49 protein-coding genes, 1 other RNA gene and 2 pseudogenes (2 of these 52 cut by a window edge) are annotated in these 57,671 nt (G+C 41.7%); 3 read left to right on the top strand and 49 right to left on the bottom strand.

Features of this window, described 5'->3' with window-relative positions:
• From OCV43_RS04620 to OCV43_RS04600, 5 genes are all read right to left on the bottom strand, one after another.
• Positions 1-1,963, bottom strand: partial view of a cell division FtsA domain-containing protein gene (locus OCV43_RS04620; RefSeq protein WP_262623531.1) — the 5' portion only. It extends 227 nt beyond the left edge of the window; 1,963 of the gene's 2,190 nt are visible here — the first part of the coding sequence; it begins with the start codon at positions 1,961-1,963; the stop codon falls past the left edge of the window.
• Positions 1,956-2,570 carry a dephospho-CoA kinase gene (gene coaE / locus OCV43_RS04615; RefSeq protein ID WP_118087555.1) on the bottom strand — a complete coding sequence of 205 codons (615 nt, stop codon included), beginning with the start codon at positions 2,568-2,570 and terminating at the stop codon, positions 1,956-1,958. The genes OCV43_RS04620 and coaE overlap by 8 nt, the downstream gene beginning before the upstream one ends.
• A 15-nt stretch (positions 2,571-2,585) precedes the next feature.
• The gene (gene polA / locus OCV43_RS04610) at positions 2,586-5,222 is read right to left on the bottom strand and encodes a DNA polymerase I (protein ID WP_262623530.1); all 2,637 of its coding nucleotides are present in this window, start codon (positions 5,220-5,222) and stop codon (positions 2,586-2,588) included.
• A 6-nt stretch (positions 5,223-5,228) separates the two neighbouring features.
• Entirely contained in the window at positions 5,229-5,696 is a 468-nt protein-coding gene (locus tag OCV43_RS04605) for an acyl-CoA thioesterase (RefSeq protein WP_022244069.1), read from the bottom strand.
• Positions 5,697-5,786: 90 nt separating this feature from the next.
• On the bottom strand, positions 5,787-6,290 hold the full coding sequence (locus OCV43_RS04600; protein ID WP_022244068.1) for a cysteine hydrolase family protein: 504 nt from the start codon (positions 6,288-6,290) through the stop codon (positions 5,787-5,789).
• A 116-nt stretch (positions 6,291-6,406) separates the two neighbouring features.
• On the opposite strand from OCV43_RS04600, the gene OCV43_RS04595 reads away from it, so the two are divergent.
• Both OCV43_RS04595 and OCV43_RS04590 read left to right on the top strand, forming a co-directional pair.
• On the top strand, positions 6,407-6,589 hold the full coding sequence (locus tag OCV43_RS04595) for a DUF6774 domain-containing protein (protein WP_147337975.1): 183 nt from the start codon (positions 6,407-6,409) through the stop codon (positions 6,587-6,589).
• A gap of 547 nt (positions 6,590-7,136) precedes the next feature.
• Positions 7,137-7,262 (top strand): annotated as a pseudogene (locus tag OCV43_RS04590) (DUF6061 family protein); the annotation flags it as partial.
• Positions 7,263-7,405: 143 nt separating this feature from the next.
• Here the strand turns inward: OCV43_RS04590 and OCV43_RS04585 are convergent.
• From OCV43_RS04585 to OCV43_RS04565, 5 genes are all read right to left on the bottom strand, one after another.
• Positions 7,406-8,368, bottom strand: a complete 963-nt coding sequence (locus OCV43_RS04585) for a carbohydrate kinase family protein (protein WP_117841971.1) — start codon at positions 8,366-8,368, stop codon at positions 7,406-7,408.
• The gene (locus tag OCV43_RS04580) at positions 8,352-9,716 is read right to left on the bottom strand and encodes an MFS transporter (protein ID WP_262623529.1); all 1,365 of its coding nucleotides are present in this window, start codon (positions 9,714-9,716) and stop codon (positions 8,352-8,354) included. Before OCV43_RS04580 ends, OCV43_RS04585 begins: the two co-directional genes overlap by 17 nt.
• 18 nt (positions 9,717-9,734) lie before the next feature.
• Positions 9,735-10,127 (bottom strand): VOC family protein, encoded by a 393-nt coding sequence (locus OCV43_RS04575; protein WP_117841973.1) that lies wholly within the window; start codon positions 10,125-10,127, stop codon positions 9,735-9,737.
• A gap of 9 nt (positions 10,128-10,136) precedes the next feature.
• Positions 10,137-11,165, bottom strand: a complete 1,029-nt coding sequence (locus OCV43_RS04570) for a zinc-dependent alcohol dehydrogenase (RefSeq protein WP_262623528.1) — start codon at positions 11,163-11,165, stop codon at positions 10,137-10,139.
• A gap of 252 nt (positions 11,166-11,417) precedes the next feature.
• Entirely contained in the window at positions 11,418-12,626 is a 1,209-nt protein-coding gene (locus OCV43_RS04565) for an ROK family transcriptional regulator (RefSeq protein WP_330415590.1), read from the bottom strand.
• A 1-nt stretch (position 12,627) separates the two neighbouring features.
• Here OCV43_RS04565 and OCV43_RS14120 point away from each other — a divergent pair, with 1 nt between their 5' ends.
• Positions 12,628-12,780, top strand: coding sequence for a DUF6774 domain-containing protein (locus tag OCV43_RS14120; protein ID WP_416906621.1), 153 nt, complete (start codon positions 12,628-12,630; stop codon positions 12,778-12,780).
• Positions 12,781-13,377: 597 nt separating this feature from the next.
• Here OCV43_RS14120 and OCV43_RS13980 read toward each other — a convergent pair.
• From OCV43_RS13980 to OCV43_RS04365, 39 genes and pseudogenes are all read right to left on the bottom strand, one after another.
• Positions 13,378-13,458 (bottom strand): annotated as a pseudogene (locus tag OCV43_RS13980) (cytidylate kinase family protein); the annotation flags it as partial.
• Between the two features lie 13 nt (positions 13,459-13,471).
• Positions 13,472-14,860 (bottom strand): MATE family efflux transporter, encoded by a 1,389-nt coding sequence (locus OCV43_RS04550; RefSeq protein WP_262623526.1) that lies wholly within the window; start codon positions 14,858-14,860, stop codon positions 13,472-13,474.
• A gap of 230 nt (positions 14,861-15,090) precedes the next feature.
• Positions 15,091-15,225 (bottom strand): hypothetical protein, encoded by a 135-nt coding sequence (locus OCV43_RS04545; RefSeq protein ID WP_255667826.1) that lies wholly within the window; start codon positions 15,223-15,225, stop codon positions 15,091-15,093.
• Positions 15,226-15,331: 106 nt separating this feature from the next.
• On the bottom strand, positions 15,332-15,550 hold the full coding sequence (locus OCV43_RS13975; protein ID WP_262623525.1) for a recombinase family protein: 219 nt from the start codon (positions 15,548-15,550) through the stop codon (positions 15,332-15,334).
• Complete coding sequence (locus OCV43_RS04535; RefSeq protein WP_262623524.1) at positions 15,480-15,842, bottom strand: hypothetical protein; 363 nt, start codon at positions 15,840-15,842, stop codon at positions 15,480-15,482. The genes OCV43_RS13975 and OCV43_RS04535 overlap by 71 nt, the downstream gene beginning before the upstream one ends.
• 61 nt (positions 15,843-15,903) lie before the next feature.
• Entirely contained in the window at positions 15,904-17,157 is a 1,254-nt protein-coding gene (locus OCV43_RS04530) for an ATP-binding protein (RefSeq protein ID WP_262623523.1), read from the bottom strand.
• An 887-nt stretch (positions 17,158-18,044) separates the two neighbouring features.
• Positions 18,045-19,124, bottom strand: coding sequence for an alpha/beta hydrolase family protein (locus tag OCV43_RS04525; RefSeq protein WP_262623522.1), 1,080 nt, complete (start codon positions 19,122-19,124; stop codon positions 18,045-18,047).
• A 62-nt stretch (positions 19,125-19,186) separates the two neighbouring features.
• Positions 19,187-19,360, bottom strand: coding sequence for a hypothetical protein (locus OCV43_RS04520; protein ID WP_022244059.1), 174 nt, complete (start codon positions 19,358-19,360; stop codon positions 19,187-19,189).
• 413 nt (positions 19,361-19,773) lie between these two features.
• Positions 19,774-20,637, bottom strand: coding sequence for a C39 family peptidase (locus OCV43_RS04515; protein WP_262623521.1), 864 nt, complete (start codon positions 20,635-20,637; stop codon positions 19,774-19,776).
• A gap of 130 nt (positions 20,638-20,767) precedes the next feature.
• On the bottom strand, positions 20,768-21,808 hold the full coding sequence (locus OCV43_RS04510; protein WP_262623520.1) for a zinc ribbon domain-containing protein: 1,041 nt from the start codon (positions 21,806-21,808) through the stop codon (positions 20,768-20,770).
• A 92-nt stretch (positions 21,809-21,900) separates the two neighbouring features.
• Positions 21,901-22,638 (bottom strand): YdcF family protein, encoded by a 738-nt coding sequence (locus OCV43_RS04505; protein ID WP_262623519.1) that lies wholly within the window; start codon positions 22,636-22,638, stop codon positions 21,901-21,903.
• Positions 22,635-25,118 (bottom strand): YfhO family protein, encoded by a 2,484-nt coding sequence (locus tag OCV43_RS04500; RefSeq protein ID WP_262623518.1) that lies wholly within the window; start codon positions 25,116-25,118, stop codon positions 22,635-22,637. Before OCV43_RS04500 ends, OCV43_RS04505 begins: the two co-directional genes overlap by 4 nt.
• 2 nt (positions 25,119-25,120) lie before the next feature.
• A complete protein-coding gene (locus OCV43_RS04495) occupies positions 25,121-27,019 on the bottom strand; it encodes an LTA synthase family protein (protein ID WP_262623517.1) in 1,899 nt (632 codons plus the stop codon).
• An 83-nt stretch (positions 27,020-27,102) separates the two neighbouring features.
• Positions 27,103-27,660, bottom strand: a complete 558-nt coding sequence (gene efp, locus OCV43_RS04490; protein WP_022244047.1) for an elongation factor P — start codon at positions 27,658-27,660, stop codon at positions 27,103-27,105.
• 158 nt (positions 27,661-27,818) lie between these two features.
• A complete protein-coding gene (gene rpiB, locus OCV43_RS04485; RefSeq protein WP_022244046.1) occupies positions 27,819-28,259 on the bottom strand; it encodes a ribose 5-phosphate isomerase B in 441 nt (146 codons plus the stop codon).
• Positions 28,256-28,768, bottom strand: coding sequence for a YqeG family HAD IIIA-type phosphatase (locus OCV43_RS04480; RefSeq protein ID WP_227701143.1), 513 nt, complete (start codon positions 28,766-28,768; stop codon positions 28,256-28,258). The genes rpiB and OCV43_RS04480 overlap by 4 nt, the downstream gene beginning before the upstream one ends.
• 12 nt (positions 28,769-28,780) lie before the next feature.
• Complete coding sequence (locus OCV43_RS04475) at positions 28,781-29,320, bottom strand: hydrolase (protein WP_022244044.1); 540 nt, start codon at positions 29,318-29,320, stop codon at positions 28,781-28,783.
• 90 nt (positions 29,321-29,410) lie between these two features.
• A complete protein-coding gene (locus OCV43_RS04470; protein WP_022244043.1) occupies positions 29,411-30,073 on the bottom strand; it encodes a J domain-containing protein in 663 nt (220 codons plus the stop codon).
• 28 nt (positions 30,074-30,101) lie between these two features.
• Positions 30,102-31,001 (bottom strand): DUF5685 family protein, encoded by a 900-nt coding sequence (locus OCV43_RS04465; protein ID WP_117698087.1) that lies wholly within the window; start codon positions 30,999-31,001, stop codon positions 30,102-30,104.
• A gap of 25 nt (positions 31,002-31,026) precedes the next feature.
• Positions 31,027-31,422 (bottom strand): hypothetical protein, encoded by a 396-nt coding sequence (locus OCV43_RS04460; protein ID WP_022244041.1) that lies wholly within the window; start codon positions 31,420-31,422, stop codon positions 31,027-31,029.
• A 199-nt stretch (positions 31,423-31,621) separates the two neighbouring features.
• An RNA gene (gene rnpB / locus OCV43_RS04455) (RNase P RNA component class A) lies at positions 31,622-31,965 on the bottom strand.
• A gap of 126 nt (positions 31,966-32,091) precedes the next feature.
• A complete protein-coding gene (locus tag OCV43_RS04450) occupies positions 32,092-36,837 on the bottom strand; it encodes a DUF5057 domain-containing protein (RefSeq protein ID WP_262623516.1) in 4,746 nt (1,581 codons plus the stop codon).
• 30 nt (positions 36,838-36,867) lie between these two features.
• Positions 36,868-39,024 (bottom strand): PilW family protein, encoded by a 2,157-nt coding sequence (locus OCV43_RS04445; RefSeq protein ID WP_262623515.1) that lies wholly within the window; start codon positions 39,022-39,024, stop codon positions 36,868-36,870.
• A gap of 26 nt (positions 39,025-39,050) precedes the next feature.
• Positions 39,051-39,641, bottom strand: coding sequence for a pilus assembly FimT family protein (locus tag OCV43_RS04440; protein WP_118057225.1), 591 nt, complete (start codon positions 39,639-39,641; stop codon positions 39,051-39,053).
• 7 nt (positions 39,642-39,648) lie between these two features.
• A complete protein-coding gene (locus OCV43_RS04435) occupies positions 39,649-41,865 on the bottom strand; it encodes a hypothetical protein (RefSeq protein WP_227701147.1) in 2,217 nt (738 codons plus the stop codon).
• Between the two features lie 12 nt (positions 41,866-41,877).
• On the bottom strand, positions 41,878-42,981 hold the full coding sequence (locus tag OCV43_RS04430) for a prepilin-type N-terminal cleavage/methylation domain-containing protein (RefSeq protein WP_262623514.1): 1,104 nt from the start codon (positions 42,979-42,981) through the stop codon (positions 41,878-41,880).
• A gap of 55 nt (positions 42,982-43,036) precedes the next feature.
• Complete coding sequence (locus tag OCV43_RS04425) at positions 43,037-43,876, bottom strand: hypothetical protein (protein WP_262623513.1); 840 nt, start codon at positions 43,874-43,876, stop codon at positions 43,037-43,039.
• Positions 43,869-45,572, bottom strand: a complete 1,704-nt coding sequence (locus OCV43_RS04420) for a type IV pilus biogenesis protein PilM (RefSeq protein ID WP_262623512.1) — start codon at positions 45,570-45,572, stop codon at positions 43,869-43,871. Before OCV43_RS04420 ends, OCV43_RS04425 begins: the two co-directional genes overlap by 8 nt.
• 77 nt (positions 45,573-45,649) lie before the next feature.
• Positions 45,650-46,408 carry a prepilin peptidase gene (locus OCV43_RS04415; RefSeq protein WP_022244033.1) on the bottom strand — a complete coding sequence of 253 codons (759 nt, stop codon included), beginning with the start codon at positions 46,406-46,408 and terminating at the stop codon, positions 45,650-45,652.
• A gap of 31 nt (positions 46,409-46,439) precedes the next feature.
• Positions 46,440-46,904 carry a type II secretion system protein gene (locus OCV43_RS04410; RefSeq protein ID WP_262623511.1) on the bottom strand — a complete coding sequence of 155 codons (465 nt, stop codon included), beginning with the start codon at positions 46,902-46,904 and terminating at the stop codon, positions 46,440-46,442.
• 77 nt (positions 46,905-46,981) lie between these two features.
• On the bottom strand, positions 46,982-48,196 hold the full coding sequence (locus OCV43_RS04405; RefSeq protein ID WP_262623510.1) for a type II secretion system F family protein: 1,215 nt from the start codon (positions 48,194-48,196) through the stop codon (positions 46,982-46,984).
• A 118-nt stretch (positions 48,197-48,314) separates the two neighbouring features.
• Positions 48,315-49,373, bottom strand: coding sequence for a type IV pilus twitching motility protein PilT (locus OCV43_RS04400; RefSeq protein WP_117841989.1), 1,059 nt, complete (start codon positions 49,371-49,373; stop codon positions 48,315-48,317).
• 20 nt (positions 49,374-49,393) lie between these two features.
• Positions 49,394-51,088 (bottom strand): GspE/PulE family protein, encoded by a 1,695-nt coding sequence (locus OCV43_RS04395; protein WP_262623509.1) that lies wholly within the window; start codon positions 51,086-51,088, stop codon positions 49,394-49,396.
• Positions 51,089-51,307: 219 nt separating this feature from the next.
• A complete protein-coding gene (locus OCV43_RS04390; RefSeq protein WP_022244028.1) occupies positions 51,308-53,002 on the bottom strand; it encodes a nucleoside kinase in 1,695 nt (564 codons plus the stop codon).
• 28 nt (positions 53,003-53,030) lie between these two features.
• A complete protein-coding gene (locus OCV43_RS04385) occupies positions 53,031-53,816 on the bottom strand; it encodes a Nif3-like dinuclear metal center hexameric protein (protein ID WP_022244027.1) in 786 nt (261 codons plus the stop codon).
• Positions 53,813-54,607, bottom strand: coding sequence for a tRNA (adenine(22)-N(1))-methyltransferase (locus tag OCV43_RS04380; RefSeq protein ID WP_262623508.1), 795 nt, complete (start codon positions 54,605-54,607; stop codon positions 53,813-53,815). Before OCV43_RS04380 ends, OCV43_RS04385 begins: the two co-directional genes overlap by 4 nt.
• Before the next feature lie 3 nt (positions 54,608-54,610).
• Positions 54,611-55,723 carry an RNA polymerase sigma factor RpoD gene (gene rpoD / locus OCV43_RS04375; protein ID WP_117698098.1) on the bottom strand — a complete coding sequence of 371 codons (1,113 nt, stop codon included), beginning with the start codon at positions 55,721-55,723 and terminating at the stop codon, positions 54,611-54,613.
• Between the two features lie 136 nt (positions 55,724-55,859).
• Positions 55,860-57,641 (bottom strand): DNA primase, encoded by a 1,782-nt coding sequence (gene dnaG / locus OCV43_RS04370; protein WP_262623507.1) that lies wholly within the window; start codon positions 57,639-57,641, stop codon positions 55,860-55,862.
• 3 nt (positions 57,642-57,644) lie between these two features.
• Positions 57,645-57,671: the final stretch of a deoxyguanosinetriphosphate triphosphohydrolase gene (locus tag OCV43_RS04365; protein WP_022244023.1), read on the bottom strand. The gene runs 981 nt beyond the window's last position; 27 of the gene's 1,008 nt are visible here — the last part of the coding sequence; its start codon lies off the right edge, out of view; the stop codon is at positions 57,645-57,647.

Below are 57,671 nucleotides of genomic sequence, written 5' to 3'. Positions count from 1 at the left end.
CACCTGCCGTTTGAATGCCATCTGCAACATTTTCATCCGCAGCATTTTCGCCTGTCACAGATTCAGCTGCCTCAGAAGCTTCTGTCTCATGAACTTCAGCTGCACTGTCTGTGCTTTCTTCTATTGAAGCTTCTTCTTCCGGTCCGGCATCAAATCTGTGGTCTGCCTGTCCATAGGAAATATGACGTTCACCGCTTTCATAGGCAGAAGCACTCCATTCGATTTCAAAGTTCTCATAGCAAAGGGAACCCATATCTGCCGGTTTTCCATTTAAGATAATTCCGGCTTCTTCATCAATCCGCACATCCATAAACTCTGCCAGCTGTCCAATGGTATAGAAGTTTCTGGTTTCGATTTCGTCCCCTTCCTGAATAACATAATTAGAAGGTTCAAGGCTTCCATTGACCTGAACAAATTTCGGGCAGGTAATATTGATGCCATTGACCTGGAAGGTAATGGTGGAGGATGTATATTCATCTAACTGTTCAATCGTAGATACGGCTTCTTTTCCAATGGTAGAGGCTTCTATGGTAATCTCGGAATTCGGAACCAGTGGTGTATTGATGCTGACTACTCTTCCGTCCACTTTAACAATGGCAGATTCTCCCGGTTCTCCACGGACGATTCTCGGCTTGCCATTTACGGTAAACTCCACTGCCTTGCCCCGTCTTGGGAACAGCGCTTCATTCGGGAAGCCCGCCTGCAATGCTGCATCCACAATGGTAAGATGGCTGTTATCATAAAGCTTTAAGCGTTCTCCGTTAAACCGGACCATAATGAAATTATTCTTCTGGTCATAATAATTAAGACAGATTCCAATCGGCGTTACCAGTAATGGGTCTTTCTTAATCTCTTCCTGTGCAAAATGAACCTCTTTTAAAACTTCTTCTCCACGTAATGCCACACGTTCTCTTGGAATTTCAAGCTTGTCTGCAAGCATTTCCGTAAATCCGTGGATTTTGCCGCCGCCGCCAACTACGAAGGCTGCGCTGACCGATTTATCACCATTTAACTCTTTGATTTTCTCTGCTACCTCAGTAGTAATCTTATCTACCGTATCATGGGTTAAATCCCAGATTTCTTCAGATGGAATCGTATGGGTAATGCTCATGATATCTGTAAATTCCACTTCATCCGCCATACCGGATGTCAGCTTCATATGTTCTGCCATATTAAAATCCACCAGATAATGCTGTACAATTAATTCGGTCAGCTCATCTCCGGCATAAGGAATCATGCCATATGCAATAATGCTTCCGTCTCTGGTGACACAGATGTCGGATGTTCCGGCTCCCACATCAACCAGTGCAATATTTAACATTCGAAAAGCCTCCGGAATTGCTACGTTGATTGCAGCAATAGGCTCCAAAGTCAGATTGGCAACATTTAATCCAGCCTGCCCTACTGCGGAATACAGACCATCTACAACGTCCTCCGGCAGGAAGGTTACGATAATATCCTCCGAAATTTTCTCTGCCTTATGTCCTTCTATATTGGAAAAGACTTCATCATTGATATAATATTTTACAACAGAATATCCCACACAGTAAAATTTGTAACGGGTATCATTCCTCTCTTTTAAAATCTGCTGGGCATGGTCTACTCCCAGTAAATCCAGAGTATGTATATGTTCTGCAGTTACTACGGTCTCTTCTGCGAATTCATATTCCACGCTGGTGGTCACGGTTTTCAGTACACGGCCAGCGGCAGCAATGCAGACATCTGTAAGCTTTGCCTCTAACTGCCCTTCTAATTCTGCCTTTACTTCTGCAATTGTTCTGCCTACTCTTCCAATGTCATGAATCTGACCATCCAGCATAGCTCTGGTTTCATGCTCTTTCATATACTGGGCTGCCACATAGAAGTCTTTGCCTTCCCGATATCCAACTGTTCCAACTACGTTTCTTGTTCCGATATCCAAGCCAAATACAAATTGATTTGCATTCTGTTCTGCATTATCCATTGGTATTTTCTCCCTCATTCTCTATTATCGTTCTTACCTGTGCAATGGTTTCTTCCGTCGTACCATTATTATCAATTACCACTTTGCAATGTCTGCGGTATTCGTTCTCGCAAAGCTGGCTTTCAAACATTTCACTGATTTTTTCATCACTGTAGCCTCTCGACTGCTTCAGCCTTGCTCTGCGATTCTCCTCTGAAGTATAAATATACCATAATTCATCGCAAATTTCATCATAATGTTCTTCGATTAATAATGCCGCTTCCAATACCAGATAACGAAGCCTGCCTTCTTCCTTTTCCTGCTCTAATACATGGAGCACATATTCCTTTACTGCCGGATGCAAAATCTCATTCATTCCATTCCGCCTGGCTTCATCCTTGAAAATAATGGCTGCCGCCTTCGGACGGTTCATCTTCCCCTTTTCATCAAAAACATCTGTTCCATCAAACAGCTCCTGCAATTTTTCGTTACAGGACTGTCCCGGCTCAGAAAGTTCTCTTGCGATATCATCCGCCAGCATTACTTTCGTATCTTCTCTGCCGGCAAGGTATTTTAATATTTCTGTTTTTCCGGCTCCTACGCCTCCGGTAATTCCGATAAATTTCATAATTTCTGCCTTATCCTATTTTGCTTCGTACCAGTTATTTCCGGCATGCATATCTACCTCTAAGGTTACCGCAAGGTCTGCTGCACGAAGCATTTCTTCTTTCAAAATCTTCTCTACCTGCTGCTGTTCTTCTTTACAGGTCTCAACCAAAAGTTCGTCATGTACCTGTAAAATCAGTTTTGATTTCAAGCCTTCCTCTTTCAGGCGGTCATGCACATGAATCATGGCTATTTTAATAATATCTGCTGCAGAACCCTGAATCGGTGCATTCATTGCCACACGTTCTCCAAAGGAACGCTGCATGAAATTACTGGAGGATAACTCCGGCACCGGTCTTCTTCTGCCAAACATGGTTGTGACATAGCCTTTTGTCTTGCCATCCTCTACCAGTCCGTCTAAGAATGTCTTGATTCCCGGATAGGTTTCAAAATAGTTCTTAATATACTGTTCTGCTTCTTTTCTTGTAATACTTAAATCCTGACTTAATCCGAAGGAACTGATTCCATAGACAATACCAAAGTTTACCGCCTTTGCATTTCTTCGCTGCAGTGGTGTTACTTCTTCGAACGGCACATGAAATACCTTGGATGCAGTAATCGCATGAATATCTTCTGCATGCTTATATGCATCAATCAGATTTTTATCTCCTGACATATGTGCCAGCAGACGAAGCTCTATCTGGGAATAATCCGCATCTAAGAATACATAACCTTCTCTCGGTAAAAACACTTTACGAATCAGCCGTCCCAATTCCATCCGGATTGGAATGTTCTGTAAATTCGGGTCTGTACTGCTTAAACGTCCGGTGGCTGTTATGGTCTGCTGGAATGTACTGTGAATCCGTCCATCCTCTGCAATAAATGCAGCCAGTCCGTCGGCATATGTGGATTTTAATTTGGTCAGCTGACGGTACTCTAATATTTTTGATACAATCGGATAATCCGGTGCCAGCTTTTCCAGTACATCTGCTGCAGTAGAATATCCGGTCTTGGTCTTCTTGCCATTTGGCATCTGCAATTTTTCAAAAAGAATCACACCAAGCTGTTTTGGTGAATTGATATTAAAGGTCTCACCGGCTTCTTCATAGATTTCTTTTTCAATTTTATCTATGGATACTGCAAGATTCTCTCCATATTCTTTTAAGGCATCTGCATCAATAGCAATGCCTTCCTTTTCCATATCAGATAAGGTATATACCAGCGGCATTTCTATTTTATCAAAGAGTTCTTTCATGCCCTCTTCTTCTAACTGCTTTGCCAGCGGCTCTTTTGCCATTAAATTAATATATGCCTGATAACATGCCATTTTCAAGAATTCTTCCGGCTTTTCTTCCGATGCTGTGGCTAAATCTTTCTTTCCAAGATAATCCTCTTTCGATGGCACCATCAAATCAAGATAGTCTTTTGCAATATCTTCATAAGCATAGTCATTTTTCAATGGATTTAATAAATAAGCTGCTATTTTCACATCAAAAATATGACTCTTTTCATCGGCTTCTATCCATTTAAGCTGTGGTTTTAAATCAAAGGTGCGAATCTCTGTGCCTGATGCAAGAAGCTGTCTGCTCTGTTCGAATAGATACTGCTCTGTCACAAATCCCACAACCGGAATATATGCCACATCTTCTTTTGTGCATGCAACTGCAAGTCCAAGCACAACATCCTTTTCATAAATCAACTGGACTCCTGCTGCCTGCTGCTTCTTTGCCTTTGCAAAAAAATCTTCTACCCCAGAAAAATCCTCGATTCGTTTAAAGTTTTCCTCTCCGGTATTTACCGGTGTGTCTACTTCAAACCGTTTCAAAAGATTCTTAAATTCCAGACGCTTACACATCATATAAGCTTCCGGTGTATATAAATTGCCAATTCTTGCTTCGTTGATATCATATGGGATGTCTGCATCTATCTTAATGGTAGCCAGTGTCTTACTCAACTGTGCCATATCATAATGCTCTTTTAACATCTCTTTCGCACGGTTTGGCTTAATCTCTTCTACATGGGCATATGCATTTTCAATGCTGCCATATGCCACAATCAGGTTCGTGGCTGTCTTTTCGCCGATTCCCGGTACACCCGGAATATTATCTGCGGTATCGCCCATCAGCGCCTTTACATCAATAAACTGCAATGGTGTAACCTGATATTTTTCCAATACCTCTTTGGTATTATAATCTTCGATTTCCGTTCCGGTCCGCCTGGTCTTTGGAATCCGGATCTTAATATGGTCACTGGCAAGCTGCAATAAGTCCCGGTCTCCGGACACTACAGACACTTCATAGCCTGCTGCTTCACTGCGCTTTGCTATGGTTCCCAATAGGTCGTCTGCTTCTAAGCCTTCTTTTTCAATTACCGTAACTCCCATGGCACGCAGCATTTCTTTCATCAGCGGTACCTGCTGCCGCAATTCTTCTGCCATCGGTTTTCTCGTTCCCTTGTATGCATCAAACATCTTATGACGGAATGTTGGTGCATGCACATCAAAAGCAACCGTAAGATACTCCGGCTGCTCTTCCTCTAATATTTTAAATAAAATGTTTAAGAAACCATATACTGCATTGGTATGAAGTCCCTCTGCATTGGTCAAATCCGGTAATCCAAAAAATGCCCGGTTTAATATACTATGTCCATCAATCAGAACTAATTTTTCGCTCATCTTATCCTAACTTTCCTCATCCATCATCTGGAAAAATTTTGTATCTATTTCAGGGTATGACCGTTTCAAGGAAATCGGCTTGCCACTACGATTTAAGAAGCAGTGCTCACTGGCTGCAATGGTACGGAGTTCTCCGGTCTCTTTGTCTGTCATACGATAACGGACACTGAGCTTGATTCCATTGTAACCTGCAATGGCTGTTTCAATAACAACAGTATCTCCGAATCGCACCATGCTCTTATATTCACACTGTACAGACAGCACCGGACTGATAATTTCCTGGTCTTCCATCTGTTTATAGCTGAAGCCCATCTGATCCATCAAGTCCATGCGTGCCTCTTCCATCCAACGGATATAATTGGAATGATGCACAATCCCCATCTGGTCTGTCTCATAATATTTTACATTATGCTCATACGGTTTTACCTTAATTGGTGTTACTCCATGATAAATATCAACTCTTGTATCCTTCATATCTGTCACCTTCCTTACAAAACGATTATACTCAAAAAACGAACGACGTTCAAGCGTCGGAGGGATTCTTTTGGAATTATTACGCCTTTTCTATTCCCCAATCACATGAATCTGACACATTTTCATAGTGGTAAGTGCTGCCTCATGGGATTCCGGTGTCACTCCGGCACAACATGTGGCATCCACTGTAAGCTCTACATCCGGAAATTCTGCTTTCAAAATCAGGGCATTGGATACCACACAGATATCCGTACAAAGACCGCATAATTCTATTTCTTCAAAGTTTCTCTCCGACCAGTGTGTCCATCCAAAGGTTGGTTTATTAATATAGCTGCATCCCGGCACCTCTAAACCTTCTGCAATCTCCCAGCCCTTTGTGCCTTCGATGCAATGTTCCACCGGAAGCTTCTTTCCCTCCGGTGTGTTAAGATAATCTGACTGATGAGTATCCCGGGTAAAAATAATCTCGTCCCCGCGCTCCTGATACTCTTTGATTTTCTCTTTTACCTTCGGTACAATTGCCTGCGCTTCCCTGGTTCCAAGTGAACCATCGATAAAGTCATTCTGCATATCTACTACAATCAGTGTTTTCATATTTGATTCCTTTCATTCCTTTTTACAAATGATTATCCTGAAGTTATTTTCTTTTATTATACACATTTTCTCTGACAGTTGCATAACATATCAAAAATATCTTATGGTCAACCGCTATGTCAAACTGTACGAATCTTTTTTACCTCTCCACTATTTCCTGCCAGTTGTCCGAATGCCTGTCGACCGATGAGCTTACGCTTCTTGCCGCAGACCTGGTGGTATTAAGTGATATGCTCGCAAATCTTGCTGCCCGAAAATCAATCTGTGAGCCTGCTGCTTCTGCGGAAGATGTACCATAACTTACCTACCGGACTTGCCACCGGCAGTCTCTTTCGGATACCTGACAAAAAAATGCAGAGGAGTATCTCTATAAACTACTTCTCTGCATTCTTTTATAATGTCTTTGCGAAACAAATGATTCTATTGTACTGCTAAATTTGCCAGTATTTCTAAATTCTGTTTTTCTGCTTTTCGCACCATATTGTTCCTCCAAACTGGAATTGAGATTTCACCTGTTTTAAGAGATTTAATAACTGTTATATTTTGTTATTAAATTCTCCGCAAACCCTTGAAAATACTGAATTTATCGCAGGTGAGCTTTCCCTTATTGTTTCCCTTGTATTATATCATCGCACCAGTGTTTACGAACTCTGATAAGGGCAAATACAAGGGCACAAGAGGTCCAGTGGACCTCTGCTCTGTGCCGACCGAAGCGGCAGCGGAGACCAAGAAATCTGATAACACATTATAACACAAAATGAAAGTGACATGGTGAACTGATTGAAATGCTTCTGATTTTTGTAACAAATGATTGATTGAATGATAAGGAGATAAAATACGACGAGAATAATATTTGCAGAATACAATCCACAGCTTAATAGTATTGATGTTTATATATCTGCTGGCTATATGCTCCGCATTGATTGTTGGGAATCAGAAAAGCATTTAAAGACTACACCAGAATCAGACTGTACATGGGGCGAAGAACACAGGGAATAAAACTTATCGTAATTTACATAAAATACAGGCAGGAGCAAATATCGAAAGTTGTCCTGCTTATATTTTTGTTAAAAATAGGGGCGTTTTTATAGCCCCAATTTTGTCATATACATTCATTATTTCTGCATAAATTCAAACACTGCTTCTTTTGTCGGAATCGCAGGGATGCCACCTCTCTTTTGCACACACAATCCAGCAACTGCATTTCCCAAAACAGCACACTTTTTGATTTCTTCCCATTTCATTTTTTCAACATTCTTATTCATGGAAAGGATACTGCATAATACGCCTCCCCAGAATGAATCACCTGCCCCAGTCGTGTCGACCGCATGTATCTGAAATGCTTTGATGATTTCTTTTCTGCTTTTTGTTGCCATAAGAACACCCTGTTCTCCCAATGTAATGGCTACCAGCTTTGGTCCCATAGCAAGGAGTTGGTCTGCGGCCTGCTCATAACTTTCGGCCTCTGTCAACAAAATACTCTCTTCATCCGATACCTTCATGACATCTACCAATTCTATGACAGATCTCATTTTTTTCACTGCATCCTCTTTGCTCTTCCAAAGAGACGGTCGATAATTCGGATCATAGGAAATAAGTGCACCCGCTGCTTTTGCCATTTTTACCGCTTCAATCGTTGTACTTTCTGCCGGTTCATCTGTCAGCGATAATGATCCAAAATGAAAAATTCTACAACCTGAAATTAATGTCTGATCCAGTTCTTCTTTTTTTAACTGTGTATCTGCACCCGGTTTTCTTGCAAAAGAAAAATTCCGTTCTCCACTTTCACCGATTTCCACAAATGCCAACGTTGTAAAATAACCCGGGTCTTCAACAATAGCATCTGTATTGATTCCTTCCTTTTGCAATGTCTTCTTTAAAAATTTACCATGCATATCGTTTCCAACTTTTCCAATAAAAGATGTGCGATACCCAAAGTGGCTTGCAACGGTTAGAAGATTTGCCGGAGCACCGCCGGGATTCTGTTCGAACAATTTTCTCCCATCCTGACTGTGTCCTGCTTCCGTAAAATCAATCAGCAATTCTCCCAATGCCACGATATCAACTTTTTCTTCCATTTTTCAGTTCCTCCACAATCTCGTTATAACGTTTTTTATTTAACCGGTAGAAAAATAATACAACCGCAGTCACAATCCACAGTGCACCCGGAATCGTCGTAAATGCATGTTTCATAATTGAAAGTACAATTGCATTTTGTGTCTGATTTGCAATATAACCATATTTTCCAAGTAATCCTGCTAAAAGTGCTGTTCCAACTGCCATTCCGATTTTATTTCCAAGTGAAATAAATGCATACTGAAAACCATCATTTCTAAGTCCGGTTTTCCACTCCCCATATTCCACACAGTCTGGAATAATTGCATAGATTGCAGTATTAAATCCAGAGAAGAAAAACTGTGTCAGACCAGATAAAGCATAAAAAATAGCCGGTGATTCTTTGGCATTAAAGAAAAACATAGACAACATGGAAATTCCTGTAAATAAAGCAAAGAGAGATGCTGTTCTTCCTTTGTTATTCAACTTGCGGAATAATGGTTGAAAACAGGCTGCCCCGATGATAGAAGGAATAATGATGCACATCGAATAAGTTGTGTAGTAGGAGGCATTCCCTTCCACATATGTAAAGTAATACAGAATATCTGCGTTTCTACCATACAGTGTAAATCCAAATAATATCTGTCCTGCCAATGCAAGAAGATATGGTCTGTTCTGCATAACCGCTTTCAACTGAACCTTTACAGAAATTTTTTCTTTTTCCGGAGTAATCACTGCCTCTTTCGTCTTCGCAAAGCAGAAGAAATGACAGGCTGTAAAAATACATCCATATATGACCGCAACCGTCAGATATCCTGTCTTTGCACTATGACTGCCGAATTTGCTGAGCAGTGGAACTGTGATAATATTTAACACACCAATTGCAATCATCGCTGCAACCGAACGGGATGTATTTATTTTTGCACGTTCATCAATATCCTGTGTCATAGCACCACACAAGGTTCCATATGGAATATTCACACAGGTATACCCCAAAACCAGCAGACAATATGTAATTACCATATAAATAATCTTTCCATTCTGCGGCCAGTCGGGTCTTGCCCAGAATGTCATAACAAGAAGAATCGCTGTGATTGGTGCCGCTACTAACAACCATGGACGGTACCGTCCCCATCTCGATTTTGTTTTATCTGTAAGTCCCCCGACGATTGGATCATTGATTGCATCCCAGAATCTTGAAAAAAGCATAAGTGCTGACACAGCCGCCATACTGATTCCGAACACGTCTGTATAAAATATCATCAGAAAATTACTGACAAACATCCAGCTGAAATTACATCCAACATCACCAAACCCATATGCAATCTTACTGATCAGCGGTACTTTTCCATTTTTGTTTTCGCTTCCCATATGTCCCTCCTGTTTTTATCAGAGTTTCTGACAGAACTCTATTCTTTCCTCATTTGGTCCCTTAATCATAAAAAACTTCACACCATTTTCCCAAAATGGCAGTTCTTCGATTCCGTCTGTGATAACTGTGTATTTTTCATTGCAGATTTTCTGATATATACTCTCAATGTCTTCCACATCAAGAGCAACATGCTGGTATGCACCGTCTGACATTGCCGCCTGCCCATTTTCAAAAGTCTCTATACAGTAATTTTTTATCTGTAAAAATGCCACTTTTTCCCCTGCTTTTTCATTATAAGTCTGCATAATTACTTCAAATCCAAGACCCCTATAAAACTCAACTGTTTTCTGTAAATCGTTTGTCGGAAGCCCGACATGGGCAACTCCGACAATTCCATATTTATTTTCCATACGAACTCCTTACTTTTCACTGACGTTGATAATTACTTTCATCGTTGTCTCGCGGTTATCATCAATATACTGGTATGCCTTCAGATAATCTTTAAAAGCAAATGTCTTTGAGATGAGCGGTTTCAAATGAACTTTGCCCTCATTTACCAATCTGATTCCATCTATATAATCATCATGGCGGTACATCATCGTGCTCTTAATGTCAAGTTCGTGGTCATTTGCCACTGCAAGATCTACTTCTGCCATTCCTGCAAAAACAGCCACCAGTACAATCGTGCTTCCTTTTCTTGCATATTTAATTGCCTGTCCCATTGTGATATTGTTTCCAGCACAGTCGTAGATTACATCCGCCTTATCCGGTCCAAATGCTTCGATCATTGCCTCACCAAAGTCTTTATTTTTGGTATTCACACACACATCAATTCCACATTCTTTTGCCTTTGCCAGTCTAAGATCACTGATATCTGTGATCATCACTTTCGCTGCCCCCATTCCTTTTGCTGCCTGTGCTACAAGATTTCCGATCGGTCCCGCTCCAAGGACTGCAATATTCATGCCAGCCACATCGCCCATCTGTTTTACACCATGAACTGCCACAGCAAGAGGTTCGATCATAGCTCCTTCTTCATAGGACATATCTTCTGGAATAGGTGTTACTTTAGATGCATCCACTGCAAAATACTCAGATGCTGTTCCTGTCGTTTGAAATCCCATTACTTTTAATTCCTCACAGAGATTATACTTTCCATGACGGCATGGATAGCAGTGTCCACAATATACCTGTGGCTCTATCGTCACCTTCTGTCCAACATGAAACTCTGTGACATTTTTTCCAAGTTCTGTGATCTCACCGGAAACCTCATGTCCCTGTGTTACCGGATATTTTGTAAACGGATGTTTTCCATGATAAACATGAATATCTGATCCACAGACACCAATATTCATAATTTTTACCAACACCTGATTTTCCTTTGCCTCCGGAACCGGAACCTCTCTGAAAATAATTTCTCCTGGATTTGTCATTACCTGCTGTAACATAATTGCTTCCTCCTTTTTTATATTGTTTTATTTTATGTTTTATTAAATGTTTTATTAAAGTAATTACATTATCATCCTTTAAACATATTTTGTCAATATATTTCTCTCAATTTTACGCATTGCACAATTTGCAGATATGCTTTTTGTATATATTTTCTAATCAACGCACAAAAAAACGGAAAGAAAACCTCACTTACCGTTTCCTTTCCGTTTTTTTGCTCACACTTCACTCTGTTTTCACACTATAATAATTTATATTTCCATCATATGTTCCGCAAAAAAATATTTCGCAGCTCCAACAGCCGACGCTTCTTTCCTGTACGAACAGTTCTTCAGGTATGAAACATCATGTTCAAAACCATTATATGCCATCACTTTTTCTCCCAAAGGTATCATATAATCTGAGAGTACACCTCCGACATCGCCCCCCAGTATGATATCCATATCATATGCCATCCGTAGATTTGATATCAAAACAGCAAGATGATCCAGATACTCATTCCATATCTGTAAAACCTTTTTATCTCCACTTTCAAGATTTTCCATAAATGCATCCAGCGACTGCCTGTTATCTTCCGTCAGTACACTTGCAGCACAATATGCATCCGCGCATCCTGATTTACCACAATAACATTTTTTTCCACCGGGAACAAGTATCATATGACCAAACTCTCCTGCTTTCTGGTTTTGTCCGCGATACAGCTTTCCATCTATGCAGAAAGCACCGCCTAATGTATGATTCAAAGACAGATATATCGCATTGGGATACTTCTGCTTTTTTTCTGCAAGCATGGCTGCATTGGCATCATTTTCAAAATACACCGGCATTCCCACAGCCTGCTCTAAAAAGCGGAGACTATAGTTCTCTATCCCTAACGCGTGGGATTTTAAAACAATCCGTTCTTTCTGATCGATAATTCCCGGGATCGCAATACCAATTCCAAGCAGTGTCTCCTTCGCAGGCTCGTCTGCCAGAAAAGTTTCAACCTTTTGTGCCACCTCTGTACAGTAGGATAATTCTGCCGTAAATTTTAAACGGATGCGGTCTTTTTTTACGATCTCATCTCCAAGATTTACCAGTACCATTTCGATATGATTCGCAGTGATCAAAAGCCCCATTGCATGACAATATGACTTATTAATTCCTATACTTTTTGCCTTTCGTCCGCCTGTCGACGCATACTCGCCCACTTCTTCTAACAGTCTTTTCTCCAACAGGTCATTTACGTTTGCTAACACAGTCGGCATACTCAGATTTAATTCTTTCGCGAGCTCCGCTTTGGACATAACCGGATGATTCAGCACATAATTGATGATTTTTTTTCTTGCTATATTTCTTTTATCTTTATTTTCCGTTTTTTTGTCCTCTTTTATTAAATATTTTATAAAAGAATTATATGCTTTTTTATTCTGTTTGTAAAGGGACGATCCGTTAACGCTAAATATCTTATGGACAACCACTATGTCAAACTGTACAAATCTTTTTTACCTCTCCACAATTTCCTGCCAGTTGTCCGAATGCCTGTCGACCGATGAGCTTACGCTTCTTGCCGCAGACCTAGTGGTATTAAGTGATATGCTTGCAAATCTTGCCGCCCGAAAATCAGCCCTTTGATATGCTATTCTTGCTGTTCCATTTTTTACATATATCGTACCGCATTTTATAAAACCATTCTTTTCAATCAGCCTTTGCATAGTTTTATTATCCGCATGAGTATCAACCCTGATATTTAAAGAAATCTTTTTACAATAGTTTAAAGCACACGGGAACAAGCCATGTACCTGACCATCTCCGGCAAGCCTGTGAATCGTCAGATATGGTTCTTCATTCAGCCAGTTACCGCCCTCAATATGCTTATAAGTAGGTTCTGTACCATCAAACACCGAAAATACCCCATGGATTCCATCCTTGTCATATATTACCTTACATGCATTTTTATCAATATCAGATTTTATCAGATCTGCATCCGGGTAAAAATGTCCCCACTGAGTCGGATTTCCGGACTTTATCATATAATCCTGTGCATATCTGTAAATTTTCATAATTTGCTCTAAATCTGCCATTTCAGCATTTTTCACATTCAGCATGCCTTTTATTTACCTCCACATTTTTCTTATGTTACCCAATTCTTCTGTCGTCAAGCAGCTACTCTTCCTCTGTATCATACTTCACTTTCCATAAAAAGAAAAGGTACTGCAAAAAATACAGTACCAAGTTTTTTGCCACTTCTTTCCCCATAAACCGTCCGCCGCTTCCAAACTCTCTGCTGATTGTAATGATTCTTTTTGCCATATCTGCTTCCTCCTTAACTTAAACTTTCCACTTTATTCTTCCGGATTCTCTTTAAAAATACATATCCCACAAGGCATGCAGCAATCTCTGTTATCGGGAATACCCACCAGATTAAGGAAACGTCCATCTGTCCGTTTCTGACTAAACTGGAGAAAACACCTGCCAGCGGTAATATGATGACAAGCTGTCTGAGCAGTGAAATCACAAGCGATTCCATACCACCATCCAGAGCCTGATAAATTCCCTGATATGCCACATTGATTCCGGCAAAAATAAAGCTGATAGAAATAATTCTCATGGCTTCGATAAAATATTCTCTTGACTGTCCTGCATTAAATAAAGTTGCAAAAGCCCCCGGGAAAATTTCTGTAATTGCCACACCAATAATCATAAGCACAATCGTATAAATTAAGCCATATCTGATTCCATCCTGAATCCTCTTTTTACTATGCATTCCGTATGCAAATGCAATAATCGGCGTGATTGCATCTCTAAGTCCAAAGGCAAGGAAGAGTACAAACTGCTGTACTTTATAGAACAATCCATATGCGGTCTGAGCCGAAGGACTGAATTTTAAAATCAGATTCATCACATAAACCATAATAGACATAAGCGCCTGTCCAATAATTGCCGGAAGTCCGATTGCATAGATTTCCCTGATAATTCTGCCCTCTGGTTTCATAAACTTTACACCATGCTCAAATTCCTTATTTAATTTTACATGGAAAATAAATAACAATGCTGCTGATACCACCTGTCCGATTACGGTTGCATAGGCTGCGCCCTCTACTCCCATTTCAGGAACAGGTCCGATGCCATAAATCATAATTGGGTCAAGAATAATATTTACCACTGCTCCCACAACCTGACCAATTGTTGAATAAATGGAACGCCCGGTTGCCTGTAACAGTTTCTCAAATAGTGAGAAGAAAATAATTCCAAATGAAATCACACAGCATATTCTTAAGTAGCTTGTTCCCATTGCAATGACTTCCGAATCTACGGTCTGGGATGAGATGTATGCTTTTACTCCAAACATTCCAAACAGCAGACATAGTGCATAAATAATTACTCCAAGAAATAAGCTGTTTCCCGCAACTTTCGCAGCTTTTTTACTTTTTCCCTCTCCCAGTGTTCTCGCAAGAAGCGCATTGGTTCCCACACCTGTTCCGATTCCCACTGCTACCATAAGCATCTGAACCGGAAATACCAGTGTAAGTGCATTAAGTGCAGCCTCACTTCCTGATTTCATGTTTCCTACAAAGGCACTGTCTACAATGTTATAAACCGCCTGCAATGCCATCGATAAAATCATCGGTATTCCCATCTGCACCATGAGTTTATTCACCGACATCTCTTTCATCTTGTTAGGCATTTCCTTCATCTTATTACTTTCTGCCATCTTAACTTAATCCTCCTTTTTCCATCTGCAGAAGCTGCCACTGGCAGCTTCTTACGGATATTTGGCAATATAAAAAGTGCGTACCTATCTTATAAGTTGGACTTACGCTGATAAGCTACACACTTTTTCATTGCATTATAAAATTACAAAAACGAGCAGCAAAACTGGATTTACGCAATTTTGCTACTCGTTCAGAAGTCATTATATTTTTCTTTTTGGAAAAAGTCAAATTATTTTTCTCTCGTTTTATACTCATCCCATTTTCCACCATATATGCAATTTTCAACGTAAGCCATCATACGATTGTGTAAAATGGTCATATTATACATATTGCTGAGTTCTTCCAACATTTTAACCGGTGGCATATAATTGCCTGCTCGTGTCAACCCTAGACCAAAAAAAACTGATTTTTTTTACCCTCAAATATCACTTTCCATTATACCTGCTATTGCAGTATATTGAAAGCAATATTTATGCTTGCAGAAGAAAGGAGTGCCACATTTCCTCGGCACTCCTTTCACTTGGATCTGTTGCATGGAGTGGAATATTATTGTATTTCTCAATTACTACTTTCCCATGCACCACCGAACCAATGTATGCCTGATTTGTCAATATTGACTTAACTGTTGTTTTGGTCCATACACCATTGGTTTTTACATTCTGCTGGTAACCAAGAGATTTTAAATACATCAAGTCCTACTGATCCATCCCAATATTTTCTAGTAATAAGTTCATCATAAATAACCTGAAACTCATTTTTACCAACTTTTATAAAAGTCATAGGAACAGATACCATTATTACTGAAGAATCTTTTGACTCACATATTTCAATTTGAAAATTATCCGGAATATCCTCAACTCTTATTTGTTTTAATACAGCTTTGGGGATAATTGCCCTTTCTTCATCTTCAACATATTCTTCTCCATCTATCACCAAAGAACACATATCATCTTCTTCATTAGAATACACAACCGTTGCCATTTCTCTGCCTCCTAACTTTATATCCATATTTCTATATCGGAATATATTATCTCCTTCCATACTAAAACTCCAAACTATCCTCATTGAGCAGAAAATATTTCATGCCCATGATCACAAAGCCTTCCTCATTTCTCCAAGGCTTTTTTGTTCCATTTACTATAACAATCTTCTTAAATGAATCCGGAATATTTCGGAGTGAATTAAGTTCCTGTGTTTGCTTTTCCTCAGAAGTCATATCATAAGCCACCTGAATGTAATATCTCTGACTGCCCTGGTTTACTACAAAATCAACCTCTAGCTGCTTATGAACTCTCTTTCCGTCACTATTCTTTGCAAATACATCCACAATACCAACATCTACATTGTAGCCACGCACAAGCAACTCATTATAAACAATGTTTTCCATAATATGAGTCGGCTCCTGCTGTCTGAAGTTTAGTCTGGCATTTCTAAGTCCTATATCCGAAAAATAGTATTTCAGATTGGCTCCTACATATTTTCTCCCCTTAATATCATACCGGTTCGCTTTAGAAATCAAAAATGCCTCTGCCAAATAATCAATATGATTGGATATAGTTTTATTGCTGTAATTGATACCTCTCTCACTTTTGAAAGTATTTGATATTTTTGTTGGATTGGTAGGTGCTCCTATGGCAGAAGCAAGAATGTCCACCAAAGTTCCAATCACATCAACATTTTGAATTTTGTTTCGCTCTACCACATCCTTGATATAAACATTGGTAAAAATATTTTTAAGATACTCAGCCTTCTGGCGTTCTACAGAAAATTGTGCCACTTGTGGTAAACCACCGTATATCATATATTCTTCCCAAGCATCATCATAATCTCCATCATAAGCCGCATAGAACTCTGCAAAAGACAACGGATAAATTCTTATCTCATCTCCTCTGCCTCTAAATTCAGTTACAATGTCACTAGATAAAAATTTAGAATTACTGCCGGTTACATACACATCAATGTTACTGATACGAAGCAAACTGTTCAGCACTTCCTCAAATCGTGGCATAAACTGTACTTCGTCCAAGAGCAGATAATACTTCCGGTCATCTTCCACCCGCTCTTTAATATGCTGATAACACTTCTTTGGATCTCTCAGTTCCTCATTTTCAATGCCATCTAAAGCAATCTCAATGATGTGGTCATTATCTATGCCACTCTCCAGTAAATACTTCTTAAACAACACAAATAACAGGAATGATTTGCCGCATCTCCTGATTCCTGTGATAATCTTAATCATTCCGTTATCTTTTCTTATCTTTAACTGTTCAAGGTATAAATCTCTCTTAATCTCCATAGTGTCGCTCCTTGTTTTTGTGCATTGCACGAATTTTGGTAATACTATTTTACCACTAAATTATTTTCACTTCAATAGCCATTACTATTTTTTGTGCATTTGCACTTTTTTATGTAATGATTATAGATAATATGCAAAAAGGATACCTACACCATGTCCTGTAACACGATATAAGTATCCCTTTGCTTGATAACTACAACACATATAAATAGACTCTCAGAAATTAATCAATTTTTTCACAAAATCTATAATTTGACGGGTATTCCAAACACCACAAATCTTCTCCGTATGGAATATCCAAAGTATGGTTTTCGCTTAACACATATTCTTTGCCATTAAGCTTAAACACGCTTCCCGGCTCATAATTCATAAGCTGATACCCTGTGGATGTTATATGTTCATATTTACTGTCATATCTTGCCTTTGACTGTATGGCACTTGTGTTTTCGCTTTTGGTATAATATTGTGTTGTTTCCCGATTCCCCATTCTAATAGTAAAATATGTTTCTCCATGTTTTCGTACCTTAGAGCTGTCATTATTGATAACCAGCAACAACAAATCAGAAATATAACTATTTTTTCTGATGCAAACGATGAATATATCTCTGAATAAGCTACAGAATTATTACCTCTCACATATAAATCAATCATCCCATTTTGCATAGTTTGTTACCGTCTTATTGGTAACCTTAAGTTCTTTGCTGACTTCGATAGGCGTGAACTCTCTTTTGTAGTTCTTCATGAGCAGCAAGAGCAATTCTTTTTCTCTACTTTTTAGATACGAAAGGCTTCCCTCCAATTTTTCACCGTTTGAGCTCTCCGACAATTCGCAAACCTTATTTGAATACAGCAGTACCATGCGAAGGAAATATTACACTATTTTTTCACTATTTTACATTATTCTTTTCACTATCTTCTTCCTGCTCCTGCCCTTCCAGAAACGCCTTTATCTTCTCACCATCCTCTGGTCGGATTTCTCCGTGGGAATTTCCATCAAAGGTGATATATTCGTAGGTCTTTCCTGCCTGCTCTAATGCTTCTGTTAATTTATCTGCCTGTGCAACGGATACTTTTTCATCTCCGGTGGCATGAATGATAAGCAGCGGTGTATTAATTTCATCCGCCCAATAGGTTGCAGAACGTTTCTCATATTCCTCCGACATCTCTTCCGGGGAACCGCCTACCAAAGAATCGAATATGGTCTGCATATCACTTCTTTCCTCATATGACATAAAGCAATCGGAAAGGCCAGATACGACAACTGCCTTATGCACCCGTTCATCCTTACTTAACACTTCATAAGTCATCATTCCGCCTCTGGAAATACCCAGCATATTTATGGCATCCTTATCAATATAGGAAAATTGCTCACACAAATCCAAAATCCGGACTACATCATCCACATCTGCTCCGCCAAACTGGTCTTCTCCTTCACTGCTTCCACATCCCCTGTAGTTTGATGCAATGCAAATGGTATGAAGCTGATAGGCATAAAAGCAGGTTTCTATATTTTCCAATGCTCCGTAATCCTGATTTCCACCATGATTATAAATAAGACAGGAAGTCTTTTGTCCATCCAGTAAATCTTTTGGTGCACTGAAATATCCTTCAATTTTCAGTCCATCGCTATCATAATAAAACCGATAAGATACATATTCTGATAAATCGATTCCTGCCTGGCTCTCATAATCTTCCAGATCTATTTTTTCATATTCTGTAATTCCAGCCTGACGAAAGTTCTCTTCTACCAGCTCGTCTGCGTCCAAAGACTCTTTATCCGCAGGTGCAGTTTCTGTTTCCGATTCTGATTCTGAGTCTGATTCCATCTGTGACTCTGTTTCCGTTTTATTTTCTGTCTCAGTCTTCGTTTTATTTTTTCTCTGATTTCCTGCCACTACAACTACAATCACTGCCAGAATAATAATTCCAAGCAGTACCCCAATTTCAATAACCTTTTCCTTTTTCATAATTTTTGCTAAACCTCCCGCCTTGCCGCTTCGATTTTTATCTTCCCTAACTCCTTTATCCGCTATTCTATAATCTCATACTGCATCAGTTCGTATTTTAACTTGCTTCCCTCCATAATTTCTGCCGGAAGAAGTGCTCTTGCCACAAGTTTCAAATCATCTGAAGCAATGTCTGTCCTCTTTAAATTTGCATAGTCTCCATCGATGGATACGACTTCGTAATACCATGTTTCCATATTCTATAGCTCCCTTCTTGTTAAAATATTTGTAAAGGAGTGGGAAATGTGATGCCGGTTTTCTTCCGGCATTCGTGCGATGTAATATCTGGCTTATTCTCCGAACCCGGATGCTCCATAAGAACTGCAAGAGGCACTAAGAATTTCGATTTCATTTTTATTTTCTTCTGGCAACCGGTGCAAATTCACATCCATGTTCATATGCACCTCGCTGGCACTTCCATGTGCCAGCGTTGCCGGACTCCATCCGAAATTTTAAGTGCCTCTAACAGTCCTTATCAGGCATCCTCACTTCGGAGAACAATCCAGATATTGCCACACTACCGTTAGAAAAATTACTCCCAATATTTCCCACTCGCCTTTCAAATCATTTTATCAAGAATTATAGCAGATTTTCGTAAAGAATGCCACTTCTACTGATACACCCATAAATCCCGGATCTGGCTCATAAGGTCGTCTATCTTCCATGTCTTCTTACTGTTCTTTTTACTGTTGGAATCATTCACTGTTATTTTTCCATCGGAATCTACTCCTGTTAATACAATAAAATGTCCGGATGTGGTAAAATCTCCCGGTCCCATGATACAGATAATCGGATGTCCCTGGGATAATTCCTGCCGGATACTGTCTTCGCTGAGACTCAGCTCCTGTGCGGATAAGCCAAGCTTTGTGGCAAGTTCCGTCATCATACTCCAGGCGGAACCGCTTCCATTCACATAGAAGCCATCCTCCTGTGCCATCTGGGCAACGGTATAAGGATTCATGGAAGTATCTCCGGTCAGTCCCACATAGACCATGGACAATGCCGTGGGACCGCATCCTGTAATTGCAAGGAAATTATCTCCATAGGTTCTATAGCCCCAACGCTCGTCCCACTGAAGGAAAAGCGGTATTTTACCATCTGTTACATCCGATGAAATATCAATCGGCTGCTCGTTGTTTCCATTCTTCTTATAATCAAGCACAAACTGTCTTGCTTCTTCATTTTTCTCGTAAAGTTGTACAAGGCTTTCCGGATACCCCTCTGCCGTAAGTGTTGCCTCTGATTTTACATTCCAGTGATTTAAGAAGCCTTGCACAAATGATGTTCTGCCCGCGGCAAAAACTACCAGCAGAATTATTGCTGCCACAAATATTCTTTTGATTCTTCGCATTCTTCTTGCTTTTTTCCGGCGCATGCTCCGCTTTCTCATTTCTTTTGCATGTTGTGTGTTCCGCTGTCCGGCTGCTCCTGATTGTTGTAAATTTCGTTGTCCTGCATGTTCTGACTGCATCATAAAAAACACCCCTTTTTCATTCTTTACATTTAGTAAAGCACACGAAAAAGGAGTGTTCTTAAAGATATTCTATTTCATTTCTTAGATTATTCTTAACAGAAAAATAAATTTCTAAATGATATATTAATATTTACCAGTCGCTATCCCAGTCAGATGAATTAGAATCCCAGCTGTCATTGGAATCCCAGTCATATCCACTGTCTGAACTGCTGTCCGAGCTGTCTGAGCCATAATGCTCTTCATAATATCTGCTGTCTTCAAAATTGGTAATGCTGTTATCCCAGTCATAGCCATTCTGATAAGTCATTTCATAATCAGAACGGTTATTTAAAATATCATCCGGTACCTCATCACTGTCTATCTTATCATAGTCATAACCATCATACTCGAACCAGTTATTGTGGCTGTGTACATAGACCGTATTTTGGTACTGGTAATAACTTGCCTTCTTGTAATTATGTATCGGAATCAGAATGATTAAAAAGCACATCAGGAAACAAACGGCACAGGTTAAGAATTTCTTTCCGGCAAATCCCTGATATATCTTTTCAAATACCGTGCTTTTTCCCCTTAACCCACAAACAATAAGGTCTAATATCACTGCCACAGGTGCTGCGGCAATCAGTGCAATAAAAAGTGCTGTTCCAATTCCCCGGTATAATGTATCTAACACAAAGAGTACAAAGGAACCAAAAAAGAAAAGAAAGAATGCTCCAATCCCGGCAAAGGTTCTTCCTATTACCTTTCCTGTTGACATTGGCTTTCTGTTATTTCCATAACTGCTTCTTACATTTCCGGCCCGATTATGTTCCTTCTGGTTTAAGATTTCCTCTTTTAACTTAAGATACAGTTCATTTACCGCATAGGCTTCATCCGTTCCCTGATAGCGGATTGCCCGCTCGCCGTTTGCCTTGTTCTTATAGACAATAACATTCTGTCCTTCCCGGTAAATACCAAAGGCTTTGGGCTGTGTGTAATTGATTCCGATAAAGAATCTCGTCACTTCATACGGCGGCAGATTCCGTGCCTGATACCACTGCTGCAATTCTTCAATAGTCTTTGGCGTATGGTCTGCAGTACGCTTTACTGCCTGATTGGTGGCTCCACAGTAAGGACATTTCTCATCTGTTTCCTTAATGATGGAGCCACAGTATTCGCATTTAATCTCCATAGCTATATAAACCCTTTCTCCATAAAACTCCTGTTACTTTTTATACTATTCTATTCTTCCACCCGATGCAAGCCCATTTAGAATCCGCATAATTACAGCAAAAATTTTATCTCTGCCAAAAATTCCCGCAGCATATTATTTGGAAGATAAACCGGTGTAGACTTTGCTGCTATTCCACAGACATTGTCCAGTCCGTATTTTCGTGCAATCTGCTTTGCCCGGAACAGATGAAAATCATTGGTGATAATTCCAACGGATGCCCCATCTTTTATCAGTGCCTTGCTGTACTCCATATTCTGCTCTGTATTTAAGGACTTATCCTCTAAGAGAATCCGGGACGCATCAATCCCCTGTTCTTTTAAATACTGTGCCATTCCTTCGGCTTCGGAATATGGTTCATTTGCACCCTGTCCGCCGGATACGATGCAGATTGTCTTTGGATTATCCTCTAAATATTCCACTGCCTCATCCAGCCGGTATTTTAACGCAGCGCTTGGTCCGCTTTCCCTCACCTGTGCCCCCAGCACAATAATATAGTCAAGTCCCGCTTCGCCTTTTTCATGCATCTGACTTATAATACAGCCTTCTACGATGAAAAATGCTGTAAATCCCACTGCAACGACAGCAATACAGATTCCCTTAACCAGCCGGGGAACTTTCTTCCAGAAAGATTTCCAGATAGAATACCCAAACAGGAAGGAAAGTACCGCCAGCCCAATCCACACAAGAAAAAATGATGTTCCGGAACCCGTTGCCAGTACCATCCCAGAATAAACAACACAAAGTACCGTCAGTACCGTAAATATCAGAAATGTTATTTTTTTCTTCATGCCCTCTCTCCTCGTTTTCTCACAACAACCGGTATCCAGGTAATGCAAAGGAATAAGAACAATGCTCCACCGGAAAGCAATGCTCCCAGTTTCAGATTCGGTGTTGTATATTTTAATATAATATCATGGCTGCCTTCTTTTAATGGAATGCTGATAAACGCATCGCAGAAATGCTCATAATCCACTTCTTCCCCATCCACAAAGACATGCCAGCCTTCATCATCCGGCACGGACAGCAAAAGAGTTCCGGCTTTTTTTACGTTGATGCTGCCTTCGATTCTGCTGTCACTGTAGGATTTTAACTCCATGGTCTGCTGGGATAATGTATGATATGCTGCCTGAAATGCTGCATCATTTAACCGGTAGCCCTGCACCAGTATCTGATCCGTATCGGCAGAAGTCAGCGTAATATCTTCCCCAGCCTCACAATAGCCCAAATCCAGTAAATAGACATGGTCACATTTAGAAAATGTCCGCGTGCGGTTTCCAGTGGTTGCGGTAACGGTTTTGGCATCCTTCATCGTATAATAACCATAATAATAACCGGTTTCCGTTACCTGAATCACGGTTTTGCCATCATGTAATTCTGCATCCACCGGCTCTAAAAGATTCTCCGTTGCACCAAGGGCATAGGCGAGTTCATTCTGTGCCATTATCGGTGTTCCAAGGGTAAAATCCCACTTTTCCGTCAAATCACTATCTACCATAAAACCAAGTGGCAGTGTATAAGTATTTTCATATAAGTATATGCCATTCTGTTCTGATATCAGACTTCGATACGGACTTTCCTCTTCTGCACTGTCCGTCAGGATATATTTTACCGAAAGCAGCGAGGAAGTAAGCATCGTTGCACCATTATAGCAGTAATAATTCTTACCGCCTTCCATTCCCATCTCCCGGTAGAAATCTGCCACATCTTTATTTATAAGAGAAGAAAAAATAGATGCGGATGCATAGTTTGAAAGTGCCGATTCATTCTTCGTCATCCGGTTAAACTTATCCATACGGAAGAAACCGTCATCCTCTGCTCCTGCTGTCTCCGCCAATGTTTTATAATCCTCTAAATGCTGGGTATACAGCGTCCGGCTGGTAGTAGAAATACTGGTCGTGTCAAGATTTACGCCTGCCTCGGCACATACCAGAATCACCGCAAATATCGATACGATAGTCCGCATCGTCTTATCCTTCCGCCGATAGAATAACAGCAGAAGTGCATAACCTAAAATCAAAAGTCCTGTTAAAAGCATCTGCTCCGGTGTCACCTGCTCTAAATCTGTAAACCGGAAACATAAAACCAATACCAGCTCCGCTAACAGGAATGCAAATAGGATTTTAAAAATGCTATTGCCTCTTTCTTCCCGCACTGCTTCATAACCTAAGGTCAGCAGTAAAAATGCAAATAAAAAGGTCTGTCTTGCCGGAAGTCCATCCGGAAAATGAAAGCCATGCCAGATAAAATCCAGTTTATTATTTGCAAAGCTCACAAAGAAAAATGCCACCAGTAAGAGCCTTGGAATCTTTGCACCAATTCGGATCCTGCGATTCAAAAGATAAAGGAATAATAATAATAAAATTGCCGCTCCGCAGTAAAGATTTGGCATATGTCCTACCGTAGAAGACGGCTCGACACCAATGCAGAACCTTGCTGCTTCATCCAGCAGGCCAAAATACCACTCCATTTTTTCCGGAAAAGAGATTCCACCGGAACCACTTCCGTTTAATGCCACAATCTCCGGCAGAATCAGTATTGCTCCCATACCGCCTGCCAGGATGGAGCCGACCGCAAATTTAAGAATTGCTTTTCCTATTCCGCTTTTCTGCTCTAATATCAGAATCACAAAATAAAGCACCAGATAGATGCAGACCATAATGGAAATATAGTAGTTTGAAAGAATCGAAACCGCCAGTGTTACCACATAAAGCGTCATCTTCTTTCCTTCTACCAGTCTTTCTAAGCCCAGCAAAATAAGCGGCAATAACACCACCGTATCCAGCCACATAATATCCCAGTTATAAGCACACATAAACCCGGATAACGCATAAAATACCGCAAATAAAGCAATGCGATATCCATTATCTTTATAATGCCGGTTTAGGTAAAATGCAAAAGTAAGTCCGCTAAGTCCAGTCTTAATTAAAATCAATACCGTCATAAATTCGATTACCAGATTAGACGGACATAATAATAACAGCCAGTTAAAAGGACTGGAAAGATAATATGCCATCAGAGATACAAAATCTGTACCAAGCCCCAGATTCCATGTATATAATAACCCGCTTCCGCTCTTTAACTTATTCATGAATTCCGTAAAAAACGGTGCATACTGGTGATACATATCAATATGCAGAAAACACTGATTGCCAAAAGGATAAATCTCATGGCCAATGCAGACTCCCAGTGCAAGAAAAAACGGAATGCAAAAAGCCAGTATTAACGGCATCTTCTTATTGTTTTTGATTCGAAGTAATCTTTCCTTCATTTCTATTTTTCTCCATCCCAGTCAAATAAAAGATAATACTGCAGCGTCTGATAATTAAGCCATGCATCACTGCCTTCTGCTTCCGTATGCTGCGTGGAAATCAATGGCATCTCCTTTTTTTGTTCCAGTAAATAATTCTGATAATCCGACAACGGAATTCCTGCTACTTCCATCATCTGTGTCCCCAGATAGTTGGCACTGCTCTCCTGATTTACCGCCTCATCAATATCATAATTTGCCCAGATAACATAAGGCACCTTATAACGAAGCTGATTTTCTTTTTCTGTTAAATCAGAGGATGATTTGCCTTCTAAATTCCAGATTGGCTCCACCACCGCATCTGTCGGCTGGTGGTCACCAAAGAATACGATAACCGTAGGTTCGTCCTGTGTCTCAAAATAATCAATCAGCTTTTCCAATGCAGCATCCGATAATTTTACCAGTGTCAGATATTCCGATAATTGGGCAGATACCGTTCCATCTACTGTAACATTTCCCTGAAGATTCTGATAGCCGTCGGTATATGGGCTGTGATTCTGCATGGTTACATTAAAGATAAATGCCGGCGTTCCTGCATCCTTCTTCTCATATGTCTCAATAATCTTATCCACACAGGATGAATCATCAATATAGCCCCGCTCATAGGTGGAACCATAGAAATCCGTGGAAGAATAAAAGCTGTCAAATCCCAGCAGCGGATATATCTTATCCCGGTTCCAGCCGGACGCATAATACGGATGCATGGCATATGTCTCATAGCCCAAGCTCTTTAGATAGGATGCCATGCTTGGTGTATCCTTCGTAATATACTGCTGATACGGAATACTACCAGCCGGAAGAAATGCCATGGTATCTCCCGTTAAAAATTCAAATTCCGTATTTGCTGTATTTCCACCCTTCACCGATACATTCAAATATCCGGTCTGGGTATTTTCTGCCCTCTGTTGCAGGCTGTGAATAAACGGCATATAATCTTCATTTACCGGAAGTGCCTCATCGGACAGGACCCCCAAATCGGAAAAGGCTTCATCCATAATGACGATAACATTCGGAAGCTGGTCTGTTGTTTCTTTCTGATTTGCGAATTCCTCTCCAACATTATTTCTCTGGTCGGATGCCGTCCATTCAAGACCATCCTCTTTTTCTAATAATTTCTTTGCCTTTTCAACGGAATATCCTTCCGGCTTCTCCACCTTAAGATACTGTATATCCATAAGAAACGTCACAGCAAAGCCATTTCGTTCATACATGACTGTAGGCGTAAAAAGGAACGGATAAAGCTGTAATTCACTTACCATTGCATCATCCTGTACCATCCAGCCAATTCCTGCCATACAGGCAATAGAAATCACAGCACTACCTGCACGGAGCAATATCTTTTTCCGTGAAATATGAATCTTTGCATAACGCTCCGTAAATGCCAGAAAGAGCATCAGAAGAATCAATGCAATCTGACGGGGCGGCAAAGTATAATCATAGCCTCCGGCAACACTGGCTGCCGTTCCAAGAGACAGTAAATCCCACGGAACCACCGGAGAACCACGGAAGGAAATGACATAATAATTCGCAATGCTCAGTGCAATTCCAAGAATTGTCTCCGTGCGAAGTGCAATCACTGCACTTCCGGTAATCGCCAGCAGCAGCCACACAAAAGCCTCAAATAAAAGGAGATTTAGAATTTGTGCTCTCCACCTGGTTCTTACAAAAGGATTATATGTCATAAATGCAGTAATATAAAAAAGCAGAACCGGATATCCGAATAATATCGCATATTTCAACCACTTTGGTGCTTCTGCATGATAAATCCTTTTTATGAAATTTTTCTCTTTTCTGCTTTCTTCCTGCATAGCCTGTTTCCTCAACTTTCCATTCTCATTGCCATAACCTGCTGGTACTGCCACTGACAGTTCTTTCCTAATACCCGGCAACAGAAAAAGGAGTTTCAAAACAACTGTTTTGAAACTCCCACATATTTCGCATAAAATTATACTCTGGATAAATACTCACCAGTTCTTGTATCGATTTTAATGACATCATCCTGCTCTACGAATAATGGAACCATTACAGTTGCACCAGTCTCAACAGTTGCAGGTTTTGTTGCACCTGTTGCAGTATCACCCTTGAATCCAGGTTCTGTCTCTGTAATCTGAAGTTCAACAAACAATGGTGGTTCAACAGCAAATACGTTGCCATTGTGAGAACAGATTTTACACATTTCGTTCTCTTTTACAAATTTTAAGGTATCACCGATGGTTGTCTTATCTAAAGCAATCTGCTCATAGTTTTCAACATCCATGAAGTAATACAGATCTCCGTCAGAATATAAATACTGCATATCTTTACGGTCGATACGTGCCTGTGGGCATTTCTCTGTTGGACGGAAAGTTTTCTCAACTACACCGCCACTCTTGATATTCTTTAATTTGGTTCTGACAAATGCAGCACCCTTTCCAGGTTTAACGTGCTGGAATTCAATAATCTGATAAATATTTCCTTCTAATTCGATTGTAATTCCGTTTCTGAAATCTCCTGCTGAAATCATCGATATTCCTCCTAATTTTCGTTGCTAAGCACCATAAGACGCTGCCATCGGCAGGTTCTTACGGGTATTGGAAAAAATTCTCATTCCAAACTTGTCACTCACTCGTTCTATTCTATAATAAAACAAGCCATTTTTCAACCTTTTTTTGTGACTTTACCCTATCTTGATTCAATTTCGTGAATCATGGCAATACGTTTTTCATGTCTGCCACCCTGAAATTCTGCATTCAGGTATGCTTTTACAATATCTTTTGCCTTCTCGATTCCAACAATTCTTGCTCCAAATGCGATGATATTGGCATTGTTATGTTCTTTTACCAGATGCGCAGTTGTTACATCAGAACATACTGCTGCACGGACACCTTTTACCTTATTAGCAGCTAAAGAGATTCCAACCCCGGTACCACAGATTAATACGCCACAGTCTACTTCCCCGGCTGCAACTGCACGTCCTACTTTTTCACCATACTCCGGATAGTCACAGCTCTCGGTAGAATCTGTTCCGTAATTTACAACTTCATGTCCCATTTCCTCTAAATACTTTTTAATTGCGAATTTCATTTCGACTGCACTGTGGTCATTTCCAATTCCGATTTTCATGATTTTTCTTCCTTCTTTCTCTTCCTTGTATAAAAAAATAACACAATTTTCTCCAGGTATCTCTTTAAAACAATCTGTATTTCTTCTTTCGGATGTATCGGTTTTACCAGAATTGTACGGATTCCCGCACGGTTTGCCCCATACACATCAGTAAATATCTGGTCTCCCACAAATAACGTATTCTCCGTAGTGGTTCCCATCTCTTCCATTGCCTTAAGATAATTTTTCGTTGACGGTTTTCCTGCCTTGTAAATATAAGAAACATTTACCGCATCATTGAACATCTTCACCCGTGGTTCCTTGTTATTCGATAACAGCATACAATGATAACCCAGCTCTTTTAAATGAGCAAACAGCTTTTTTGCCCGCTCATCCGCCGGTGCTCCGTGTGGAACAAGTGTATTATCAATATCAAAAATAATGCCCCGGTATCCCTCTTCATAAAGTTTATCAAAGTCAATGACATAGGTAGAATCCAGATATTCATCGGGATAAAATCTTTGCAGCATATCCTGTCTCCTTTATTTAATCAGTGCAGAAATCTGTTTAAATACCGGTCCGCCTGCCTTACGTGTCAATTCAAATAAAATAGCTTCCTTAGATGTAATCAGAATGCCTTCCTGTTCTGCTCTCTTTAAACCAAGTTCCTTATCCAGTTCTTTTCTTGAAGATACACAGTCTGCTACGATAACCGGCTGATACCCTGCTGCCTTTAAATCAATGGCTGTCTGAAGTACACAGATATGTGCTTCAATTCCACAAATCAGGACATTTTTACGCTCTTTATCCATTGCTTCATATACCGCTTCTGTTTCATATGCAGAAAATGTGGTCTTGTCATATGCCACATCACTTCCAATTGCTTCACAAATCTCCGGAATATTATTTCCTAATCCCTTGGCATACTGTGTGGTCAATACCATCGGTATTTCCAATAAATTAAGTCCCTTTAATAATGCAGCAGAATTTGCCACAAGTTCCTCTCTTCCTGACATTGCCGGCAAAATCTTCTCCTGATAGTCAATTACAATACATGATGTATTTTCAGCTAAAATTCTCATTTCTAATCTCCATTTCTGTTTTTTTCATCCTACAGTATAGCAGAAGTTTTCATTCTTGCAAATAAAAAAGAACATCTAAAATATGGTTTTCTAATATGGTCTGAAACAACAACAGTTACATAAAAGATTCAATAACAGCATACTCATGCACCAGCCGCTGCTGCCGGAATATGGCCGTTCATATTCGCCGCCTCTGCTCTGATACCATGTTCCACCAAACTCTAACTGCTGCTGCAGCTGACGATATTCCATATTACTCGGTTCCATATTGACAGCCTGACTGGCATGCTCCTTTGCCGTTACATTATTACCGCTTCCGGCATTGGCAATTGCACTGTAATAATACCAGCGTGCCGTTCTGTCCGAAATACCATCTAACACATGCAATGCTTCTTTAAAACAACGATTCCGGATGTAATTTGCAGCCGCCTGCATCTCTACCGATTCACCGGAAGCACTGCTGCCATAGCCGCTGTTTCCATATGCACCATTGGTTCTGCCATAGCCAAAACCACCATAACCGTAGGCGCCACCGCCGCCGTAACCGCTTCCATAGCTGTAACCCTGCTGTTTCTGTTTCATAATCTGGTCATACGCCATCTGTACTTCTTTAAATTTTTCTTCTGCCTGTGCACGGTCAGGATTATTTACATTGGCATCCGGATGATATTTGCGGCTCAGATTCCGGTATGCCCGTTTGATTTCTTCATCTGTTGCTCCCGGAGCTATGCCCAGCACCTTGTATGGGTCCATACTACTTACTCCTTCTTAATTCTTAACTTCACTTTGTTGCACTTTTCCTGTCTGCCTTCTGTTTTTCGGCTTTCTGTTTTTCAAGAAGCTTCTGCTGCTTCCGCTCACGTTTCAGTCTGTTGTACTCATATTTCGTCCAGACTCCGGAATATAATACATTCCGCAGAATGTCTGCATGCATAAGAATTGGCAGACGTTCAAAGGACTTGGCACACTCTGACATCATACTGGTCAGCAACAGCTTCACAAAGGTATCCAGATTCTGCATATCCTCTTTCCGCTGTACCCGGAAAACATTGTATGCATTTTTACGCTTATCTGTTTCAAAATCCTCATAGGCATCCATCAGATAAACAAACTTCCCTAAATAGAATCCAAAATATCTGAGTTCTTCTGCCCATATGTCTTCCCGCCATGCAAAAATTTCGCCCAGCATGGTTCCTGTCAGTCCTGATATTTTATCAATATTGGATTCCTGTGCATCCTCTGCCTTACCCAGTTCTTCGATATAGGTTTCTACTGCCTTTACCTGTCTTGGGTATTTTGCCATGATGCGATTATAATCTTTTCCCAGCATTCTGGCAAATGCTTTTTTCGAATAAGAACGATTGTCTCTCCAGTCATCTTCAAAATTCTGGTAGGAAAGAATAATATTCATATCAGCAGCATATTCTGTTGCTTCATTGATTCTGGCTGTCCGTTTTTTCGTCGGATGCAGTGCACATACAAAATCTGTGCTTTTATCCTCCAGCTCATAAAGTCCGGTCAGAAGCACTACCAGAAATGTCATGTCATAGTTTAAAAGCATCTGGCCTTTACGGCCGGAAACCTCCTTTAGTTTCTGACAAAGTCCGCAGTAATAACCCTGGTAAATCTTTTTATTTTCATCTGATAATTCATTACGATTGATATTTACATATCCAAACATACTGCTTCCTCCAAATAGCTACAGCTCAACTTTTCTTTATGAATTCCATTCTGCATTTTGGACAGGTAATGCAGATTTTACCTTTTCCCTTTGGGACACGAACCTTCTGTTTACATCCCGGACAACGATAAAACCGGTAAATCTTACGCTGCTGCCACTGTTTCTTCCATGCATCCTTTTTTACCACCGCACGATATTTTGCATTCAAATACTTCTGATTCTGTGCATACATCTTGGAAATGTTCTTCGAAAACATACGATAATAAGTATACACCAGAAGAACAATTCCAGCTATATAAAATATACCAAGGTGGCTAAAAATTGAAACTACCAGTAATATCAGTGCAATTCCAAGATATAATCTTGATAACTGATCTACTCCATATCTTCCTGACATAAATCTCGCTAACTTCTCTTTCAAATATAAGACCTCTCTTCTTTTTATATCTACGCACCTGCCACCGGCAGTTCCTTACAGATGCTTACGCAAAAATATGGTGATATGTATGTTCACATATCACCATACCCTGATATTCATCTTAAGTCCCCTGCTTTTCTGTGTCAACAGAGTTATTGTCTTTTAAGAAACATTTTAGAATTACATTAGATTTGATAGTAAGAAACCAAGCAGGGCTGTAAGCCGGGTTATGTTGAAAATGGTCATCTATCTAGGACGGCTGTTGCCAACCGCCTCAAGCAACCTACCTTAAGCTGGCGGGCCACGTCAATGCTTAAATCTGGTCTTGCTTCGAATGGGGTTTACAGAGCCATCTCTGTTACCAGAGATGCGGTAGTCTCTTACACTGCCTTTCCACCCTTACCAGTTACCTGGCGGTACATTTCTGTTGCACTTTCCTTGGAGTTGCCTCCACCGGACGTTATCCGGCATCCTGCCCTGCGAAGCCCGGACTTTCCTCGTCTGTATGTCTTTCGACAATGCAGCCGCGACCATTCACCCTACTTGGTTCTTCATGGTTTTATTATATGGTAACGTTACCAGTTTTTCAACCCTTTTTTGATTTTACAGATTGCTTTTCCGGTCTTATACGATTTCGTTCCCAGTTTTTCAATAAATATTTTTTCTTTTCTTCTAATCCAAATCAAACAGCGTTGTTCCTAATATTTTCATAGATGTACTGCTCTGCGGTATGCTCTGGGCATTTTCACCCAGACCATAGCTGTCTCCATAATAGTCAAAGGTACTGACTGCATGGACTGCAATCCGCATATTACCATTGGTAATTGCCTCCTGTACTTTTGTATCCGTCAGGTTATGAACTGTGGCTTTATACACTTCCCCGCTCTTTAAGCCTCTCAGTCTTCCGGCAGAATCTGTCGTAACCGTATCTCCGTTTACTGCTTCTGTTGTGATATACACCTGATTTTCTGCTGCCTGTACCGGAATTGCAATACTGCTGCCATTCTTATCTACCATGGAATAATCCACACTGATTTCCTTATCCGATGTGACGAGATTCGAATCTGTTACGGTATAATAAAAACTTACTTCATTTTCCAGTGCCTTATTTCCGATGGCATTATCAGTATGTACATAAACAGCTTCCTTTTCTGCTGAAGTACGGCTTCCATTCTCTAAAAGCTTTACTACCGGATCTTTGATTCTTGTCTTGTACGCTGCAACAATGGTATTAAAGAATAACTGCTTCTCATTCACGTTACTTATTGTACTGTGTCCCACACCGGAATAGGTAATATTTCCAATGTTGTAAATATAATAATTGTTCCGCACATCATTCGGGGAACTGGTATAAATCGCCGAACCATCACCGGATGCTCCCAGACAGTACCACACTACAATATCACTGTTTTCATCTCCATCCATATCCTCATCCATATTCAGCTGATAATACTGGTAATGGGTATTAGCTATCGTAATCTGACTGCCAATCTCATATGGATAATGGGTAATCTGTCCATCATTTACCTGGGTTGCATACATGCTGGCATTGTTTTTCAGGTTTCCAAGAGAAACATCATTTCTTTGTGTTGGTAACGGAAGTGTACGCCACATCATGTACTGGTTATAAGCATACTTTGCTTCCGTTGTACACTGCCACGGAGCATTATAATAATAATGGAAATTGATTGCTCCATAAGTATAACCCTGTGTCTGTCCATAGGACTGCTTCTGATTCGTTCCCGGTACATACGCAATATCCTTATCACTTCCTAATACTGCAGAAGTCAGTGCCCCGCTGCCATCCGGATTCTCCCTTGTGGTTACGCCACCATGTGCCGTATCAATGGTTCCGGTTGTTATCTCATTGCCGGAGGCATCTGTAGTAGTACTGATGTCTAAAAGCTGACCTTCCTTTAATAGCAGGGAACGAAGCTGTGCCGCCTGCGGGTCTTTGGAAGTCCTCTTATTATAAGTAATTCCATAACGATCCATTCCAAGAACACCACGGAATTTCTGGTTTACCATATAGCCCCAGTGACGTTCTACCTGGTTAAAATCTCCTGCATTACCCTGGTTGCTAAGCCAGCCCGGGTTCCATCCATTATCGCCATCCGGATTATCCTGACAGTACATCTGCTCGGTTGCCACATTGACAAAGGAAGAGGTATCATGGGTAAACAATACACTCCGTCCGCTGACTATATAATCATCTACTGCTGCCAGCGTGTCAGCATTGGTCATATCCGAATAACTGTCCTGGAAACCAAAGATTAACATCTGATAATCCTTCAGCTGTTCAAAGGATGTATATTTGCCATCGAAATTGCGCATTGGAATTGCTGTAATTTCAAACCGGACTCCTTCCGTATTTTCAAAATTGCTGATAAAATCCTGCATGTCTCTATCTTGAGAAAGATTAAAGTAACCGCCCCATTCATTATTATTTCCCATAATCTGAAGTACCTTAACAACCTGTACACTGTCATCACCAGCTGTTCTTGATACAATCGTATAACCTGTCTTAGCCGTACGGATATAGGCATTGGTGGTCTGGGTCAGTTCCAGTTTCCAGGTCAGCATACCACGATAGTCACCTGGAATGTCTTTCTCAAGATAGTACTCCTGTCCGCTGCTCAACTGATATTCTCCTGCTGCATCCCGGTTGACTTCATTGCCGGAAGCATCAAAAATGATGCAGTCCTTCTGCCGTTCGGAATAGGTATCATTTTCGATAAATTTACCATCGGCATTCATATCAAAATAAAGTCCTGCATGATATACCGTAGCCGCACTGGCATCTACGGAACTGTCAATCCGGAAGCGGTAACGCAGCGTATAGACTCCGGAATCCTTCTTATCGGTACGGATTTCTACTATTTTATTGCCATAATTGTTATCCGTAGTACGTGCTGTTCCTGTACTTAATGCCGTATCACTCTCTTCTACTCCGGTAGACGGATTGAGCATGGCAAGTTTAACCTTTGGCATATTAATATAGTACCGGAAGCTGCTCTCATCATTTGGCTTGCCTTCGGTATCCAGGTAAAAGACATTATCCTGTGCCAGATTTTCCTTTGCGAACTGATATAAAACAGAAGAATTATCTACCACCTTTGCATTGATTTCACCTTCTGTGGTCACAAAATTCTGTGCAAAAAGAACCGGATATTTCGCTCCGAGGAATTCTTCCAGATCACGTTTCTTGCTCTCTGTTATATCATTTCCGCTGGCACGGTATACTCCTACATTTCCTACTGTAACGGTAATTTCCTGACGGTCATTTCTATTCTTTGGATTATCATACTGGAAACCACTGATGGTCTTTGTTACGGTAACGAGCTTACCTAATCCGCTGTCCCACTCATCCCGGTCACCGTATGGGTCTCTTGAGCTGTCCGGATTGCCTCCATAGAGATAATTCGATGTATTATTATCTACATAATCGGTATCTAAAAGTCCGCCAAGAATAGCCTTTCTTAAGAATGCATCCCCGGTATGTGCATAGACCAGTCCGTTCATCAATGAATCATTATAAACCGTATTTCCTTCAGCATCACGGTTCATATAATCCCCCTGAAGCTTTGCATCAGAATTTCCATTCTCTCCGGCATAACCAAGCCCAAAGTAAACCAGGTCGTATTTCATATTCATGTCTTCGATTTTACCAATAAACTCCGCTGAAGTCATCCGGGTAATGCTGATATTTTCAATGGCAACACCTGTCCAGTCTGCCAGCTTCTTTTTGGTAAGAATTCTGTCATCAGCTGTATTTTCATCAAGATACAGTGCGCCCATTGCCGGTTCGATATCCAGCACCCGCAGCTCCTCTTTATCACTAAAGGTTCTCTCATACGGATAATTTAAAATATACTGTAAGACCATGTTCTTTGAAAGCGTGGTATCAATCGCATCCGCTGATGTACGGAGGGTATTCTCCTGTTCAATCAATGCCCGCACCGGTGCAAATCCCTCCGCCTCCTGCAGCTCCTGTGGAAAAGCTTCCAGCAGACCGGTAAATACATGCTGACGTACCCCGTCTGCATCTGTCATTTTCATGCAGTAAACATTATTTTCCGCATAATTAGTATCATTGCCGGTGTAATTGCTGTTTAAAGAAGCGGTATCACATAATTCTGCCGCATCCACAGACTGCGGGTCATCCTTTAACTCCTTCTGGATGCTCCACACCACAAGCTTTGCAATATCAGAAGTATTATAATCAGTAAGTGCACTTTCTAAGACAGTGGAATCAATAAGAACCGGTGCTTTTCCTAAAATTTTCTTATATATTTTATCCACCTGTGCAAGAAGCTCCGGAGAAGAAAGCTGATATTTCATTCCGGTATCATAACCCTGTCCGCCGATATAAATAAAATCCATACCGGATACATCTACGGAAGCAAGTCCAGACTCTGTCACTGCCGTTACTTCCACCTTTAAATCATCCTTGGACAATGCTCCTAATACATAGTCCCGGAACAGGTTATTATTATAAAGTCCACCGGTATACCAGACAGAGCCCATCTCCACCTGACAGGACTGATTTGCACTGTCCTCTTCCGCTGTTCCCGGCACAAATGCAAATGCTCCATCCCCTGATGCAGTATATGAATATGGTTTTGCAGCATCTAACTGTGCCAGATAATGTCCATGTTCGGAATCTGCTCCAACATAGTAAAAGTCTGAAATATAGTAATAATTACCACCTGTCATAGGATTTTCTACTGCTTCATAATAACCATCTGTTCCATTATCCCGGTACTCATATGGCTGGTTATATGGTGTTTCATCCTTAAGTGGTGTTCTCCGTTCAAATTCTACTGCATAATCCCCAGTTGCATTATAAGAGAAGGAAACTACATTGGGATTATAGTTTCCGTCATAATCCTGCCGGTAAGCATAATGTCCCTCAGCAGTAATTGTCTCATACTGTTCTTCCGGAAATACCAGCTTCTTGTAGTCCTTCTGCTGCTCCTCTGTCGGGAAAAAAGTCTCCTCATAAGCTTCTGCATAAAGTGGTGTCTTAGATGTATCACCGGAAGCTATCTTCCCGTCCTCCAAACGCTGCTTTAAGCTGTTGATATAATCCATTCTCTCCTGCTGCGTATTTTCGATACCATTCTCTGCAAAGTAAGCCAGCATTCCATCTGCTGCTAGGGCTACCGGCTCACTGCCCGCTGCAAGATAGCCCATTTCACTTTCTGCTCCATCCGGCATAATCTCTAAAATCCGATAGGTCTTATCTTCTGTTGCCATCTTCTGTGCAACGATGCTTTCCACCCCCGGCAGTACTCCGTTTGCTGAAGTCTCTACCGGCCGGAATGCAGCAACCGCAACTGTTATACCGGCTACTGCTGCTACCGTTGCCTGAATGATTCTCTTTCTGGAATTTTTCAAAGAATTCTTCCGTTTCATATATCCTGTCCTCTTTTACTTCTCAACAAGCTAGTTTGCCTTCAATGTATTAACCAGATCCATTACACTGCTTTTTTCCATAAAGGAGAACTCCCTGTCTCCCCGACTATTTACATGCAAATTTTTTGCTATTACAACACCCCGGCAATAACCCGCCTGACCTTCAAAATAAACATCTCCTTCCGGTGCATAAATCAGCCCGTCAAAAGTAGTAATTCCTTTGAATTTCAAGCTATGTTCTCCCTTTATATAAATCACCGTATCACTATTACAACAAATAAAAGGTGCATCAAGTTCAACATCTTTATCAATAATAATAATTCCCTCTAAATTAAGTATCTTAGAACTTTCATACCTTCCCGGTCCGTCCTGTACAAATTCATTTACGCCAGACAGCGTACGCTCATTCTCACCTGTATGCTGCTCTGATGGTGTAAGCTTATGCGGCTCGCCGGTATTTGCTATCAACCCATTGATTCCGGAAGTAAGATTCGTAAATTGTAATGTTGAATCTGCTATCATTACCGGTCCCCTGCAATGTACACTTGACCAGAACCAGTTCTCCTGATCTGGAAAATATGTTGTTTCCACAATATATGGGAAATCCAATTCCTCCGCCACATGAATTGTAACAGAATCATAGCCTGTATGCCATTGATTTCCAGCTTTGACTGTAACATAAATCTCACCATCCTCAGCTGTTTCATCAATACTTATTTTTATCTTTTCATCATCTGTTCCAGAGGTTTCAAAAGTATAGGATTCCTTATTTATATTCCCGCCTTCTTTAAATTCATAACTACGTTTTGTTCCAATATCGAACCTCTTTAATGCTGTAGACAAATTCACGGTGTCTCCAGGATGTACCCAATAATCCAAACCATTTGATTTATCAAAATATACAACATCACCTGCTCCAGCCGTTTCAGGCGAATCCACCACCTCTATATAAACCATATCTTCATACGGCTGACCATCTACTATACCGCTAATCTTCACTGTATATTCTCCTAAAGGTGTCCCCGGATACTCTGTTTTCACACATCTTGCATTCATCAAATCCAATGATGGATATCCTCCTGCAACTGTTACAGAATCTGCGGGATTCACCGAAAGTAAATCCAATGGATTACTTTCCCAGGTAATAGAACCACTTAATGTTCCATTCACCCTTGCATAGATATACATTGATTTTCCTCTTTGCAGCCAGTATTTCCGAATCTGGCCTAAAGACAGCTTCTTGCCATGTACTACTGTTACTTCCGCCATTCCTGACTTGGTGGTATCCTGTACCGATGTCGCTGTTACCGTTAAGGTCTTTGCCTTCTCATCCATGCTGATCCACAGCAATCCATCCTCTGAAATAGTGGTCAGGGAAGACGTATTTCCGGAAAGACTCCAGGTTACCTCCTGGGATGGTGAATTATTACCATAGACAATTGCCTGAAATGCCTTTCTTCCGCCGGGCCGCATCATAACTGTCTGTGGCAGAACCTTAACGCTGAGTACAGATGAAATGACCGGTGCTGCATCCGGTTTATAAGGCTCCCCATTTACTACAATCTGGTTGCGCAGATACACTGTAGTATCCGCTCCATAACTTTTCTCTCCACTGGCAAGTGCAACAGACACTGTTACCTGACGCAGTGAAGTTACTTTCGTCAGATCAATGGAAAAATCCGTTACATGCGTTGCCAGATCCTGTTCTTCTATATTTTCAGTTACCGTTCCTGCCGCATCAATCGTCTCCTGCTTATATGTCAGCTTCTCTGTGGATTTTGTCCACAAAACGGTCTCTTTCGTATATCCGGTATCGGTGGTCTTATAAATCTCCAGCCATTTTCTGGTCAGTCCTGCTGCTCCACCCGGATAAAGACTGTCCTTTAAGATTTCCGTGCCGCTTCCACTCTCTGATACATCTGCATAATAACGAAGCGCACTGTCTGTATCGATAATATAATTATCCATCTGGGATAGGAGAATCTGTGCATCCTCCTGTAAGTCTGCTTCATCAGTTACTTTTCCATATGTTCTTGTGGAGAAAATCAAAAATGTGCCGATTAACCCGCCGACAATTGCCACAATCGCAATTCCTACCAGCAGTTCAACCAGCGTAAATCCTTTATTATCATATATCCCGCATTTTCTGATTTCACAATACTTCTTTGAAGATTTCCTGTGGCTCACTTTGTTTTCCTCCTCCCTGCTTTTGCTTACTGTATCTCATGTCTGCCGGTGGCAGCACTTATTTTTATCTGCATATCACGGTCTGACAACTTCAAATGTATACCAGTATAATAGCTTTCCACGCTGTTTACCTTTACGGTCTTAACTGCTCCGGTACTTCTGTCATAGAGAAATTCTGCCGCACTGCTTAAATTACTCTCACTGCCCTGATTGGATAATGTAACATCAGATACTGCTGTCCCGTCTTTTCCTTTATAACTTAGCGTAATCGTCAGCGGTTCTTTTCCAAGTGAATACTTTTCCAGCACCTTGTCCTCAGTTACACGGTAAATATTTCCGTCCCGGCAGGATTCCTTTATCATTGCTGCATAATATTCTCCATTTAATTCATAGACAATAAGACCTGCAGTATCACTCTTACTCATAGACTGAACCATAGCTTTATCCAGTGCCGAATCCAGTCTTTCCGCAGCATGACGCAGTTTCCATCCATTCTGTGAGCCGGTAAGGAGAAACGCTCCCACAGAAATAATTGCAAGAATCGCCACGGTAACAATCAGCTCTACCATCGAAAATCCACTATTCTTTTTTCCGCTTATACGATTCCCTTTCTGCATCTTATCTTTACTCCTTTGACCAGTTCTGATAGGTTACAAGCTTCGTTACATCCACGGCATCCTCTCCGGTATATGCCTTTCCAATACTGCCTACATAGTACTGGCTGTTCTTCAATACCTGTGACAGAATATAGGTATCTGACCCCTTCTTATATTCGGCATTCTGAATGACTCTGGCAGCATCCTGCATATCAGATGACACTGTTGAGCTGCTGCTTCCCGGCATGCCAAAGGTCACCTGGCCACCACTTAAAATTGTGCCGGAGTAATCTGCTGTAACGTTCACATCTCCGGTTGCAATGATAAGCGGTACATTCTTTCCACCCAGAAATGAAGCATCCACCTCCAATGCTGATGCACCTTCATTATCTGTTACGTATGCCACCTGCCGGACTCCATCCCCATCGGTAAATTCAAATTCTACTGCTCCGGATGTGCCGGTAATTTTTTTCAGTCCGTCTACATCCACCAGATTTTCAAACACAGTGGCTGCTTTCTGCTCCGTTGTAAGCCTCTCATAATCCTTTGTCAGTGAAATATTATAAGAAGCATACATATCCTGCCAGCCGCTCTGCAGTCCGGCATAATAACCATCCTCGTAAATATCGTCTAACCCATTACTTATGGTTGTCGGCTCAATGGTTCGGATTCCTTTTGTATCCCAGACAAGAATGCTTCCGTTGGTAATCTTCTCCACAGTGCTGCTCTCCCGGATAGATAATTCTGCGTCATCCACATAAAGAGACAGGTACTGCTGCCTTGTGGCTGCATGGTCTGCATCATTGTAGTATGCAAGATCAAATGCCGCTGCTTCCTTTGCATTCTCGAATTTTAAGAAATAATAAACCAGACCATCTTTATATAATGGTGTGATATCAAAAGCATGATAATTTTTTAACACTTCATAATTAATATATTTTTCCGGAGTTGCTGCAAAATCACTCTTTGCCATAAAATCTTCCGCTACCGTTGTGGGATTGGTAGTCTTTATAAGAAAACAGTCTGCCGGTGCAAGATATGCCGTCTGGCTGCTCTTTACAGCCAGGGACTCTCCCATCATGGCATTGCCGCTTCCGATATAGGCATTTCCTGCTAACATCAGTGTCTTTAATCCATTCATGCGGATACTTGCCTTGCCACTGTCTGCAATTCCATTGATAATCATGGCACTGCTGTATGCCGCCTTATTGGCATTGACTTCTTCTGTAACTACAGATGCCGCTGCCTTGGCAGTCTCCGGATTACCGTAGCCATAATACTCTCCACGCAAGGTAACATCACCGCTTCCGGTAATCGTCAAATCATCCGATACATATGTACTGCCGGATAAGGACAGGGCTGCGTTGCTGTAAACATTGAGATTATCTGCCCATATCGTAGCTTTGGTATCCGTTGTAAAAGAACCTTTATTTTCTACCGTAAGTCCGCCTCTGGTAATCAGCGTCTTGCGCAGTCCAAGCATTACACTTCCACTGTTATCAATGTGGAATCCATTCCGGTCACTGCTGCTCCCGGTATAATAATCGCCTGCGTATACATTGCCATTCATGGTAAGTGTACGGTTTCCATTGTTTACCCAGACACCTTCATCTGCTACCACACAGTAATTCAGCAAATCCGGTACTGATGTTGACTGGATAAAGTTTACCTGTGGATAGCTTAATACAAGATCTGTATCTACAACTGACTCATAAGCATCTGCATCCTTATAAGAAAGCTCCAGATTCATAATCACAAGACCGGACTGTGTTACCACAAAATCTGCATCTTTGCCATCCTGTGTTGTAAGTCTGGCTCCGGTACCGGTTGCTGCTTCATAACGGTGGGACGCACCGATATAATTCTCAAGATAGCCGATATCATAATGGGTATCATCCATGGTCTGCCCGATTTTCTTCTTTAACTCCTTCCGGTACAATTCCCGGAAGGTGCTCTGACGCACAGCATCCTGATAACTGCTGGCAGAATATTGTGACATAACAGAAAGATATGCCGTGGTTGCTGCATCTGCTACATCCTGCTGCAGACCGGTACGTATCTCATCCATTGCTGCTTCTGCATCATAGAAATTATCCGCAGACTTCTTATATACTGACTTCATCTGTATATTCATCAGAGAAAGAGACAGTACTATAACCACCAGTATGCTTACCAGTGCCACTGTTCCAATGACCATGACCAGTGACATTCCTCGATTGTCCCGTGATTTCTTCCATCTGTTCATTGTTTTCCCGCCTTACTTCATTGCCGTTCCTGTTAAGGTAATTGATTTTTCCGAATCTACCGGTTTAACGGTTACTTTTACTGTATAAAGTCTGGCTGCATCTGCCTTTGCAGCCTCGCCCATCTTCTGAAAACCAAAGGCGCTTTTAGCTGTAGCTGCTGTAATACTGCTTCCATTTCGTTCTATACTGCCGATGTCTGTCTTATCATCTACAGAAAGATTTGTATGAATCTGTGTTGCTGCCACTGTTGATGGAGCACTTTCTATAATACTGACTGCAAGTGGTGTATCCTGCGAGCCCTGACGGATAAGATATACATCAACCGGAATATCCTGTCTGTTTTCGATTACCACCTTCTCCTGCGTTCTGTACATATCACCGGCTGTTCGAAGTGCCGGAATATAGCACACATAAAGACTTCTGAGATCTGCTCCGGTCAGCACCGAATCAAATATGGTCAGGGTCTGGGGTGTTCCGATTGTATTTCCGGAAGCATCACTGTATGTTACCGTCTGGGTAACGGTATATCTGCCGTGATTTTCCTTTACTGCAAAGCGGTATTCCGTTCTGCATGCATTCAGCAGTTCTTCCGCCTTCATGCCCAGCAAATCCGCATTTTCATCTATTATGTCAAATCTTGCATTCTTGTCCTCTACATAAACAGCATCCCGGCTGTCATCCATAACAGAAATCTCCGGGATACCCTGTGCATTATATGCTTTTTCATCCGTACCATCCAGATAGGTCTCCTGCGATGGTGTCATTACTGCCTTAACATCATATGCCCTGCCATCAAAGCTGTAATTGCTATACTCAGCCTCATAAACCGGAAGATCGACACCATCTATCGTAACCGTGTCTCCCGATTTCACACCATAGCCTTCAACACCTGCTGCTTTTATTTCTTCCATAATATTTTCAGCCAGCGTAGTCGCATTTAAATTCTGTCTTGCCCTGGCATTGGTCTGGGCAGATGTTACAAATGCTTTCAGCAAAGGAACTGCACACAGTACGAGAATCGCTACTGCAATCAGAATTTCCACTAATGAAAATCCCCGGTTATTTAAATTACGATTTAATTTATGTTTTAACTTTCTGCTATTATAACCGCTCATACTGTCTCTGCTCCTTTCTGCTTTTCACATATTCTTCTATACTGTCCGGCTTTTCTTACCGCCCGGTATCTGTTCCTGTGGTATCTGTTGTCCCTGTAGTACCTGTTTTTCCTGTGGTATCTGTTGTCCCTGTAGTACCTGTTTTTCCTGTGGTACCTGCTGTTCCTGTAGTACCTGTTGTTCCTGTGGTATCTTCTGTACCTGCGGCATCCGATGGAGCTGACGGAGTAATCGTTCCCGTTCCAAAAATATTATCTGTTCCTAAGGATACCCCATCAATGGTTAATGGTTCATATGGTTTCTCACTTCCGTAAAGATAATACATATTTACCGTCATGTTTCCTTTCAGTTTCCCGGTCTCTTCATCCGGACCGAAGCTTGCTGTATCCACAGACATCTTGAAATTATTCTTCTTTAATCCACGCAGGCAGTTCTTAAGCTGTGTATAATCACAGTCACAGTCAAGATTTACCACGGTACGATATAACAATTTACCATCATCTGCCGGATTGCTTCCATCTTCATTCATTTCATAAACCATTTCGTCCGTCTGAAGACCTACGCCGGTAACATGAAAGCCATACTCTTTTTCAAGGCTTCTGGCAAACATAATCTTATCCTCCGAACGGATCTCTGATGGAATTGCATCCATTACCTCCTGCATTTCCTGTGTCATGGAATCTGTATATGCCTTATAAGTCTCTTCGTTCTGCTTCATTGTCTGCATAACCTTTACTTCTCCACGCACCTCATCTACCTGGCTCTTTAAATTTTCATTTGCCTTCTGGACATTCAGATATCCAAACTGGTAGATTAAGAAAAATAATACTATGCCGCCTAATACAAATATCAGTTTTAATTCCCTGTCGTTTACTTTCTTATTTTCCTTATTCATTGTCTGCCTCCCCACTTTCGGTACTGCCTTCCATATCCGGATAAATATACTGGTCACCATTCATATAGGTCTCGACATCTTCTTCCGGTGTGGTCTCGGTATCAATGGAATCATCTGCTGTACCATTTACATAGGTACACATCACTGAAAATGTTACCGTAATTTTACCGTTCTCATCTGTGGATTCTGTAATTCCGTTGGTCGTTACACTGCGGAAAGCATCGAAGGTTGCAAGATTCTGCAAGATCTTTGCTGCTTCTTCCTTTGTAGATACTTCAATGTCCATGGAAATTCCCTCTCCATTACTGGTAAGGCTTGTTACCTTTACACCGGATGGGAACTTTTCTTCCATTTCTTCAATGGCATCTGCCAGTGCATCACTGACTGTCTCTGTCTTGCCATTCATTTTTGTCACATCATCATACTGGCTCTTGGTATCCACATATGCATTATAAATATCCTGTATATATTCCAGTTCATCCTTCTGCTTATTCAGGTTATTCAGTTCATGGGATAATGCAATTCTCTGCACTCCGGATAATGCCAGCAATATCACAGCACATGCCACACAAAGCAGACCAATCAGCTTTGCTGCAAACAATTCGCGTTTTTTCTTCTCCTCTATAATCTTTGCAGTCTGTGCCGAACCAAACACGAAGTCTAATGGCTGTATTGCTGCTCCATAGCAGGCTTCATACATGGCATCCAATCTGCCTCCGGATGTACGGAAACCGTTTAAAACATCTTTTTCCTGCAAATGTACCGGAAGATTCAATTCCAGGGACATCAGTCTGTCCAGTCCCTTGATATAAGCTCCGTTACCAATCAGGAAACACTCTTTTACTTCTGCCCCATTATTTCTGGACTGATAATAATCTAATACCCGCCGGATATTGCCAATCATCGGACGCAGTGCTTCTACCGCTTCTGCCCGCATGGCATTCACGGCATCTTCCGGTGCCGCCTGGTTTGCATCCAGACAGTCTGTCTGCTGTAATATATCCATTGCTGCCGGATACTGTTCCTTCGGGAAAAGACCGGAATCCACTACAACCTTCTCTACTTCTTCAAAGCCATAAAATACTGTTCTTTGTAATACAACCATTCCCTGATTGATAATCGTAATCATGGTTGCATTATTGTCTAATTTTACAGAACAGCAGATATTATTTCCTACCGCTTTATGCATCATCTGGAAAATACTGTTTCCCACATAGTCAAGTGCGGTAAGTTCCAGGGAGCAGAAATCTGCCAGTTCTTCATAAGACTGCACCAGATCTCCCGGCACAGCAAATACATATAATTTTCTCTTCTTTACTGTGTCCTGCTGTACCACACCTTCATTCCGGTATACCAGCTGGTACCGGGATAAATCTACCGGGAAGAAATCTGCCGAATTTGTATTTAAGAAATCCTTGATACGGTTTTCTTTTATCATCGGAATCAGCACTTCACGGCTTGCTATCTTACCGGAATTAACTACGAATAAAGTTTTCCGTGTCTTAATCTTATTTGCATCCAGAAGCTTATGTAAGGCTGTGCGGAATTCCTCACTCTTACGCACACCAGCTTCTCCAATTACACCTACCGGAGTCTGAAAGCTAAAGCTTCGATATACTTTCGGATTCTTCACCCGGTAATCCATCTCCAATACATGGGTTACATCAACACCTATTTCTATACTTAATATCTTCATCCTTCACTCACCTTTCGTGATTATAACTGGAAAGCATACCTATACTTCATACACTTTCCACTTATAATCACTCTTTTCTACATAAAAAGTCCCAGATACCAGTCTATCATCCCATTTCCCCACAGGGCCGCAATAAATATCCCGACCGATAAGTATGGACCCAGCGCCAGCATTCTGCCGGCACCACATACCTTCATCCGGAACAGATGCACCACAGAACCCGCAATACATCCCATCACAAATGCAAGAATAATCAACTTCCATCCGAGAAGCAGCCCGGCCGCCGCCATCAGCTTGATGTCTCCACCACCGATTGCTGCTCCTCTGGTAAGAAGTGATAATAACAGCAAGAACAAGCTCACTGCAAAGAAACCAATCATCAAGGTTCCTCTGTCCCCTTTTCCAAATACGCACCGGATAACCCCCAGTACAAACAGGAACACATTGATTCCAAAAGGAATCTCATAGGTGCGGTAATCTATCACACTAAGTACGATTAACGCAGAAGTCATAAGGCAGTATAAAATACTGTCCCAGCTAAAATCTGTTGCATAAAATACAACTACATAAAGGATTCCATTGAGTGCTTCGACGATAGGGTACTGCTTTGACAGCTTCGAACCACAGTAACGGCATTTTCCCTTTAAGAAAAGATAACTGAACAGCGGCACTAAATCATACCATTTCAACCGATGCCCGCAGCTCATACAGTGGGAACTCTCCCGGACGATATCTTCTTTCTGCGGTATCCGGTAGATACAGACATTTAAGAAGCTTCCGATGACAATTCCATATATGAAAATAAATACTGTGATGAGTGCAAGCATTGGTGTCATGGTATGTAGTGTCCTTTCTTAGCTCAGCGGATTATTTTGTCCACTTATCTTTATCCACTCCTTCAATGGATGGAGAAATCTTGGTATCTTTTGTAGCATCATATGCTTTATCTGCCTCGCTTGCTGGTGCAAGATATACAGCAACCGCACCCTTGCTGTCACAGCTATACATAAATAAATAGTTTGAATCTACTTTACATGTAGGTGCTGCTTTTCCCATTTCTAATGCCTCTGCAACAGCATCTGTTACTTCATGCTTGTTTCCATCATAACTCATACCTGTTGGTGCTGTTCCCTGAGAATCTGCGTACTGAGCTGCTACTGCATTGTAGATATTCTCTGCCTGCTGGATATCTCCGGATACTTTGGAGCTGCTGATGTACTTAACAAACTGAGGAATTAAGATTCCTGCTAAGATTGCCATGATGGCAATAACGATGATTAACTCAACTAATGAAAAGCCTTTGTTGTTCTTTCTGTTTCTAATCTTGTTCATAATGCTATTCTCCTTCTTGTATAAATATAAATATTTTATCTTAAAATCCCGCCCCTATTACGGAACCTTAATTCGTTTTACATGTTGCCGAGCTGGTTGTACATGGAAAGCATCGGCGCATAAATTGCTGCAATCAGAATGACTACGATAATTGCCATAACAACGATAATCATTGGTTCCATTGCCGCCATAACCGTCTGGGTAGTCATCTCAACCTCTTCATCATAATAATCTGCCAGCTTGTCTAACATGCCCTCAATATCACCGGTTTCCTCACCGATAGAAAGCATGTGGATTACCATAGGCGGGAACAGTCCGCCCTTCCGCAACGGTTCTGATAACGGAACACCCTTTGCCACTTCCTCTCTTGCTGACTGCAATTGCAGCTGGAAGTGACGGTTCTTCATCAGCTTGGTGACTGCATCAATTCCATGAATCAATGGAATTCCTGCATACATTAAAGTACTTAATGTACGGGCAAACTGTGAAGAATATGTCTTTATGTTTAACTTGCCAAACAGTGGAAGCTTCATGGCCATTTTGCCAAAGAACAGCTTTCCGCTCTCTGTCTTGCGCCATTCCCGGATACCAAGCACAATCAGCAGGATTCCTCCCACAAAAAGATACCAGAATTTTGTAATTACATGGCTCATGCTCATCATTGCCCGGGTGATGCCCGGCAGCTGCATGCCTGCCTGTTCAAAGGTTGCTGCATATCCCGGTATTACCTTTACTACCATCAGAATAACGATTAATACTGCCACTATCAGAAGTACCACCGGATAAGCCAGTGATTTTTTCATTAAGCCGGACAGTTTTGCCGTCTTATCAAACTGCACTGCCATACGGCTGAAGGAAAGCTCGATATTACCGGAGGTCTCTCCTGCCGCCACCATATTCACTAGCATTTCCGGGAAAATCTCTCCCTGATGTCCCATGGCTTCGGATAGTGTCTGTCCTTTCTCCACTTCGGTACGCACTTCATGAAGTGCAGCGGAAAGCCTCTTATTTTCCGTCTGTTCCTCTAACATTCCAAGGGCATCAATTACCGTAACCCCGGCTTCTATCATACTGACAAACTGCCGGCAGAACACGCTTAAATCCCTTGGTTTTACTTTCCGCCCAAAGCTTAATTTAACGTCCTTTTCTAACAATCCGACTTCCTTTATGGATATTAAAGTAAGTCCGTTTTTCTTAAGCCGGGCTGCTGCCTTGTCCTGATTTTCTGCATCAATGGTTGCCTTCTTCTCTTTTCCCATGGCATCCACTGCTATATATGAATAACTGGGCACCTTCTCATCCCCCTTACAGTATATTTATCGGTTAAATTTCAAATTTGTTAACCATTTTTCTCATTCTACGGTATCCACGGAAGCTGCTGTTAACAGTTTCCTGCAGATGCTCCGCAGTTTAGAATAGCGTTACCTTCTGCTGCATAACTGCCGGCTCCTGTGCAAAACTTACGGCATCTTCTGCTGATATCTTATTCTGCATATAAAGGTCATAAATGGCATCATCCATTGCCTGCATGCCAAGCTTCTTGCTGGTCTGTATCATAGACTGTATCTGGAAGCTCTTTCCTTCACGTATCAGGTTACGGATTGCCGGAGTGGCAAGCATGACCTCGTAAGCCGCCACACGTCCACCGCCTTCCTTTGGAAGAAGCTGCTGGGCGATAATTCCTTCAATAACACCTGACAGCTGTATCCTGGTCTGCTGCTGCTGATGCGGTGGAAACACGTCAATGACACGGTCAATGGTTGCTGCTGCACTGTTGGTATGCAGGGTTGAAAATACCAGATGTCCGGTCTCTGCCGCCGTAATCGCAATACTGATTGTTTCCAGGTCACGCATCTCCCCCACCAGAATTACATCCGGGTCTTCACGCAATGCGGCGCGAAGTGCTGACGCATAACTCTTACTGTCGTAACCGATTTCCCTCTGCAATACAATTGACTTGCTGTGAGGATGCAAATACTCAATCGGGTCTTCCAGTGTAATAATTGTCTTAGCATATGTTTCGGAAATAATATGTATCAAAGACGCCAGTGTGGTAGATTTACCACTTCCGGTCGGTCCTGTTACCAATACCAGTCCACGCTTGCGGTTGGTCAGGTCAACCACAGATGGTGGAATACCCAGCCGCTTTGCTTCCGGTATCTCAAACGAGAGTATACGGAGTGCTACCGCGTAAGTACCTCTCTGACGGAACACATTAAAACGCACCCTGTGAAAGCCTGCGATAGAATACGCAAAATCCAGTTCTCCATTTTCCTTCAGCTCTGCCTTCTGCTCTTCCGTCAACAGCGGTTCTATCATTTCTTCTATTTCAAATGGTTTTATCTTCTCATCTGATGCAGGAACCAGTTCTCCATCAATCCGGAACATCACCGGGCTTCCCGGTGCAAGATGGATATCGGATGCCCCTTTTTCATTTCCTTCCCGCAAAAACATTTCTATTCTGTTCATTGTAAAATCCCCAGTTCTCCTTAATCCTCAGCAGATACTCCCACCAGCTCTGACACAGAAGTAATTCCTTCTAAAACTTTACGTCTGGCTCCCGCCGCAAGAGTTTCCATTCCATTTTCTACTGCCAGATGTTTGATTTCGGCAGTGGAAGCATCTTTTGCTATGGCGTCTTTCATTTCTGTGTTGATTTCCATCATCTCATAGACACCGATTCTACCCTTATATCCTGTATTGGCACACATTGGGCAGCCCTTTGCTTCAAAAATCATCGTCTCATCCAAATCATCCAGATTCAGAAGCTTGCGCTCATATTCAGTCGGCTTATGCGGCTGTTTACAGTTCGGACAAAGTCTCCGCACCAGACGCTGGGCAATCACTCCGATTACGGAATCTGCAAGAAGATATCCCTCTACGCCCATATTTAACATTCGGGTAATGGTTCCTGCTGCACTGTTGGTATGCAGGGTACTTACTACCAGATGTCCGGTAATAGAAGCCTGTACCGCAATCTCTGCGGTTTCTTCGTCTCGGATCTCACCAATCATGATAATATCCGGATCCTGTCGCAGGATTGAACGCAGTGCAGATGCAAAGGTCATATCCGCTTTGGCATTTACCTGAACCTGATTGACACCGTCCAGATTCGCCTCTACCGGGTCTTCTACTGTGATAATATTAATATCCTCTGTATTCAGTTCAGAAAGTGCTGTGTAAAGCGTCGTTGATTTACCACTTCCGGTTGGTCCTGTTACCAAAAGGATTCCATTCGGATGCTTTAACATACGGTCAAAGCTTTCCAGCTCCCCCGGGGTAAATCCAAGTTCCCTCTTATCCTTGGTCAGTGCTTTCTTCTGTGCAAGACGAAGTACACACTTCTCTCCATAAACCGTTGGCAGGATTGATACACGGATATCGTATTCCACACGGTCTACCACAAGGGTAATTCGTCCATCCTGTGGTTTTCTTTTTTCTGATATATCCATGCCGCCAATAATCTTGATACGTGCTGTAATTGCATTCAGAAGCCGGATGTCGTAGCTTGCCTTCTCATATAACACACCATCAATCCTGTAGCGGATTCTTACACGGCTTTCCAATGCTTCGATATGTATATCACTGGCACGCTGTCTTGCTGCCTGCTCAATCATGGCATTTACCAGAAGAACAATCGGGGAATTTGCAATATCTTCATCATTCTCCTTCTCCTGTTCCCTCTGCTCTTCCTGCCGGCGCTCCAGTGCATATGCCTCAGCCACCTTCCTTGCTTCACTGCTTCCATAGAAACGGTCAAGGGTAAGCATAATATCATGGGTTGTGGCAATTACCGGTGCGACCTGCAGATTAGTAATAATAGAAAAATCATCAATTCCACGCATATCCATCGGGTCGGCCATTGCCACACGGACTTCATTCATATTATTCGGCGAAAAGCCAATTGGTACCATGACATATTTTCTCAGAACTGCCACGTCTACCAGCTTTAGCACATTTTCTTCTATCTGTATTCCACTAAGCGAGACTATTTCCAGTCCAAGCTGGCTTGACAGTGCCTTAGCAATATCCGTCTCATTGGTATAACCCAGCTCTACCAGAACCTCACCCAGCCGCTTTGTAGTCCCCTTTTTCTTCTCTAATGCATCTGAGAGCTGCTCATCTGTAATAATCTGTTCCTCAATCAGCATATCCCCCAGACGTTTCTTCTGTCTGCTTTCCATTCTCTGCCACTCTCCAAATCATTCTTCACATATCATGATGTGACAAAAATCATCATTATTTTATTATAGCCATTCTTTACATGCTTTTCAACAAAATTTCTTTTTCTATTCGTTTTTTTCGTTATTTTTTATCTATTTTTTATGTTTTAAGTAAAATTCAGGGATAGACAAATATCTCTTTTGCACAAAAAGCACTGTCTATCCCATACTACTTCTATATCAGACATTAAAACAGCTTCCACCGATAAACTCACGGATAATCGAATTGTTATTGATATTATCCGCCGGTACCGGAAGGAAATAATCTAAGAACTTCAGCAGCCGCTTCGCTTCAAGATACTCCGGGCAATCCCGTTCAATTGCAAACAACAATGGCTCTGCATACTGTTTCAGCACAGCAAGCTCATAAATTAAAGCTGAATTAAACATTACATCTGCACCTTCCTGAAATGGGAAGATATTTTTTTCTTCTCCCCGCCTTACCGAATCCCACATGGCAATGGTCTCCCTCGCTGATGTAGCCCTGGTTCTTGCATCCCTTACAATTCTCCGGATCAGTCTGCCATCTGTCGTCGGCAAGCAGTTATGTTCATCAATATCCAGCTGGGTCAGCGCACTGATATAAATACGGAATTTGCTTTCCTGCGGCAGAGAGTAGGAAAGCCTGTCATTCAGTCCATGGATGCCTTCAATAACAAGTACATCTTCCTCTCCAAGCTGCATCATTCTGCCTTTTTCTTCCCGCTTTCCGGTTTTAAAATTAAATACCGGCAGTTCTGTTGCATCTCCGTTTAAAAGACTTGTCATATCATTGTTAAAACGGTCAATATCCAATGCCTCCAGGCATTCGAAATCCAGTTTTCCATCTGCATCTTTCGGTGTCTTATCCCGGTCTACATAAAAATCATCCAGCGGAACCGGATGCGGTTTCATGCCATGGGCGGCAAGCTGTATGGACAGCCTGTGGGAAAACGTTGTCTTCCCGGAAGAGGACGGACCTGCTATCATAATGAATTTCTTATGATGTCCCTCTTTAATCTGCTCTGCCAGCTGTCCTATTTTCTGTTCCATCAGGGCTTCCTGTATCAGAATAATTTCCTGTATTCTGCCTGCAGAAACTGCATCATTCAAAGCTCCTATGGTTCCTACTCCCATGGTATGTCCCCACTCTGACGCTTCTTCCAGTGTCAGGTACAGTTTATCCGATGGAACAAAAATATCCACCTTCCTGGTATCTTTTCCCGGAAAGAGCAGCATAAAACCTTCTTTATATAATGTCAGGTCAAAATATTTCAGATAACCGGTAGACGGCACCATATATCCATAGAAATAATCTTTGTAATGATCCAGCTCATAGATATTGACCCTTGAGCTTCTCCGGTAGCGGAACAGTCTTTCTTTATCGGTCATTCCCAGTCTCCGGAAGAGTTCTACTGCATCTGCCGTCGGCAGACTATGCTTTTCAATCGGAAAATCGGCTTCTACCAGACGCTGCATCTCCTGCTTTAAATCCCTTAACATCTGTTCATCGACAGCTACCCATTCTGCCTGCTCTGATGCTCCGTTCTTTTCCTCATTCCGCTTCAGTTCGCAATAATATCCCTGGGCAATGGAATGCATGATGCGGACCGTAATCTTTTCTTCCCCATAAAGATTATGCACTGCCTTCTGCATCAGCAGCGCCGTACTTCTCCGGTATGCTTTCCTGCCATCCTTGTCTGCCGTTGTAATAAAGGTAAGATTTCCCGATTCTGCCTTCTCACGCAGCTCCCGCAGGCGGTTGTTCACCAGCACCAGGACAATATCATCCGGAAACTGTTTCTGATATTCCTTGGCAAGCTGCTTGTATGTGGTTTCCGGCACATACTCCCTTACGTTTCCATGAATATTAATTCTACATTTAACTTCTCCCATAGTAGTCCCCCATTTCTTTGATTACTATTTATACAATATAGGAAAACGGAGATTGTAACTTCTGGCTGTATATGTTCAGTTCCGGTAATCTCTCCTTGAAATATTCTGCCATATAGGTTACAAAAATATGCTCCAATCCATAATGTCCTGCATCTAAGATACTTAAGCCTCTGGCTGCTGCGTCGATTCCCGTATGGTGGTCAATATCTCCTGTTATCAACACCTGGGCACCCTTTGCAATCGCTTCATCCACTTCACTCTTTCCGGAGCCAGGACAAATTGCTGCACGCTGTACCATGCGGCTGGTATCACCAAATACTTTTACCGCTTCTGTCTGAAACCGGCTTTTTACAATCCTGCCGCAATCCCCTAGGCTTATCTCCTCTGGCAGCATTCCCACTTTGCCGATACCACAGGATTTTCCCTGCCACTCCCCGGTTACTTCCAATGGTTCTGTCTCCATTAGTTCCAGGTAATCTGCTGCAAGGTCCGCCATGACGCAGATATCAAAATTCGTATGCATCGCACAGTAAACCATATCCTGCTGTGCCAGTCCGTAAATTCTTCTGCCGATAAAATCACTGGTAAGAACATTTTTGATTCCACCAAAGATTAACGGATGATGCGTCAGTATCATATCAGCCTTAAGTTCTTTTGCTTCCGCAATTACTTCATCGGTTGCATCCACCGCCAGATAGATACTGTTTATCTCTTTCTCCCATCTGCAGACCTGAAATCCCGGATTATCCCATTCACAGGCCATTGCTACAGGAGCAAGTGTCTCTAATATTTCCCGTATCTGTTCACACTTCATATATTTTCTCCCATGATACGCTCTGCTTCTTCTATCATTGCAAGTTTCTCTTCCAGTTCTTTCTGCCGTTCAAAGCGTCTTGTACTGCCATCTTCTTTCTGCTGCAATTCATCCTGTTGCGTTGCAGATTGTTGCAGCAATTCTGGTTTCTGCAATACAGTTTGCTCCGGCATAAGCTTCCGGATTTCAAGTTTCTTTAAGATTTCCGAGAACTGCTGTCTCTGTTTTATTAAATATTGTTTTAATATTTCATTTTTTGTCTGTAATAAATATCCACCATAACGAAAAGCAACATCCGTCAACGGTGCTGCTTTTCCCGGTACACATCTTAACATCACGTAATATTTGCCTTCTTCTTCCACCATATCTTCTTCTTCAATGTGAAAGCCTTCCGCATAAATATAACGGCGTACCTCTTCTATTTCAGACTGTGGCTGTAACACAAGATTATTCATCTTCTTCCAGACTTCCGGATGCTCTGCAAGAATCCGTTTCGTCAACGCTCCACCCATTCCGGCGATTACCACGCCATCGGCTTCAGATGGAGCCAGTGCCGTAAGTCCATCGGACAATCTGGTTTCTATGTAATCTTCTAAATGAACTTCCCGGATATGCTCCTCTGCCCGAAGAAGCGGCCCCCGGTTCACATCCATTGCAATGGCATGCCCAATACATTCTGACTGAATCAGATAAATCGGAACATAACCGTGGTCACATCCTACATCTGCAAGGCAGGTGGTATTCCGAACCAATGCTGCAACTGCCTGCATTCTTTTTGAAAGTTTATTCATATATTACTCCAGATAGTCCTTTAATTTGCGGCTTCTGCTTGGATGACGCAGTTTACGGAGTGCCTTTGCTTCAATCTGACGGATACGCTCCCTGGTTACATTGAATTCTTTTCCAACTTCTTCCAGTGTACGGGCACGTCCATCTTCCAGACCAAAACGAAGGGTTAATACCTTCTGCTCCCGCTCGGTCAGTGTTCCAAGCACTTCCTCTAACTGCTCTTTTAACAGGGTAAATGCTGCTGCATCAGCAGGTACCGGTACATTATCATCCTGAATGAAGTCTCCCAAATGGGAATCTTCCTCTTCACCGATTGGAGTCTCTAAAGAAACCGGCTCCTGGGAAATCTTCAAGATTTCACGTACACGGTCTACCGGCATATTCATTTCTGCTGCAATCTCTTCCGGGGTCGGTTCACGTCCCAACTCCTGCAGTAACTGTCTGGAAACGCGGATCAGTTTGTTGATTGTCTCAACCATATGAACCGGGATACGGATGGTTCTTGCCTGGTCTGCAATGGCTCTTGTGATTGCCTGACGAATCCACCATGTTGCATAGGTAGAGAACTTATAGCCTTTCCGGTAATCGAATTTCTCAACGGCTTTAATCAGACCTAAGTTACCTTCCTGAATCAGGTCTAAGAATAACATACCACGTCCTACATAACGTTTTGCAATACTTACCACCAGACGAAGGTTTGCTTCTGCCAGACGTTTCTTTGCTTCCTGGTCTCCTAATTCCATTCTCTTTGCCAGCTCGATTTCTTCTTCTGCACTTAAAAGAGGTACTTTACCGATTTCCTTTAAATACATACGGACCGGATCCTCAATGGATACGCCGTCCGGTACCGATAAATCAATCTTTTCTACCTCTACCTCGTCTTCGTCATCTAAGATGATATCGTCATCGATATCGTCATCATCCATGATTCGAAGCACATCAATGTTATTGGTCTCAAGGAAGTCTAAGATTTTCTCAAACTCATCTGCATCCAGTTCCATGTCCTTGAAGAACTCGCTGATTTCCTGATACTCAAGGCTGTTCTTTTTCTTCTTTGCCAGCGCAAGGAGTTCCTGGAGTTTTTCCTGCAATTTTGCTTTTTTCTCCTCAATGCTCATCTTTTCGTCTTTTGCTGCCGGAGCACTTTTTGCAGCTTTTGTTGTCTTTTTCGTAGTCTTTTCCATCTTTTCATCCATTTTCTTGTTCATCCTCTCATGATTCGTCATATAAACGGGACTAAATAGTATTTTGTCCTCAATCTATAGAAATATGCATTTTCTCCATATTCTGCAAGGTTCTCTTATCTGCCACAAGCTGTTGCAAGCCCTGCATATCCGTAGGTTCTAAGTGCGCCGAACGATAGGAGATGCTGTTATCCTTCACCCGCAGAATCGTCTCTTTTAACGCCTTATCCCGCTCTGCAGCAGAATCCACTTCATGGATTCTCGCATGGAAGAGCTCTGCAACTTCCCGCTGTTCCTCTTCTTCTGCAAATAAACTGATAATCTGTGCCGGATTGACAGTACCCGACTTCTTCTGCTCGTAGAGAAGCTCTGCCACCTTACGGAAAATGTCTTCCGTAAAATCTTCCGGTGTAATGATATCTTTGATTTTATCGTACAGATTATCATATTCTATGAGCCAGGTCAAAAGCAATTTCTGGGACTGCTTCATGCCGTCCTCTTTCTTATGCTTCTTCTCATTCAGCCCACTCTTAAGCGGTGTCCGCTCTTTTACAAGTCCTCCCTGGGTGCCCAGCTGGTTTACCAGATTCCGGAGTGCTTCAAAGCTCATATGATATTTATCCGCCACGGCTTCCATATAATTGTTCCGCTCCAGTTCCGTGGTAAAATCAAGCAGTTTCTTTGCCACTTCTGTCTGGAATGCGGTCTTTCCTTCCGGGTCCTTCATATCATATTTCTGCTCTAAAATCCTGATTTCAAACATAAAGCTGTTTTCTGCCGCATCAATCCGCTTCTGGTATTCTTCCGCTCCAAGTGCCTTGATGAATTCATCCGGGTCTTTGTACGGCTTCATGTTGATGACTTTGGCTGTCAGCCCTACTTCTTTTAAAATCGGGATTGCACGAAGTGCCGCCTTAATTCCGGCACCGTCGCTGTCGAAGGTAAGATAAACCTCCTTCGTATATCGTTTCAGCAGACTGGCATGTCCACTGGTAAACGCGGTTCCTAAGGATGCCACTGCATTGTCAAAGCCTGCCTGATGCAGCGCAATTACATCCATATAGCCTTCACATAAGAGCATCTGCGGTTTCTTGGTCTGTCTTGCAAAGTTCAATGCATACAGATTCCGGCTCTTATCAAAGACTTTGGTCTCCGGCGAATTCAGATACTTCGGTTCGCCATCCCCCATGACTCGTCCACCAAATCCGATTACTTTATTATGCACATCCATAATCGGAAACATGGCACGATTCCAGAATTTATCATGTCCGCCCCGGACTTCGTCAATGGACACAAGACCGGATTCCTTTAAGATTGCATCATCATATCCAAGTTTTCTTAAATAACGGTACAAATCATCACTGTATTTATCCGAATAGCCAAGCCCAAACTTCTGCATGGTGGCATCCGATAATTCTCTCTTTTTAAAATATTCATACGCCTGTTTTCCGTGTTCGCTCCGCAACAGCATATAATAATATTTGCCGGCTGCCTTGTTAATCTCTAACAGAATCTGGCGTTTGTCTGCTTCTTTCTTTGCCTGGGCACTCATTTCCTGCTTCGGCAGTTCGATTCCGGCACGCTCTGCCAATGCCTCCATCGCTTCCGGGAATGAAAAGTTCTCATACTGCATCAGAAAGGTAAATACATTTCCGCCTGCTCCGCATCCAAAGCAGTAATACATCTGCTTATTCGGTGATACGGAAAAAGAACCGGTCTTTTCATTATGGAAGGGGCACAGTCCAAAATACGTGCTGCCTTTTTTTGTCAACCGTACATATCCGGAAATCACATCTACAATATCATTTCTGGAACGTACTTCTTCTATTAATTCATCTGAATAATATGCCATTCCTTAATTCACCTGCCAAGCCTTCGGTAC

It is taken from the genome of Roseburia amylophila, assembly GCF_025567465.1.
Lineage (GTDB): Bacteria > Bacillota > Clostridia > Lachnospirales > Lachnospiraceae > Roseburia_C > Roseburia_C amylophila.
Note: the sequence above shows the minus strand (reverse complement) of the source record. Positions and strands in the feature narration are given on the sequence as shown.

What these genes read in the sequence shown, in the direction of transcription:
- OCV43_RS04535 (WP_262623524.1), bottom strand. Translation starts at nt 15,842, where the DNA reads ATGGCAACGGTTGTGTATTCTAATGAAGAAGATGATATGTGTTCTTTG.
- efp (WP_022244047.1), bottom strand. Translation starts at nt 27,660, where the DNA reads ATGATTTCAGCAGGAGATTTCAGAAACGGAATTACAATCGAATTAGAA.
- OCV43_RS04600 (WP_022244068.1), bottom strand. Translation starts at nt 6,290, where the DNA reads ATGAAAACACTGATTGTAGTAGATATGCAGAATGACTTTATCGATGGT.
- OCV43_RS04585 (WP_117841971.1), bottom strand. Translation starts at nt 8,368, where the DNA reads ATGGAAGAAAAAGTTGATATCGTGGCATTGGGAGAATTGCTGATTGAT.
- OCV43_RS04500 (WP_262623518.1), bottom strand. Translation starts at nt 25,118, where the DNA reads ATGAAGGAAAGATTACTTCGAATCAAAAACAATAAGAAGATGCCGTTA.
- OCV43_RS04580 (WP_262623529.1), bottom strand. Translation starts at nt 9,716, where the DNA reads ATGGGAAGCGAAAACAAAAATGGAAAAGTACCGCTGATCAGTAAGATT.
- OCV43_RS04595 (WP_147337975.1), top strand. Translation starts at nt 6,407, where the DNA reads ATGTCAAACTGTACGAATCTTTTTTACCTCTCCACTATTTCCTGCCAG.
- OCV43_RS04480 (WP_227701143.1), bottom strand. Translation starts at nt 28,768, where the DNA reads ATGCTGCAAAGATTTTATCCCGATGAATATCTGGATTCTACCTATGTC.
- OCV43_RS04515 (WP_262623521.1), bottom strand. Translation starts at nt 20,637, where the DNA reads ATGATGCAGTCAGAACATGCAGGACAACGAAATTTACAACAATCAGGA.
- OCV43_RS04575 (WP_117841973.1), bottom strand. Translation starts at nt 10,127, where the DNA reads ATGGAAAATAAATATGGAATTGTCGGAGTTGCCCATGTCGGGCTTCCG.
- OCV43_RS04525 (WP_262623522.1), bottom strand. Translation starts at nt 19,124, where the DNA reads ATGAAAAAGGAAAAGGTTATTGAAATTGGGGTACTGCTTGGAATTATT.
- OCV43_RS04380 (WP_262623508.1), bottom strand. Translation starts at nt 54,607, where the DNA reads ATGAATAAACTTTCAAAAAGAATGCAGGCAGTTGCAGCATTGGTTCGG.
- OCV43_RS04550 (WP_262623526.1), bottom strand. Translation starts at nt 14,860, where the DNA reads ATGGCAGAAAGTAATAAGATGAAGGAAATGCCTAACAAGATGAAAGAG.
- polA (WP_262623530.1), bottom strand. Translation starts at nt 5,222, where the DNA reads ATGAGCGAAAAATTAGTTCTGATTGATGGACATAGTATATTAAACCGG.
- OCV43_RS04465 (WP_117698087.1), bottom strand. Translation starts at nt 31,001, where the DNA reads ATGTTTGGATATGTAAATATCAATCGTAATGAATTATCAGATGAAAAT.
- coaE (WP_118087555.1), bottom strand. Translation starts at nt 2,570, where the DNA reads ATGAAATTTATCGGAATTACCGGAGGCGTAGGAGCCGGAAAAACAGAA.
- OCV43_RS04530 (WP_262623523.1), bottom strand. Translation starts at nt 17,157, where the DNA reads ATGGAGATTAAGAGAGATTTATACCTTGAACAGTTAAAGATAAGAAAA.
- OCV43_RS04545 (WP_255667826.1), bottom strand. Translation starts at nt 15,225, where the DNA reads ATGCCACCGGTTAAAATGTTGGAAGAACTCAGCAATATGTATAATATG.
- OCV43_RS04570 (WP_262623528.1), bottom strand. Translation starts at nt 11,165, where the DNA reads ATGTTACAGCAGGTAATGACAAATCCAGGAGAAATTATTTTCAGAGAG.
- OCV43_RS14120 (WP_416906621.1), top strand. Translation starts at nt 12,628, where the DNA reads ATGTCAAACTGTACAAATCTTTTTTACCTCTCCACAATTTCCTGCCAG.
- OCV43_RS04395 (WP_262623509.1), bottom strand. Translation starts at nt 51,088, where the DNA reads ATGGAAAGCAGACAGAAGAAACGTCTGGGGGATATGCTGATTGAGGAA.
- OCV43_RS04415 (WP_022244033.1), bottom strand. Translation starts at nt 46,408, where the DNA reads ATGACACCAATGCTTGCACTCATCACAGTATTTATTTTCATATATGGA.
- rpoD (WP_117698098.1), bottom strand. Translation starts at nt 55,723, where the DNA reads ATGAGCATTGAGGAGAAAAAAGCAAAATTGCAGGAAAAACTCCAGGAA.
- OCV43_RS04520 (WP_022244059.1), bottom strand. Translation starts at nt 19,360, where the DNA reads ATGGAAACATGGTATTACGAAGTCGTATCCATCGATGGAGACTATGCA.
- OCV43_RS04440 (WP_118057225.1), bottom strand. Translation starts at nt 39,641, where the DNA reads ATGCAGAAAGGGAATCGTATAAGCGGAAAAAAGAATAGTGGATTTTCG.
- OCV43_RS04470 (WP_022244043.1), bottom strand. Translation starts at nt 30,073, where the DNA reads ATGGACCCATACAAGGTGCTGGGCATAGCTCCGGGAGCAACAGATGAA.
- OCV43_RS04400 (WP_117841989.1), bottom strand. Translation starts at nt 49,373, where the DNA reads ATGAACAGAATAGAAATGTTTTTGCGGGAAGGAAATGAAAAAGGGGCA.
- OCV43_RS04475 (WP_022244044.1), bottom strand. Translation starts at nt 29,320, where the DNA reads ATGAGAATTTTAGCTGAAAATACATCATGTATTGTAATTGACTATCAG.
- OCV43_RS04420 (WP_262623512.1), bottom strand. Translation starts at nt 45,572, where the DNA reads ATGAAGATATTAAGTATAGAAATAGGTGTTGATGTAACCCATGTATTG.
- OCV43_RS04385 (WP_022244027.1), bottom strand. Translation starts at nt 53,816, where the DNA reads ATGAAGTGTGAACAGATACGGGAAATATTAGAGACACTTGCTCCTGTA.
- OCV43_RS04605 (WP_022244069.1), bottom strand. Translation starts at nt 5,696, where the DNA reads ATGAAGGATACAAGAGTTGATATTTATCATGGAGTAACACCAATTAAG.
- OCV43_RS04505 (WP_262623519.1), bottom strand. Translation starts at nt 22,638, where the DNA reads ATGAAGAAAAAAATAACATTTCTGATATTTACGGTACTGACGGTACTT.
- OCV43_RS04450 (WP_262623516.1), bottom strand. Translation starts at nt 36,837, where the DNA reads ATGAAACGGAAGAATTCTTTGAAAAATTCCAGAAAGAGAATCATTCAG.
- OCV43_RS04435 (WP_227701147.1), bottom strand. Translation starts at nt 41,865, where the DNA reads ATGAACAGATGGAAGAAATCACGGGACAATCGAGGAATGTCACTGGTC.
- OCV43_RS04425 (WP_262623513.1), bottom strand. Translation starts at nt 43,876, where the DNA reads ATGAATAAGGAAAATAAGAAAGTAAACGACAGGGAATTAAAACTGATA.
- rpiB (WP_022244046.1), bottom strand. Translation starts at nt 28,259, where the DNA reads ATGAAAATCGGAATTGGAAATGACCACAGTGCAGTCGAAATGAAATTC.
- dnaG (WP_262623507.1), bottom strand. Translation starts at nt 57,641, where the DNA reads ATGGCATATTATTCAGATGAATTAATAGAAGAAGTACGTTCCAGAAAT.
- OCV43_RS04410 (WP_262623511.1), bottom strand. Translation starts at nt 46,904, where the DNA reads ATGAACAAGATTAGAAACAGAAAGAACAACAAAGGCTTTTCATTAGTT.
- OCV43_RS04430 (WP_262623514.1), bottom strand. Translation starts at nt 42,981, where the DNA reads ATGAGCGGTTATAATAGCAGAAAGTTAAAACATAAATTAAATCGTAAT.
- OCV43_RS13975 (WP_262623525.1), bottom strand. Translation starts at nt 15,550, where the DNA reads ATGTATTTAAAATCTCTTGGTTACCAGCAGAATGTAAAAACCAATGGT.
- OCV43_RS04510 (WP_262623520.1), bottom strand. Translation starts at nt 21,808, where the DNA reads ATGGAGATTAAATGCGAATACTGTGGCTCCATCATTAAGGAAACAGAT.
- OCV43_RS04390 (WP_022244028.1), bottom strand. Translation starts at nt 53,002, where the DNA reads ATGGGAGAAGTTAAATGTAGAATTAATATTCATGGAAACGTAAGGGAG.